The organism is Telluria mixta (assembly GCF_029223865.1).
In the GTDB taxonomy this organism is placed as follows: domain Bacteria; phylum Pseudomonadota; class Gammaproteobacteria; order Burkholderiales; family Burkholderiaceae_D; genus Telluria; species Telluria mixta.
The window spans coordinates 2,856,441-2,913,030 of record NZ_CP119520.1 but is presented as its reverse complement, the minus strand read 5'-3'; the positions used below and the strand labels follow the sequence as shown (position 1 = coordinate 2,913,030).

Genomic DNA, 56,590 nt, shown 5'->3' with positions numbered 1-56,590 from the left:
GCTGGGCAGCTTGCTGTGCAGCTTTTTCCTCAGGCTTCGGGCGGCCCTGGGCATCCGACAGGCGATATTTGGTGCGGCGGTCGCCCATCAGGTCACGCAGGTCGCGGATGCTCATGCCGGTCACTTCGTGCATGCGGATCAGCAGCGAGGCGCCGACCGGCAGGCGGTGGTGGCGGATCTTGCTGATCACCGGCGGTGCGACTTCCAGCATGCGCGACAGCGCAGCATCGTTCTTCAGTTGCATCTTGCCGAGCAGAATGTCCAGCAGATGGTTGGGGTTGTAGCTTTCCTGTGATGACAAAGCGTGATGTGCCATGATGACCTCGTAAATGGTTAAAATAGTTCTCTTACGAACCGTGTTTAATGACTAAGTTTCATCAACATAAGTTCCCGGATCGCGTGTCCGACTGACCAGGTATCCACCTGACATATCGGCCGACGTGTCCCCGGACCGCGTGCGCTCCCTTGGCGGGAAGCGAAAAAACCAATGCAGCGTTGGAACCCTGTCCGGGCGCCGCGACCGAACTGCGGTCGCCGCTGCGGTTTTTGCACTCCCGCTTCCCACATGCACTTGTCTTTCGGACAAATTATCAAACTCATATGTCGGGCTCACACTCGACCTGAGCACGAAATTCATTGGCCGAAATCAAGCTAACCGGTGGAAAGCTTGTCACATAGTCATTTCAGCACATGGTGACAAATTGTGGCGCACGCAAGTGTTTTTTTGGACTAATTTTGCAATTGCCGAGCTACAGGATCTCCTTGATTTGCAAGCAGAAACTAAATCGAGTCGAATCGGCAACTTTAAAGATAACAGCTAGAAAGAAAAATTCAAGATTTAACAATGTAACCGACTGTAGAAATATTTCCCTCGGAAAATCCTGAATTCCGCGCAGCACCGAATGTCGACGCGCACGGCCACACGCACCCGCTTTGTCGGCCGGTTTCCGATTTACGGTAAACTGCATCCACTTGTCAAAGCATCAGCACTTAGAAGCATTCCATGCAGAAAAAAGTATTCATCAAGACCTTCGGTTGCCAAATGAACGAGTACGACTCGGACAAGATGGCGGACGTGCTCGGCGCGTCCGATGGGCTCGTACGCACCGATACGCCGGATGACGCCGACGTGATCCTGTTCAACACCTGCTCCGTGCGCGAAAAAGCGCAGGAAAAGGTGTTTTCCGACCTCGGCCGCCTGAAGGAACTCAAGCGCGCCAAGCCCGAGCTGATCATCGGCGTGGGCGGCTGCGTGGCATCGCAGGAAGGCGAAGCCATCGTCAAGCGTGCGCCGCACGTGGACATGGTGTTCGGCCCGCAGACGCTGCACCGCCTGCCGCAGATGATCCAGCTGCGCCGCCACACGGGCGCGGCCCAGGTCGACATCAGCTTCCCGGAGATCGAAAAGTTCGACCACCTGCCCCCGGCCAAGGTCGAGGGTCCGGTCGCCTACGTGTCGATCATGGAAGGCTGCAGCAAATACTGCAGCTACTGCGTGGTGCCGTACACCCGCGGCGAGGAAGTCTCGCGCCGCTTCGAGGACGTGCTGACGGAAGTCGCCGGTCTGGCCGCGCAGGGCGTCAAGGAAATCATGCTGCTGGGGCAGAACGTGAACGCCTTCCGCGGCGTCATGGAATCGGGCGAAATCGCCGACTTTGCCCTGCTGCTCGAATACGTGGCCGAGATCCCTGGCATCGAGCGCCTGCGCTTCGTCACGAGCCACCCGAAGGAATTCACTCAGCGCCTGATCGACGCGTACGCGAAGATCCCGCAGCTGGTCAACCACCTGTACCTGCCCGTGCAGCACGGCTCCGACCGCATCCTGCAGGCGATGAAGCGCGGCTACACGGGCCTGGAATACAAATCGATCATCCGCCGCATCAAGGCGGTGCGTCCGAACATCTCGATCTCGTCCGACTTCATCGTCGGTTTCCCGGGCGAGACGGACGCCGATTTCGAAGCGATGATGAAGCTCGTCGAGGACGTCGGCTTCGACAACAGCTTCAGCTTCATCTTCAGCAAGCGCCCCGGCACCCCGGCCGCCAACCTGGCGGACGACACCCCGCACGAGGTCAAGCTCGCGCGCCTGCAACGCCTGCAGGCGCAGATCGACGCCAACACCCGCAAGACCAGCGCAAGCATGGTCGGCACCGTGCAGCGCATCCTGGTGGAAGGCCCCTCCAAGAAAGGCGGGGGCGAGCTCCAGGGGCGTACCGAGAACAACCGTGTCGTCAACTTCTTCCCGGGCGACGACAGCGCTGCGCTCATCGGCCAGCTGGTCGACGTGCGCATCACCGAAAGCCTGGATTACACCCTGCGCGGCGACCTGGTCGCCAGCATTGATACGATTGCCAAAGCCAGTTGAAAACGCCTACCCAGCCTTCGTACTTCATTCCCGAGCCGCTCGATAACACGCGGCTCGCCCACCTCTGCGGTCCGCTCGACGAAAACCTGCGCCAGATCTCGGCCGCCCTCGACGTGACCATCTTCCGGCGCGGCGAGAAATTCATCGTCAGCGGGACCAATGCCGAACGCGCCGTCGAGCTGCTCGAACGCTTCTACGCGGTGGCCGACAAGGTCGTGCCGATCGAGGAAGTGCAGTTGGCGCTCGTCGAACAGCGCGCCGGGCTGAAACCCAAGACCGCGGACGCCGAAGCGCCGCCCAAGGAACCGGGCGCCTCGGTCACCGAGGAAGCCGACAAGGGCGATGGCGCCGCGGACGACGACGATGAGCTGGTCAGCCCGATGCTCAAGACGCGCCGCCACGACCTGCGCGGCCGCACGCCGCACCAGATCCAGTACCTGAAGGCCGTGCTCGAACACGACATCAGCTTCGGCATCGGCCCGGCCGGCACCGGCAAGACCTATCTCGCCGTTGCCTGCGCCGTCGACGCCCTCGAACGCGACGCCGTCAAGCGCATTATCCTGACCCGCCCGGCCGTGGAAGCGGGCGAGCGCCTGGGCTTCCTCCCCGGCGACTTCGCGCAAAAGGTCGACCCGTATCTGCGCCCGCTGTACGACGCGCTGTACGACCTGCTCGGCTTCGACCGCACGCAGAAGCTGTTCGAGAAGCAGGTGATCGAGATCGCCCCGCTCGCGTTCATGCGCGGCCGCACCCTGAATCACGCGTTCGTGATCCTCGATGAGGCCCAGAACACGACGGCCGAACAGATGAAGATGTTCCTGACCCGCATCGGCTTCGGCAGCAAGGCCGTCGTCACGGGCGACGTCACCCAGGTCGACCTGCACAAGACGCAGCGGAGCGGCCTCGTCGACGCCATGCACGTGTTGAAGGACGTGCGCGGCATCGCGTTCACCCAGTTCTCCAGCGCCGACGTCGTGCGCCACCCGATGGTGGCCCGCATCGTCGACGCCTACGAGAAGGCCGCGTCGATGCAGGAACTCGGCGCACTCCCCGGCACTTTGACCAAACCAGCCGCTACCCGCCATGCAAGAAAAAAAGCATAACCTGGAACTGGACGTCCAGTACCCCGACACCCGCCTCGAGGCGGACCTCACCCCCGAGCTGGTGGAGCGCTGGGTACGCGGCGCCCTCCTCGGCCCGGCCGAGCTGGCGATCCGCTTCGTCGACGCCGAGGAAGGCCAGACCCTGAACCGCGAATACCGCGGCAAGGACTACGCCACCAACGTGTTGACCTTCGCCTACAACGAAGGCGCGGAAATCGCCGACGACGAACCGACGCAGGCCGACATCGTCCTGTGCACGGACGTGCTGCAGCGCGAAGCCGACGAGCAGAAGAAGACGGTCGAGGAACACGCGGCGCACCTCGTCGTGCACGGGGTGCTGCACGCGCAGGGCTTCGACCACGAGACGGACGAGGAAGCCGAGGAGATGGAACAACTCGAGCGCGACATCATGGAAGCGCTGGGGTATCCGGATCCTTACGCAGAGAACGAATAATTAAACACACCGTCATTCCCGCGGACGCGGGAATCCATACTGAGCCAATGTAGACGCGACGTATGGGTTCCCGCTTTCGCGGGAACGACGAGTCAGGCTTTTTTCAGCTGTTCCGCAATCGGCAACTTCCGAATCCGCTTCCCGGTCGCCGCAAACACCGCATTCGCCAGCGCCGGCGCGATCCCCGCGGTCCCCGGCTCGCCGATCCCGCCCGGATCGTCGTGGCTGTTCACGATATAGACCTCCACCGCCGGCGACTCCGGCATGCGCATCACGCGGTAGTCGGAGAAGTTCGACTGCTGCACCCGCCCCTTCTCGACCGTCACCTCGTCCCACAGCGCCGCGCTGGCGCCGAACACGATGCCGCCTTCCATCTGCGCGACGATGGTGTCCGGGTTGACGTTCTGGCCGCAATCCACCGCGCACACGACGCGGTGCACGCGCACGTCGCCGTCCGGCCCGACCGACACTTCCGCCACCTGCGCCATGTAGCTGCCGAACGCGAACTGCGTCGAGATACCCCGCCCCAGCTTGCGACCGGCGATGGGCTTGAGCGGCTTGCCCCAGCCGGCCTTCTCGGCCGCCAGGTTCAGCACGGCCAGGGTGCGCGGCGATTTCTGCAGCAGCGCGCGGCGGAACGCGACGGGGTCCGTCTTGCTCGCGTACGCCAGCTCGTCGATGAAGCTCTCGACGACGAACACGTTGTGCGTGGGACCGACGCCGCGCCAGAACGCGGTCGGCAGGCCCGGCGGTTCGTGCCTCACGTATTCGACGCGGATGGCCGGAATCGAGTACTGGATGTCGGCCGCCGCTTCCACCGCATCCGGATCGACGCCGTTCTTGACCATCGGCGGGGCGAAGCGCGACATGATCGACGATCCGGTCACGCGGTGGAACCACGCCACGGGCATGCCCTTGTCGTCGATGCGCGCCGACATGCGGTCGACGTAATAAGGACGGTACATGTCGTGCTGGATGTCTTCCTCGCGGGTCCAGATGATCTTCAGCGGGCCCTTGGCCAGCCTGGCGAATTCCACGGCCTGGATCACGTTGTCGACTTCGAGCCGGCGCCCGAAGCCGCCGCCGATGTAGTGGTTATGCACGCGGACCTTCTCGATCGGCAGGCCCGTGAGCTTGGCGGCCGCGCCCTGCGCCAGCGCCGGCACCTGCGTGCCGACCCAGATGTCGCAACCGTCCTGTTTCAGGTCGACCGTGCAGTTCATCGGTTCCATCGTCGCATGCGCGAGGAACGGGACTTCGTAGACGACGTCGATGCGGCGGCCCGGGCCGGCATCCAGCGCCTTGAGCGCATCGCCCTTGTCCGTGGCGATGGCGCCCGTGTTCTGCGATACCTTCATCATGTCCGCGACGATGCCGGCCGTGCTGACGTTGGCGTTGGCGCCGTCGTCGAAGCGGGGCGCCGCAGCGGCCAGGCCCTGTTTCGCGGCCCAGAAGTGGTCGGCCACGACGGCCACCGCCCCCTCGATGCGCAGCACCTGGCGCACGCCCTTCACGGCCAGCGCCTTCTGCTCGTCGACGGCGGCCACCTTGCCGCCCAGGACGGGCGATGCCGCCACGGCCGCGATCCCCATGTTGGGCAGGCGCGCGTCGATGCCGAACTGTGCGGAACCGTTCACTTTCGCGGGCGAGTCGAGGCGCTTCAAGGGCTTGCCGACCAGCGTGAACTGGGCCGGGTCCTTCAGCTTGACCTCGGCCGGGAAACTCAGCTTCGAGGCCGCCTCCGCCACTTCGCCGAAGTGCACCTGCCGGTTCGACGCCTCGTGGCGGATCGTCCCGCCCACGACTTTCAGGTCGCCCGGCTCGACGTTCCAGTTCTTCGCGGCGGCCTGCACGAGCACCGTGCGGACCTTGGCGCCTGCCTCGCGCAGCGGTTTATACGTGGCGCGGATCGACGTCGAGCCGCCCGTCACCTGGCCGCCCAGCAGCGCGTCGGCGTACAGCGAATTGTTCGCGGGCGCCTGCTCCAGCTTCACTTTCGACAGATCGGCACCCAGTTCCTCGGCCAGCAGCTGCGGCAGCGAGGTAAACGTGCCCTGCCCCATCTCGACCTTGTGGATGATGAGCGTGACGATGCCCTCGCGGTCGATCCGGATGAACGCATCGTGCGCAAGGCCCGGTTGCTCGTTCGTCATCGCGGTCGACGCCTGGCCGACGGCCTTCTCGGATGGCGGTTCCTTGCGATCGTTGGCGGGCGTCTGCCCCTGCTTCGTACAGCCGAACAGCGAGAAGCCGAACAGCAGGCTGCCACCGCCGATGGCGCCCGCTTTCAGCAGTTGGCGGCGTTTGCCCGAGATCTGATCCATGCGCGCGTCCCCTTTCATGCCTGGCCCGATGCGATCTTGATCGCTTTACGGATGCGGTTATAGGTGCCGCAGCGGCAGATGTTGCCGGCCATGGCGTTATCGATGTCGGCATCGCCCGGCTTCGGCGTCGCGTGCAGCAGCGCCGTGGCGGACATGATCTGGCCCGACTGGCAATACCCGCACTGGACGACATCGATCTTGCGCCACGCGTCCTGCACCTTGGCCCCGACCGGGTCGTTGCCGATCGCCTCGATGGTCGTGATCTTCTTGCCGGCCGCAGCCGACACGGGGGTCACGCACGAGCGGATGGCCTGGCCGTCCAGGTGGACAGTGCAGGCGCCGCACAGGGCCACGCCGCAGCCGAACTTGGTGCCGGTGAGGCCCATTACGTCGCGCAGGGCCCACAACAGGGGCATGTCGTCGGGGACGTCGAGGTTGGTGGTGGTGCCGTTGACGTTCAAGGCGGGCATGGGGATTCCTTTCCTTAGCGAATGAGCAACTATAGGACGAAGACTAGCAGCAATGGCGCACGCCTGCTTGAACCCGGATGCCTGCATAAAAATCAGGCATTCCGGCTTTTGGTGTATCCTATGGCCCATCGCAACAACGGCTTCACGCCAACTATGCCCGAGCACCCTGCTGACGTCCGTTCGGACGTTAAAACCCACCGGTCGCTGTTCGAACGGTTGACCGCACTGATTTCCCCCGAGCCCGAAAACCGCGCCGAACTGCTGGAAGTTCTGCACGACGCCCACGAACGCAACCTCATCGACGCCGACGCACTCTCCATGATCGAGGGCGTGTTCCAGGTATCCGACCTGTCGGTGCGCGACATCATGATCCCGCGCTCCCAGATGGACGTGATCGACATCACCAAGCCGATCGAGGAATGGCTGCCCATCGTGCTGGAAACGGCTCACTCGCGCTTCCCCGCCATCGAGGGCGAGCGCGACAAGGTGGTCGGCATCCTGCTCGCCAAGGACCTGCTGCGCTACTACGCGGAAGAATCGTTCGACGTGCGCGACATGCTGCGCCCGGCGATCTTCATCCCGGAATCGAAGCGCCTGAACGTGCTGCTGCGCGACTTCCGCGCGAACCACAATCACATGGCCATCGTCGTCGACGAGTACAGCGGCGTGGCCGGCCTGATCACCATCGAGGACGTGCTGGAACAGATCGTCGGCGACATCGAGGACGAGTACGACTTCGACGAGGAAGAAGACAACATCCTCTCCATCAAGGAAGGCCAGCACGGCTCGCGCTGGCGCGTGAAGGCGCTGACCGAGATCGAGCAGTTCAACGAAGAGATCGGCGTCGACCTGCCCGAGGACGACGTCGACACCATCGGCGGCCTCGTCGCCAGCCACCTGGGCCGCATGCCGCACAAGGGCGAGGTGTTCGACCTCGAGAACCTGCGCTTCGAAGTGCTGCGCGCCGATGCGCGCCAGATCCACGTGCTGCTGGTGGAAAAACTCCCGGCCGTCGACGACGAACACGATTGACGCGGGTCCTGCATTGATCGAATCCAGCCTGAACCTGCGGCGCGGCCGCAAGCCCGCCGTGGCGCCCGATCCCGCCCTGCGCGGCACGCGGCCGAGCGTCACAGGTCTCGCCGTCGCGGCGCTGGCCGGCGCCCTGAGCCTGTTCTCGTTCGAACCGTTCGGCTGGTGGCCCGTCCAGTTCCTGTCTCTCGCTTACCTGTTCTACCAGGTCGGCATGGGCAGTTCGACCCGCCGCGCCGTGTTCCTCGGCTGGGCGTTCGGGTTCGGCTGGTCCGTGGCCGGCATGCACTGGTTATATATTGCGCTGAATCGCTTTGGCGGCCTGCCGGCCGTGCTGTCCGCCATCGCCATCGCGCTGCTGGGTCTTTACATGGGCCTGTTCGGCGCGTTCGCCGCGGGTGTGTCGTCCTGGCTACGCAAGCGCTGGTCGCTGCCCGTCCCCGCCTTCCTGCTGCTCGTGTTCCCCGCCTGCTGGGGCGTGTCGGAATGGATGCGCGGCTGGGTCTTTACCGGTTTCCCCTGGGCGGCGTCCGGCTATGCGCACGTGACGGCACCCCTCGCCGGCTTCGCCCCGATCCTCGGCGTGTACGGCATCGGCGTGCTGGTCGCTGTCTGCTCGGCGTGCATCGTGATGCTGACCCAGCGCCGCAGGCTGCCGGCCATCGGCCTGTTCGCCGCGCTGCTGCTGGCTGGCTGGGGCCTGAAACACATCGCCTGGACCGCACCTGCCGGCAAGCCGCTCAGCGTGCGCCTCGTGCAGGGGAACATCCGCCAGGACGAGAAATTCAGCGCCGAGCACCTGGGCATGATCCTCACGCGCTACCGCGACATGATGACGGCCGCACCGGCCGACCTGATCGCGGCGCCGGAGACGGCGATCCCCGTGTTCCCGAACCAGCTCCCGCCCGAGTACCTGCAGACGTTCCGGAATTACGCGGCGCAGACCGGCAGCGCGTTCCTGTTCGGGATCCCGCTGGCCGACAGCATGACGGTGTACGCGAACAGCGTGGCCGGCATCGGCCCGCAGGGACAATCCTACCGCTACGACAAGAACCACCTGGTGCCGTTCGGCGAATTCATCCCGACGGGCTTCCGCTGGTTCACGGACCTGATGCAGATCCCGCTGGGCGATTTCACGCGCGGCCCGGACGTGCAGGCGCCGTTCGCCGTCAAGGACCAGCTGATTCTGCCGAACGTCTGTTACGAAGACGTGTTCGGCGAAGAGATCGCGAAGAACCTGCGCTCGCAGGCGCAGCCGGCCACCGTGCTGCTGAACGTGTCGAACCTCGCGTGGTACGGCGAGTCCGTCGCGATCCCGCAGCACCTGCAGATCTCGCGCATGCGGAGTCTCGAGACGGGCCGCCCGATGCTGCGCGCGACGAACAACGGCGCCACCGCCGTCATCGACGGCCGCGGCAACGTCGCCGCCCTGCTGCCGTTCTACAGCCAGGGCACGCTGGCGACGACCGTGCAGGGCATGGCCGGCAGCACGCCGTACATCCGCTTCGGCAACCTGCTGTTCCTCGCGCTGGGCGCTTTGCTGCTGGCTTGCGCTTGGGTCGCCGGGAGGCGGCGGCAGGCGAACGGCTAAAATAGCGAGCGATTCACTTCAAGCCATTCCGTAAAACCCGCTAGAATTGGTGTTTTAGCAAACTCACCGTGTTCGCGCCCCGTGCGCGCGAAGCCAACAAGATGCTCACATTCCAACAAATTATTCTGACTCTGCAAACCTACTGGGACAAGCAGGGTTGCGCCCTGCTCCAGCCGTACGACATGGAAGTCGGCGCGGGCACCTTCCACACTGGCACCTTCCTGCGCGCGATCGGACCGGAACCGTGGCGCGCCGCCTACGTGCAACCGTCGCGCCGCCCGAAGGATGGCCGCTACGGCGAAAACCCGAACCGCCTGCAGCACTATTACCAGTACCAGGTCGTCCTGAAACCCGCGCCGGAAAACATCCTGGACCTGTACCTGGGCTCCCTGGAAGCGCTGGGCCTGGACCTGAAAAAGAACGACGTGCGCTTCGTCGAGGACGACTGGGAAAGCCCGACGCTGGGCGCCTGGGGCCTCGGCTGGGAAGTCTGGCTGAACGGCATGGAAGTCACCCAGTTCACGTATTTCCAGCAGGTCGGCGGCCTCGATTGCAAGCCGGTGCTGGGCGAGATCACGTACGGCATCGAGCGCCTCGCGATGTACCTGCAGGGCGTCGAGAACGTGTATGACCTCGTGTGGACCGAGTGGGAAGAGAACGGCGAAAAGAAATCGCTGTCGTACGGCGACGTGTTCCACCAGAACGAAGTCGAGCAGTCGACCTACAACTTCGAACACTCGAACACCGACCTGCTGTTCCAGGCCTTCAATAACCACGAGAGCGAAGCCAAGCGCCTGATCGAACTGGCGCTCACCTTGCCCGCGTACGAGCAGATCATGAAGGCGTCGCACAGCTTCAACCTGCTGGATGCGCGCGGCGCGATCTCCGTCACCGAGCGCGCCGCCTACATCGGCCGCGTGCGCACTCTGTCGCGCCTCGTCGCCCAGGCCTATTACGATTCGCGCGAGAAGCTGGGCTTCCCCATGCTCCCGAAAGCTTGAGTCCAGAAAAGAATAGAACGACACCATGAATCAGACATTACTCGTCGAACTGCAGACCGAAGAGCTGCCACCGAAGGCGCTCGTGAAACTGGGCGCCGCTTTCGCCAACGGCATCGCGAACGGCCTGAAGGCCCGTGATTTCCTGGACGCCGACAGCGTCGTCACCACCTACGCCACGCCGCGCCGCCTCGCGGTCTCCATCACCAACGTGCGCGCCACGTCGGCCGACAAGACCATCCGCGAGAAGATCCTGCCGGTGACCGTCGCCCTCGACAAGGACGGCAACCCGACCGCGCCGCTGGCCAAGAAACTGGCCGCCCTCGGCTTCCCCGACCTCAACATCAGCGACCTCGAACGCGCCCAGGACGGCAAGGCCGAAAGCTTCTTCTACACCTACACCGCGCCGGGCATCAAGCTGGCCGAGGGCCTGCAGCCCGTGCTGGAAGAGACGGTCGCCAAGCTGCCGATCCCGAAGGTGATGAGCTACCAGCGTCCGGACGGCGCCACCGTGCAGTTCGTGCGCCCCGTGCACTCGCTGCTGGCGCTGCACGGCGACGCCGTCGTGCCGCTGTCCCTGCTCGGATTGGAAGCCGGCCGCGCCACGCTGGGCCACCGCTTCCTGTCGAACGGCCAGTCCATCGACATCGCGCGCGCCGACACGTACAACGACATCCTGAAGGAACAGGGCAAGGTCGTCGCGAATGCGGAAGAACGCAAGGAATCGATCCGCACCCAGCTGCTGGCCAAGGCCGGCGGCGACCAGGTGCTGATGCCGGAATCGCTGCTGGATGAAGTGGCGGCGCTGGTCGAATGGCCCGTCGTCTACGCATGCCAGTTCGAAGACGTGTTCCTGTCCGTGCCGCAGGAATGCCTGATCCTGACGATGCAGACGAACCAGAAGTACTTCGCGCTGACGGACTCGAACGGCAAGCTGCGCTCGCGCTTCCTGATCGTCTCGAACCTCGCGACCGACGACCCGTCCGCCATCGTCGGAGGCAACGAGCGCGTCGTGCGCCCGCGCCTGTCGGATGCGAAGTTCTTCTTCGAGCAGGACAAGAAGAAGTCGCTGGAATCGCGCCTGCCGCTGCTGGCGAACGTCGTCTACCACAACAAGCTGGGCACGCAGGCCGAGCGCACGCAGCGCGTCACGCGCCTCGCCGGCGCCATCGCCCGCCGCCTCGGCTACGACGTGCTGCTGGCCGAACGCGGCGCGCAGCTCGCGAAGGCCGACCTGCTGACCGACATGGTCGGCGAGTTCCCGGAACTGCAGGGCATCATGGGCACGTATTACGCCCGCAACGACGGCGAGCACGAGGAAGTGGCGCTGGCCGCCTCCGAGCACTACCAGCCGCGCTTCTCGGGCGACGCGCTGCCCACGACGAACACGGGCCTGGCCGTCGCACTGGCCGACAAACTGGAAACCCTGGTGGGCATCTGGTCGATCGGCCTGCAGCCGACCGGCGAGAAGGACCCGTTCGCGCTGCGCCGCCACGCCCTGGGCGTAATGCGCATGCTGGTCGAGAAGCGCCTGCCGCTCGCGCTGTCCGACCTCTTGACGGATGCCGCCGGCGTGTTCGACTACATGCCGACGTTTAAAGATCCGACCGCGGAAGTCACGGCCTTCATGCTGGACCGCCTGCGCGGCCTGCTGCGCGACCGCGGCTTCGCACCGAACGAAGTCGAAGCCGTGCTGGCGCAGAACCCGGACCGCGTGGACGACGTCGTGCAGCGCCTGGAAGCCGTGCAGGCCTTCGCCGCACTGCCGGAAAGCGCGTCGCTGGCTGCCGCCAACAAGCGCATCTCGAACATCCTCAAGAAGAATGAGGAGGCCCTCGCACAAGCTGGTAACGTTGATGCCGCCCTGTTGCAGGACGCCGCCGAGAAGGCGCTGTACGCGAGCGTGCAGCGCGTGCAGCCGGACGTCGATGCCGCCTTCGAGCGCGGCGACTTCACGGGCACGCTGAAGACGCTGGCCCAGCTGCGCGACGACGTCGACGCGTTCTTCAACGACGTGATGGTGATGGCCGACGACGTCGCACTGCGCAACAACCGCCTCGCCCTGCTGTCCATCCTGCACCGCATGATGAACCGCGTGGCCGACATCTCCAAGCTGGCAGCGTAAGTGCAAATGAAGCTGATCATCCTCGACCGGGACGGGGTCATCAACCATGACTCCCCGAATTCATCAAGTCGCCCGCCGAGTGGATCCCGATCCCGGGGTCGCTGGAGGCGATCGCGCGCCTGAACCAGGCCGGCTACCGCGTCGTCATCGCGTCGAACCAGTCGGGCATCGCACGCGAACTGTTCGACATCGCGACCCTGAACGCGATCCACCAGAAGATGCACGCGAGCGCCCAACTGGTGGGCGCGGACATCGACGCGATCTTCTTCTGCCCGCACGCGGCCATCGACAACTGCGACTGCCGCAAGCCGAAGAACGGGATGTTCGAGGAGATCAGCAAGCGCTTCAAGGTCAGCCTGAAGGGCGTGCCGACTGTCGGCGATTCGCTGCGCGACCTGCAGGCCGGCTTCATCAGCGGCTGCGTGCCCTACCTGGTCCTGACCGGCAAGGGCGAGAAGACCCGGGAGACGGGCGGCCTGCCACCCGGCACGCAGGTCTTCCCCGACCTCGCGTCCATGGTCGATGCCTTCCTCAAGGCCACCACACAAACTGCCAGCGCATGATCGCTAATACCGCCCCCCCAGATCTGGAGACCACGCCGTTGCGTACCGCCGCCCTGTTCCTGCGTTCCCTGTTGTTCGCGATCGTCATGACGGTCGCCACCGTCGTCTGGGCCTGCGTCTGCTTCCTCGCGGCGCCGTTCCCGTACAAGACGCGCTTCTGGGTCACGTCGCGCTGGAACGTCTTCATCATCTGGTGCGCCCGCGTCATCTGCGGCATCCGCTACCAGGTGAAGGGCTACGAGAACCTGCCGGACCAACCCGCGATCCTGCTGTCGAAGCACCAGTCGGCATGGGAGACCATCTTCATGCTGCCGAACATGAAGCGTCCGCTCGTCTACGTCTTCAAGAAGGAGATCCTCTACATCCCCTTCTTCGGCTGGGGCATGGCGCTGCTGCGCATGATCCCGATCGACCGCAGCAAGGGCAAGCGCGCCTTCGCCCACGTGGTCAAGATCGGCAAATCGCGCCTCGCGGACGGCCAGTCGATCATCATGTTCCCCGAAGGGACGCGCATCCCCGTCGGCCAGAAAGGACAGTACAAAAGCGGCGGTACGCGCCTGGCGATAGAAACACGTGCGATGGTCGTGCCGATCGCGCATAATTCAGGTGAGTGCTGGCCCAAGAACTCGTTCATCAAGCGGCCGGGCCTCATCACCGTCTCGATCGGCAAGCCGATATCGCCGGAAAACCACACTGCCGACAGTCTGATGCAAGAGGTCGAAAATTGGATAGAATCGGAAATGCGCGTCATTTCGCCCCACGCCTATTCAGGTACTTGAACGAATTGGGCGCGCAGAACCAAGCACCATCGAAGCCGCCCACCATGACCTCCCCCAAGATCGACGCGAACCAGCTGGAGCTGTTTGCCCAGGAACTCGTCGCGGCGCTCAAGCCCTCGCCCGCACCGGCACCGGCACCGGCGGCCAGACCCGTGCCGCCGGCCCCGCTGTTCAAGGCACCGCCGGTGCCGACCCGTACGCTTCCCATTCCGCCCGTCGGCCCGAACGACCCGCCGCTGCGCAAGATCCAGCTCGGATCGCACACCGTGCACTACGTGCTGCGCCGCTCCGCGCGCCGCTCGCACGGCTTCATGGTGTGCGACGACGGCCTGTTCGTGACGTCGCCGAACCGCGCGCCGCTGGACGACATCGAGCGCGCGATCCGCGCCAAGCAGCGCTGGATCCTCACCAAGCTGTTCGAACGGGGTGAACGCCGCGCGCAGCGCGCCGAACGTCCGCCCGTGGAATGGGTCGACGGCGCGCAACTGCCCTACCTCGGCGCCGACATCACGCTGCGGCTGGAGCCTGCCGCGCGCAGCCACTGCATCTTCGATGCGGACACGCGCACCTTGCATCTCGGCGTGACGCCGGGCCTCGAGACGTGGCAGGTCCGCGAGCGCGTGAAGCTGTGGTTCCAGGACGAGGCGAAGCGGATCTTCGGCGAACGCCTGGACCTGTACGCGCCGCACGTGGGCGTCACGTACAACTCGTTCGCGATCTCGTCGGCCGGTACGCGCTGGGGTTCGTGCACGGTGGCCGGGAACATTCGGTTGAACTGGAAGCTGGTGCACTATCCGCTCGCGCTGCTGGACTACGTGGTCGTGCACGAACTGGCGCACCTGCGCGAAATGAACCACAGCCCGGCCTTCTGGGCCGTCGTGGGCGAGGTGTTTCCGGATTACGATGGCGCCAAGGCGGCGCTCAAGAAGCGGTCGGTGGAGATGCCGGTGCTGTTCCCCGACGAGTGATCGGGGAACAGACAGTTATGAGGCGCGGAACTGCAATTCGCCCGCCGCACGCGCCTCGACGATCCCGCGCATCGCGCTGACCTCGTCCTTGTTCAGGCACCGGAACGGAATGGGCAGGGTGCCGCGCTTCAGGATCATCATGAAGCCCTTCGAATACGTGCGGATGCGCTGCACGTCGTTCCAGTCGATCAGGCTTACGCCCGTGTCGCTGGTGCGCACGATGCCGTGCTGGTCGATCTGGAATTCGTACGTGCGCTTCCCGCGCTGCAGCAGCACGAAGTGCGTGGCCGCCGACAGCGTGCTTTTCAGGCGCAGGTAGACGCCCATCGGCCAGCGGACATGGCGGCGGCGGATCAGGTAACCGCCATGCTCCCACATGAAGTTCACGTACTCGGCGAACGAGTAGCGCACCCAGAAATGAAGGCTGTAACGTTCCGCCGGCGGATGCACGACCGGGATCGTGGCTGCCGGCATGGCGTCGGCACCGAGATCCGCGGCGTCAGGCTGGTCCAGCAACGCGGCCCCGCCATCCGAGTGGCCGGCCGCTCGCGAGCGATTTGACCACAACATGTGCATCCCCTTTCGTTTTCTAATCTAAAGAGAATGGTAGCAAAAGCTAAGCGATAATTTGTTGCAAGAGTTCAACAGTGCGCACTGTCGCGCCACGATGGCGGGCCGCGAAGGCCTGGGCGTGGGCGCCCATGGCGGCACGGCGGCCGTCGTCGGCGAGGAGGTCGGCGGCCGCGCGCAGCAACGCCGGGGCATCGGGCACGCGCAGCGCGGCGCCGGCGGCGACGGCTTCCTCGGTCGCCTGCAGGAAGTTGAAGGTGTGCTCGCCCACCAGCACCGGACGTCCCAGCGCGCACGCCTCGATCAGGTTCTGGCCGCCCAGCGGCAGCAGGCTGCCGCCGATGAAGGCGCAGTCGCATGCCGCGTAATACGCGAACATCTCACCCATCGAATCGCCCAGCAGCACGTCGGCGTCCACGCGATCCGGCAGCGCGGACCTGCGCGCCACGCTCAAGCCGCGTTCTTCCACCATGCGCGCCACCTCGTCGAAGCGCTGCGGATGACGCGGAACCAGCACGAGCAGCATGTTCGCCGGACGCTTGTCCATGGCCTTGTAGGCGTCGAGGATGAGCGCTTCCTCGCCTTCGCGCGTGGAGGCGCACAGCAGCACGGGGCGATCCGAAAAACGCGCACGCAGCATGGCGCCCGTGTCCAGCGCGGCTTGCGGCGCCACGACGTCGAACTTGATGCTGCCCGTAACCGCGACCTTCGGGGCGCCCAGCGAGGCGATGCGTTCGGCGTCCGCATCCGTCTGCGCGGCGACCAGGGTGATCGCGCGCGCGGCATCCGTCATCAGCGCGCCGATCTTGCGCCCGCGGCGCAGCGACTTTTCCGACAGGCGCGCATTCACGAGCGCCACCGGCACGCCGTGCTTCGCGCAGCCGTGGATCAGGTTCGGCCACACTTCCGTCTCCATCAGGATGCAGATCGCGGGCTCGAAATGGCGCAGGAAGCGGCCGACCATGAAGCCGGTGTCGTACGGGAGGAACGACTGGATCACGCGGTCGCCATGCTTGCCGAACAGCGCCTTGCCCGTAGCGCGGCCCGTGGGCGTCATGTGGGTAAGGAGGATCCGGCAATCCGGCCGCGCGGCCAGCAGGGCTTCGATCAGTGGTTCCGCCGCGCGCGTCTCGCCGACGGAGACGGCGTGCACCATGATGGTCGGGCGCTTGTCGAGCCGGCGTACGTAGAACCCCAGGCGCTCGCCCAGATGCGTGCGGTAGCCGGGCTCGCGGCGCCCGCGCCACCACAAGCGGCCCAGCACGAGCGGCAGTGCCAGCCACCACATGAGCGAATACAGCACACGCATCAGCGGTTCTCCAGCAGGCGCCGCGCGGCCGCCACGACCTCGTCGACCGATGGCGGCGCACCCGTGTCGCCCAGGTTGACGATGCGCGGCGACCAGTTGCCCTCGGTCTTCCAGCGCGGCGAATCGGCATAGATCTCGACCGTCGGCCGCACGAAGGCGGCGGCGATGTGCGTGAGGCCCGTGTCGACGCCGACGGCCAGCGTCGCGTGGCGCGCCAGTTCCACCGCATCCATCATCGACAGTTTCGGCAGGACGCGCGCGTTCGGCAGCCCGGCCGCCAGGCGCTCGGCCTCTTCCTTCTCGCGCGGGGAACCCCACGGCAGCAGGATCGTCATGGGCGCGAGCGCCTGGCCGAGCGCGATCCAGTGCGCCGGCGGCCATTTTTTCGCATCGCGTGCGGTCCCGTGGAAGAACACGGCGTAGTCGCCCGGCGGCATCCATGCGGGACGTGCCGCCCCGTCGGGTGCCGGCAGGCCGAAATCGGGCGGCGTGTCGACCGCATAGCCGAGCGCCGCGGCCACGACCTGGCGGCCGCGCGCCACCGCATGCGTACGCGGTTCGACGGGAATGCTGCGGCTGTGGAAGATGCGCGAGATACCCTCGTAGCCCGAATCCTCGGTGCCGTTGGCCAGGCCGATTTTCTGGCCGCCGCGAGCGCAGGCCATCACGATACCCGTCTTGAGCAGGCCCTGCGTGTCGAACACGTAGTCGTACCGCTCGGCGCGCAGGTCGGCAAAAAAGCCGCGCAGTTCCGCGCGCACGGCCGCCTGGCCGAGCCCCTTGCGCCAGCGCCGCAGCGCGAACGGGATCACCTTGCGCACGTGCGAGTTGAGCTTCACCAGGCTGACGTAGCCCTCTTCCACCACCCAGTCCACCTGGGCATCCGGAAAGTGGCGCCGGATGTCGGCCACGATCGGGAGATTGTGCAGGACGTCGCCCAGCGACGACACCCGCACCAGCAGGATCTTCATCAGAACGGCAGCTTCGCGTCAGGCTTGGCGGCCAGGATCACGCGCGCGAATTCCTTCTGGATGCGGTCCAGCGCTTGCGGATTCTCGCCCTCGAAGCGCAGCACGACGACGGGCGTCGTGTTCGAGCCGCGCGCCAGGCCGAAGCCGTCCGGGTATTCCACGCGCAGGCCGTCGATGTCGACGATACGGTCCGAGCCCGGGAATTGCGCTTCCGCGCGCAGCTTGTCGATCAGTGCGAAGTTCTCGCCTTCCTGCAGGTGCAGGTGCAGCTCGGGCGTGCTGGACGCGATCGGCAGGCCGTTGAGCAGCGCCGACGGGTCGGTTTCGCGGGTGAGGATCTCGAGCAGGCGCGCGCCCGTGTACAGGCCGTCGTCGAAGCCGTACCAGCGGTCCTTCCAGAAGATATGGCCGCTCATCTCGCCGCCCAGCGGTGCGCCCGTTTCCTTCAGCTTGGCCTTGACGAGCGAGTGGCCCGTCTTCCACATCAGCGGACGGCCGCCGTGCTGCTCGATCCACGGGCCCAGGTGGCGCGTGCACTTCACGTCGTACAGGATCTCGGCGCCCGGGTTGCGCGACAGGACGTCCTGCGAGAACAGCATCATCTGGCGGTCCGGGAAGATGATCTGGCCATCCTTCGTGACGACGCCCAGGCGGTCGCCGTCGCCGTCGAACGCGAGGCCGATCTCCGCGTCCGTCGTTTTCAGGCATTCGATCAGGTCCTGCAGGTTTTCCGGGTGCGCCGGATCCGGGTGGTGGTTCGGGAAGTGGCCGTCGACGTCGCAGAACAGTTCGATCACGTCGCAACCCATCGCGCGGAACAGGTCGCCCGCGACCATGCCGGCCACGCCGTTGCCGCAGTCGACCGCGATCTTGATCGGACGCGCGATCTTGACGTCGCCCACGATGCGTTCGACGTAGGCGGCCTTGATGTCGTGCGTCGAGTAGCCGCCTTGCTGGGCGGCCGGCTGGAAGTCGTCGCGTTCGATCGCCTGGTACAGAGCCTGGATGGCATCGCCATAGATCGCTTCGCCGGCCAGCACCATCTTGAAGCCGTTGTAGTCCGGCGGGTTGTGGCTGCCGGTGACCATGATGCCGGAACGCGCACCCAGCACGTTGGTGGCGAAATAAACCATCGGCGTGGCGACCATGCCCAGGTCGACGACGTCCACGCCCGCAGCCTGCAGGCCTTCGGCCAGCGCCCTGGCCAGCTCCGGGCCGGACAGGCGGCCGTCGCGGCCGATGATCACGGTGCGTTCTCCCTTGGCCAGCGCGGCGGCGCCGAACGCCTGGCCGATGCGGCGTGCGATCCCGGCGTCGAGCGTGCTGCCGATGACGCCGCGGATGTCATAAGCCTTGAAGATCGTTTTCGAGAGAGAAACCATGGATTATCTACCTTGCTGGACAGGGCACCGGAATGCGCGCGCACGGGCATTACGAACGCCGGTTGGGTCGGATGTCGAAAAAGCGATATTGTAACGGCAAGGAGGACCGACGGGGTCGGCGTGCCGCTATATTGAATGCGCAAACAAGCGCAGTGAGGCGCACAGAACGTGCGCACTCGGAACGATATGAAACGGAATCAGACGCGCAGTTTGTCCAGCGATTTACCGCCTTCGACCCATTCCTTGACCCATTTCGGCTGGCGGCCGCGACCGGTCCACTGTTGCGACGCATTGTCCGGATTGCGATAACGAACTGCGACGGAGCCGGCATTCCCACCCGCCGATTTGCCGCCACGGCCGCTGGTGCTGATCAGGTCTTTCAAAGGCACGCCGACGCTCTGTGCGATGGCCATGATCTGTTCACGCGCCTTTTGCACTTCCTGCACCTCGCGTTTCTTCATTTCCTGCTTGATCTGCTCCTGCAGGTTGCGCAAATCGCCCAAGGACAAATTAGACAGATCCATCTTGATTCCTTATATGTAGAGTCTAGGTGTAAGGGATTTTATCGAATATTCACCAATGCTCGCAATATACTACAACTTAAATTTCTTCAGTGTTTTTTGTGCCAAATCAGCCAGCGCGGCGACTTGAATCTCACGATACGCGCGTACAACCATACGTAGCTGATAATGAACAACAGACAGAAGAATATCAAAATTCCCGTATTCCGCCAGAACACGGTTGCGGGGATAACGGCAGTGAGGGAAAACAGCCACAGGTATGGCGACGTGCGCGCATTCCTTTTCATCAGCGCACGGGCCTCTTTGCGACCGACGGTCCATTGCACGATGCGCCGGAAAATCAGGCTGTGCAGGTGGATTCCATCTGGCATTGTAGGAGATTTCCCACGCACAAACATTCGGCGATAAACGGAAAATATGGTTTCGAATGCCGGATAAATCAGCAGCAAAGCGGCATACCACGTCGATACTTGGGGATTGCGCATCACGAGCAGCAGGGCCAGTTCGCCCAGCATGAATCCGATGAAATAGGCGCCCCCGTCGCCGAGGAAGATGAGACCGACGGGATAATTCCACACGAGGAAACCGGCCGTCGCGCCCGCGACCGTCAGCGCGGACACCAGCACGAACATGTCGCCCACCTGCCAGCCCACGTAAGCCAGCGACAGCAGCATGAAGATCGTAACGACGCTCGCCAGGCCATTGAACCCATCGATGATATTCACCGCATTCGCAATGCCGGCAACGGCCAGTACGGTCAGCGGCAATATCAGCCACAACGAATCGAGGTTCCAGCTGATGAACGGCATATCGAGGCGCGCGATTTTCGCATCCAGCACGAGATAGCCGAGGAACGCGGCGACCATGGTCAATATCAGGCGACGCGAGGGACGCACCTTCCCCGTATAGTCTTCGACGATACCGCCGGCGAATGCGATCGCCGAACATCCCAGCAGCCAGACCAGCCAATAACCGAGGCCGGGCACCCGCCATACGGAAATGCCGGCGCTCAGGGCCACCGCGAGGAAGATCGGCAAACCGCCAATCCGCGCCACCGCATGCACATGCACCTTCTGCACGCCGTCGAAATTATTGTCGAGTGCCGGGCCGTGCAATTTCGAATGCTTGACGACGAGGAGCGTCAGCAGCGCGGACACGACAAAACTTACGATGAAGGAAAACATTTTATTATTTTTTAAATGCAAGCGTGCGGCATTGTAACCGGATTAGTCCCGGGAAACCGGACCTGGCAGTGTACGCGCGTGCGCCTCGACCCGATTGAGGAATTACGAAATACCGAAACTTTGACTGAGGGACAAGACAATTTACAATCGGTAATCCGTACAGCCGGGCCGGCCGCACAAAACCCGCGAGAATCCATTAGTATCGATCCTGCAAAAACGAATATGAGCGCGATGAAAACCTATGTAATCGGCGACCTGCAAGGGTGCGCCCATGAAGCGGGCCTGCTGCTGGAACGGATCGCCGCGACCGCCGGGCCGGATGTGCGCATCCTGTTTGTCGGCGACCTGATCAACCGTGGCCCCGATTCACTTGGCGCGCTGCGCCGCATGAAGGCGCTGGCGGAAACGAGCGATGGTCGCGTCGACGCCCTGCTCGGCAACCACGACCTGCACCTGCTGGCGGTGGCCGTCGGCGCCCAGAAGATGAGCCGGTCCGATACGCTGGACGAGATCCTGGCCGCGCCCGACCGCGACGAGTTGATCGACTGGCTGCGCCGGCGCCCGCTCGCAATGTTCGTCGATGCGCACCTGCTCGTTCATGCGGGCGTGGCGCCGCAGTGGACGGCCGCGCAGACGATGGCGCTGGCGGCCGAAGTCGAGACTGTGCTGCGCGGAGAACACTGGATCGAATTCCTCGGTCGGATGTACGGCAACGAGCCGGACCGCTGGGACGACGGCCTGACGGGCATCGCCCGGCTGCGCTGCATCGTCAACGCGCTCACGCGCATGCGTTTGTGCTGGCCGGACGGCCGCATGGATTTCCATCACAAGGAAAGCGACAAGGGCCCGGAAGGCACCGACCTGCAGCCGTGGTTCGACCTGCCCAACCGCCGCACGCTCGATGTCACCGTCGTGTTCGGACACTGGTCCGCGCTGGGACTCGTGCTGCGGCCGAATCTCGTGGGGTTGGACAGTGGCTGCGTGTGGGGCGGCAAGCTGACGGCGGTGTGTCTGGATGACCGGTCGCTGTTGCAGGTGGATTGTCCCGAGTACCGGGAGCACAGCGGGAAGAAATAGAGACCGTCGTCCCCGCGCACGCGGGGACCCATGCTGAGGTTCCGAAATCCGGCATTCAGAAATGCTGTAGCGTATCCAGCGTACCGAATTCTTTAGTTCAGTATGGATTCCCGCTTTCGCGGGAATGACGGGGTTGGGTCTGCCCCAACGCCCCCGCGATCGCATCGTGCGCCGCCTGCGCCAGCTCGCGCCGGTGCGCGCCCGCCGCCGGGATCGGCGTCAGGCAGGCCAGGCGCGCGACGACCGGTTCCCCGCCGAGGATGCGCACGATGCTGTCGACGAACGTCGTCTCGCCCGTGTAGTCGACGGATGGATGCCACGCACCGCCCGCGTCGACGTAGGCCAGCGCGACCGGCTGCACGGGGACGGCGGCGTCGATGGCGGCTTCGAACAGGTTGGCGTGGAACGGCAGCACTGTGCCCTGGCTGGCCGTCGTCCCTTCCGGGAAGAACGCCACGCGGCGGCGCTGGCCGAGGGCTTCCACGAGGCCCTTGAAAATGTGGCGCAGGTCGCGCCGGTTGCCGCGCGCGATGAACACCGTGCCCGCCTGCGCGACGAGCCAGCCGACGACGGGCCAGGCCCGGATCTCGGCCTTGGCCACGAAGCGGCACGGGTGCACGGCATTGATGACGAAGATGTCGAGCCACGAGATGTGGTTCGCGACGATGAGGGCGTGCGCGAGCGAGTCCTCGCCCGGCACGCGCTCGAGGCGCACGCGGCAGATGCCCAGCAGGCGTGCCGACCAGCGTTGAATGAGTCGCTCGCGCCGGGAATCACCCGCCCACGGGAACACGAGGGCGCAGGTGGCCAGGCCCTGGATGAGGTGGAGGACGAGGCGCGCGAGGCGCCACGCAAGCTTGACCTTCAATCAGCGTTCGAACGCGACGTGACCGGCGACGATCGTCGCCTTCACCTGGCCCGCCAGTTCGTAGCCGAGGAACGGCGTGTGCTTGCCCTGGCTCGCGAGGGCGGCCGCGTTGACGGTCCAGCGCGTGTCCGGATCGAACAGCACGACGTCCGCGCTCGCGCCCTGTGCCAGCGTGCCGGCGGACAGGCCTGCCGTGCGTGCCGGATCGCTCGTGATCTTCGCCAGCGCGGTCGACAGCGCGCCTGGGCTACCCTGCTCCGCCGCCCATTTCAGCATCAGCGACAGCAGCAGTTCCAGGCCGGTGGCGCCGGGCGACGCCTCGGCGAACGGCAGCAGTTTCTCGTCGTCGTCGACCGGGGTGTGGTCGGAACAGACGGCGTCCACGGTACCGTCCAGCACGGCCGCGCGGATCGCGTCGCGGTCGCGCTGGCTGCGCAGCGGCGGCGTCAGGCGCGCGTTCGAATCGAAGAAGCCGATGTCGGCATCCGTCATGTGGAGGTGGTGCACGCCGACGTCGCACGTGACCGGCAAGCCTTCCTTCTTGGCGGCGCGGATCAGGTCCAGCGCGGCGGCCGACGAGATGCGGCACAGGTGCACGCGCGCACCGGAGGCGCGCATGAGTTCGAAGATCGTGTGCAGCGCGATCGTCTCCGACATCACCGGCACGCCGGACAGGCCCAGGCGCGACGCCAGCGGGCCGCTGTGGGCGATGCCGCCGCGGCCGATGTGCGGATCCTGCGGGCGCAACCAGACGGTGTAGTCGAAGGTCTTCGCGTACTGCATGGCGCGCAGCAGCACAGTGGTGTCCGTGATCGGTTCCTCGGCCTGAGCGAAGCCGATGCAGCCGGCTTCCGTGAGCTCGGCCATCTCGGTCAGCGCCTTGCCTTTGAGGCCGACGGTCAGGGCGCCCAGCGGATGGACGTTGGCCTGGTTCAGCAGGCGCGCACGATGCTTGAGCATTTCGACGAGGCCCGGCTCGTCCAGCACGGGGTCGGTGTCGGGCGGGCACACGAGCGTCGTCACGCCACCCTGCACCGCGGCCTGCATTTCCGATTCCAGCGTGGCCTTGTATTCGTAGCCCGGCTCGCGCAGGCGGGCGGAGAGGTCGACGAGGCCCGGCGCGACGACGAGGCCGGTGGCGTCGATGGTGCACGCGGCCGTGAAGCCTTGCGGTGCGCTGCCGATGCTGGCGATCTTGCCGTCGGCGATATAAAGGTCCTGGACGGCGTCGAGGCCGGCCGCCGGGTCGATCAGGCGCCCGTTTTTAATGTGCAAATTCGTCATGCGTGACTTCCAGCCAAAATACTCATAACCGCCATGCGTACGGCGATACCGAAGGTGACCTGCGGCAGGATCACGGCCTGGGCGCCGTCCGCCACGGCCGAATCGATCTCCACGCCGCGGTTCATCGGGCCCGGGTGCATCACGATGGCGTCCGGCTTGGCGAGCGCCAGGCGCTCCGGCGTCAGGCCGTAGCTCTTGAAATACTCGCCGGCCGACGGCAGCAGCGCGCCCGACATGCGTTCGTTTTGCAGGCGCAGCATGATGATCACGTCGACGTCCTTCAGGCCCTCGTCCATGTTCGTGAAGACGCGCACGCCCATCTGTTCCAGGCCGCCCGGCAGCAGCGTGTGCGGGCCGATGGCACGCACTTCCGGCACGCCCAGCGTCGTCAGCGCGTGGATGTCCGAACGGGCCACGCGGCTGTGCAGGATGTCGCCGACGATGGCCACGCGCAGGTTCGTGAAGTCCTTCTTGTAGTGGCGGATCGTGTACATGTCGAGCAGGCCCTGCGTCGGGTGCGCGTGGCGGCCATCGCCCGCGTTCACCACGTGCACGTGGTTCTGCTTGGTGTCGTTCAGGTGCTTGGCGATCAGGTACGGCGCGCCCGACTGCGCGTGGCGCACGACGAACATGTCGGCGTGCATGGCCGAGAGGTTGTCGATCGTGTCCAGCAGCGATTCGCCCTTGCTCGTCGACGACGCGGCGATGTTCAGGTTGATGACGTCGGCCGACAGGCGCTTCGACGCGATCTCGAACGTCGTGCGCGTGCGCGTCGAGTTTTCGAAGAACAGGTTGAAGACGCTTTTCCCGCGCATCAGCGGCACCTTCTTGACCTCGCGGTCGGAGATGCTCACGAAGCTCGAGGCGGTGTCGAGGATGTGGTTGATGATGGCCTTGGGCAGTCCCTCGATGGTAAGGAGGTGCTGCAGTTCGCCGTTCTTGTTCAGTTGCGGGTTATGCATTGTCGTCTTCGATCGTGAGCGAGAGTTGGCCGTCTGCCGCGCGCGCCAGCGCGAGCGAACGGCCGGGGGCAAGCTGTGCGTGCGCGCCGACGAAATCGGCGGCGACCGGGAGTTCGCGGCCGCCGCGGTCCGCCAGCGCGGCCAGCATGATACGCTGCGGACGGCCATAATCGAACAGCACGTTGATCGCCGCGCGCACCGTGCGGCCGGTGTACAGCACGTCGTCGACGAGCACGATGGTCGCGCCGTCGACGTTGAATTCGATCCGGGTCGGCTTCACGTCCGGATGCAGGCCCTTGCGGGCATAGTCGTCGCGGTAGAACGAGACGTCGATGAAGCCCAGGCGAGATTGCAGGCCGAGGTCGGCCGCGAGACGCTCGGCCAGCCAGGCGCCGCCCGAGTGGATGCCGACGATGGCGGCATCCGCCACGCCCGTGAGACCCGCGCGCACCTGCGCGAGCAGATCGCGGTACAGGGCCTCGGCGTCCAGGCTGTCCGCGTCGTTAATATGAGTTGGCATGATCGTCAAAGTATTGTTGCAAAATGATGGCGGCGGCCTTGGCGTCGATGATCTCGCCGCGTTTGGCGGGAATGACGGCCGACGAATAGCGCTCGTCGACGAGTTCGACGGGCAGGTTGAAGCGGCCGTTCAGTTGATTCGCGAAGCGGCGCGCACGCAGGGTCATGTCGTGCTCCGCGCCGTCCGGATGGCGCGGCTCGCCCACGACGAGGCGCGCGGGGCGCCATTGTTCGATCAGGTCGCCGATGACCTTGAAGCGGGTCGCATTGTCGACCGCCTTGATGACGGACAGCGGTTGCGCCTGTCCCGTCAAAGTGTTACCCATGGCGATGCCGATGCGCTTGATGCCGAAGTCGAAGCCTAGAACGATGTCGACCATTACCTGCGTCGACTCCGGCTAAGTGTGCAACCGTCAGGCATGACCGGCCTCCGAGGCGAGCATCAGCGGGTCGATGCCCAGCAGCTTGATGGCCGCGTTGTAGCGTTCTTCGATCGGCAGGTCGAACAGCACGCGCGCGTCGGCGCTCACCGTGAGCCAGCCGTTGCGGGCGATTTCCTCTTCCAGCTGGCCCGGGCTCCACCCGGCATAGCCGATCGAGACGAGCATGCGGCGCGGGCCGGTGCCGTTGGCCACGGCTTCCAGCACGTCGATCGACGTCGTAAACGCGACGTCGTCGGTGACGCTCAGCGACGAGGAATAACGGCCGCCGGGCGAATGCAGCACGAAGCCGCGGTCGTCCTGGACCGGGCCGCCGAACATGATCGGCTCGTCCTCGACGCTGGCGCGCAGGCCTTCCGCCACCTTCAGGTCGATGCGGTCGAACAGCACGTCCATGGTCATGTCGGTGGGCTTGTTGATGACGACGCCGAGCACGCCCTTCTCGTTGTGCTCGCAGATATACACGACAGTGCCGCCGAAGATCGGGTCATTCATGGACGGCATGGCGATCAAGAAATGATTAGCCAAGTTCAGCTGTGACGACGGGGATGCGCTCATCATGCCGAGGGCGGGCGTATCTTCCTGGGGCATCCCGGGCATGGTTAGAGGCTTGCCGACCTTACTTTTTTTCATGCTCATACTCTCTGTTGGCTCACTCTCTGGGTTACCGCGGCATTGCTACGCTGAAAAGCTGGACTTTTCGCTAGTTTACACCGAATTGCCCGACCGGCCACGGAAGCCGCTCGGCGGGGCAAACCTGAGAGATGGTAGACAGTAAAATTCTGGACTGCATTGACTCAACACACAGAAGATGACTCTGAGAAACTCTTTGGTCTGGTTCCGGCGCGATCTGCGCGTGGACGACCATGCCGCGCTGCATCACGCCCTGCTCTCCTCACGCCGGGTGATTGGCGTGTTCGTGTTCGATACGGACATCCTGGCCGGTCTGCCGTCCGACGACCGGCGCGTTCAATTTCTGCTCGACAGCGTGCGCGAACTGGATGCGCGCCTGCATGCTATGGGAGGTTATCTCATCGTGCGGCACGGGCGCGCCACGCAGGTGATCCCGGCGCTGGCGGCCGAACTGGATGCTGAATCCGTGTTCGCCAACCGCGACTACGAGCCGCAGGCCATCGCGCGCGACCGGGCCGTGCAGGACGCCTTGCGCGCGGCCGGCCGCAGCCTGCAGACGTTCAAGGATCAGGTCATCTTCGAACAGGATGAGGTATTGACGCTGGCCGGCGGCCCCTATTCCGTCTTTACACCGTACAGGAACGCGTGGCTGAAACGCCTCGCGCGCGAGCCGGAGGCGCTGCGGCCGTACGAGACGGCGCCTCACGCGGGCGCGCTCGCGCCGCCGCCTGCGGATCACGTCCTGCCTTCGCTCGCGGATCTCGGTTTCGTCCCGAACGCGGCCCCCATCGCGCATCCCGGCATGACGGGCGCGGAGGCACTGCTGGCGCAGTTCGGGCAGCGCCTCGCGCGCTACGACCACGACCGCGATTACCCGGCGCTGGACGCCACGTCGCGCCTGTCGATCCACCTGCGCTTCGGCACGCTCTCCGTGCGCCGCCTCGTCGCCATGCTGCAGGAACGCATTGCCGACGGCAGCGGCGGCCCGGGTGCGCCCGTGTGGCTGTCGGAACTGGTCTGGCGCGAGTTCTACATGATGATCCTGGCGCGCCATCCGCGCGTGGTCACGCAATCGTTCAAGGCCGCCTTCGATGCCGTCGCGTGGGACGAGGGGCCGGATGCGGACGCGCTGTTCGACGCGTGGTGCGCGGGCCGCACGGGCTATCCGCTCGTCGACGCGGCCATGCTGCAGCTGGAACGCACGGGTTTCATGCACAACCGCCTGCGCATGGTGACGGCCAGCTTTTTGACGAAGGACCTTGGGATCGACTGGCGGCGTGGGGAGCGCTGGTTCGCGCTGAAACTGAACGATTACGAACTGGCGTCGAACAACGGCGGCTGGCAGTGGGCAGCGTCGACGGGGTGCGACGCGCAGCCGTGGTTCCGCATCTTCAACCCGGTGACGCAGTCGAAGCGGTTCGATCCGGACGGGGCGTTCATCCGGCAGTACCTGCCGCAGCTGGCCGGCTTGAGCGGGGCGGCCATTCATGCGCCGTGGCTGGCGAAGCCGGAGGTCTTACAGAAGGCCGGGGTCGTGCTCGGCAAGGATTATCCGGTGCCGGTGGTGGATCACGAAGAAGCGAGAGAAAAAACACTGGCGCGCTTCAAGGCGATCCGCGACACCTGAACGTCGTTCCCGCGAGAGCGGGAACCCATACTGAGCTGACGCTACCTACATCGGATGCTCAGTATGGATCCCCGCTTTCGCGGGGATGACGGCTGTCGAGCAACCCGGTAATCGCCGCCAGCAACGCATCTTCCTGGTACGGCTTGCCGAAATAGGCATCGACACCGAGCCCCAGCGCCACGTTGCGGTGCTTGTCCGCCGTGCGCGACGTGATCATGATGATCGGCAGCGCGGCCGTGGCGGCGTCCCCGCGCACGTGGCGCGTGAGGTCGAAGCCGTCCATGCGCGGCATCTCGATATCAACCAGCATCAGGTCGGGCCGCATCTCCTGCATCTGCTCGAGCGCGTCGACGCCGTCCTTGGCCAGCAGCACGCGATAGCCTTCGCGCTCCAGCAGGCGCTGCGTGACCTTGCGCACGGTGAGCGAATCGTCGACGACCATGATGGTCGCGATGCGCGCGGCCGGCGCCGGTGCAGGCATCTCCACGGCACGACCCGGACGCGCGCCCTGCCCGGCCAGCTGCACCGGGTCGAGGATCAGCACGATCTCGCCCGAACCGAGCACCGTGGCGCCGGCGATGCCCGGCATGCGGGCCAGCTGCGGCCCGATGTTCTTGATGACCACCTCGCGGTTGCCCAGCACCTCGTCCACCCGCACGGCGACGCGCGTGTTGCCGCTCCTGAGGACCAGCACCGGCGACGAGCGCTGGCCGCCGGCACCGCCGGGTTCGTGCAGCAGCGCAGGCAGGTAGTGCAGCGGGACGTTCTCGCCGTGGACGTTGATCGCCCCTGCCGCGAAGGCCGCATCCAGGTCCGCCTCGCGCACCTGCAGCACCTGTTCGACCAGCACGGCCGGCAGCGCATGCGTGCGCGTGCCGCTGGCGACGAGCACGACCTGGGTGACCGCCAGGGTGAGCGGCAGGTGAATGGCGAAGGCGGCGCCGCGGCCCGGCGTCGTCTCGACGTCGACGCGGCCGCCCAGCGCGCGCGCTTCCGAGCGCACGACGTCCATGCCCACGCCGCGGCCGGCCAGCTCCGTCAGCGCGTCCGCCGTCGAGAAGCCGGGTTCGAACACGAGCTCCGCCGCATCCTGGTCGGACACGTCCTCGCCGTCGGCCAGCAGCCCGAGGGATGCCGCCTTGGCGCGGATGCGGCCCAGGTCGAGGCCCGCGCCGTCGTCGGCAAAGCGGATCTCGACTTCGTTGCCCTGCTGGCTCACCTGCACGAGCAGCTCGCCCGTCTCCGGCTTGCCGGCCGCCAGGCGCTGGTCGCGCGGCTCGATGCCGTGCACGATGGCGTTGCGCAGCAGGTGTTCGAACGGCGCGGCCATGCGTTCCAACACGCTGCGGTCGATCTCGACGCCGCCGCCGCGGATGTCCAGGTTGACGCGCTTGTCCATTTCCTTGGCAGTCTGGCGCGCCACGCGGAACAGGCGCTCGGACAGGCTCGCGAACGGCACCATCCGCACCCGCATCAGGTCGCGCTGCAGCTCGCGCGTGAGGCGCGACTGCGCGGCCAGGTCGTCGGCCGCCGCCTCCACCGTGCGCGCGAGGCCGTCGTGGAACGAACCGACGTCGTTCACACTCTCGGCCATCATGCGCGTGAGTTCCTGCAGGCGCGTGAAGCGGTCGAATTCGAGCGGGTCGAATTCGCGCTCGCCCGCGATCGACAGGCGCGACGCGATCTGCGATTCCGCCTGCACCTCCACTTCGCGCAACTGGCGCCGCAGGTTGGCAAGGTTGTCGGAGAATTCGGCCAGCATGCCCTTCAGCGCGCCGACCTGCGTCTCCAGCTTCGAGCGCGTGATCGACACCTCGCCGGCCTGGTTGACGAGCCGGTCGAGGATGTCGGCGCGCACGCGCACGAGCGGCGCGCGCGCGGCCTGCTCGTCCGCGGGCGGTGCCGGCAGCGCGGGTTCCGGTGCCGGAGCAGGTTGGAACACCGGCGCGCCCGGCTGCTGCAGCTGTTCGAACAGCAGCTGCGCCTGGTCGTAGTTGGCGAGCAGTTCGTCGAAGGCGGCCGGGTTCGTCGTCCCCGCGTGCAGCATGTTCTCGATCTGCGTTTCCAGCGCGTGCGTGTGCTGGCCGAGGCGCATCGCGCCGGCCATGCGCGCGCTGCCCTTCACCGTGTGCAGGGCACGCAGCAGGCCTTGCGCGACGGCCACGTCGGCCGGGTTCAGCTGCCACTGGCGCAGGCCGTTGCCGATCTGCGGCAGCAGGTCCGACGCCTCTTCCATGAAGACGGGCAGCAGGTCCGGATCGAGGTCGTCGACGAAGACCGGCTCGGCGGCCAGGACCGCGTCCGCTTCCGGTTCCGCGACGGGTTCCGGCTGCGGCACGGGTTCCGGCTCGCGCCCTGGCTCGGGTATGGGCGCCGGGATGTCGAACAGCGCATCGATGTCGATGACTTCTTCCGCCTCCGCCGGCGCCGGCTCCGGCGTGGGCTCGGCCTGCTCCAGCGTGGGCGCGGCGAACGGATCGTCGAAGTACGCGTCGAACAGATCGTCGACGGCGCTCACGGCAGGATCTTCCTGGCGCGGTGCCGGCGCGCGCGGCGCCAGTTCCGTGCTGGCGGGCAGGGACGGCGTGCCGGTGGCAAGCGGCGGATCGGCCAGGATGCTCGCATAGGTGGCGGCAAACAGCGCGTCCAGGCGCTGCGCCAGTTCCGGTTCGGCGTCGGCGATGACGGCATCGGCGCGCTGGCGCCCCAGCTCGTCGCGCAGCGCTTCCAGGCGCGCCAGCAGTTCCGGCTGCGCGGGCGCCAGTTCGCCCAAGGCGAACACCTGCAGCATGATGCGCACGCGCTCGACCGTTTCGTCCAGCAGGTCGAACTGGCTACCTTCCAGCGGCGGGACGGCCACCTGCAGCGCTTCTTCCAGCGCCACGGCCAGTTCGCGCAGCGCGTTGAAGCCGACGGTGGCCGACGTGCCGCCCAGCGTGTGCGCCGCCTTCAACGCCTGCGCCGACACGGCGCGCAGCGGTTCCGCGCGCCAGGCGGCGAAGTCCTCGGCCAAGGTGCGCACCAGTTCCTCGGTCTCGCCGAGGTAGATGTTGTACAGCGGGAGCGGAATCTCCAGGTCGCCCACGTGCCGCACGTTCGCTTCCGACACGGGGAACGCGAGCACGTTGTCCGGCAGCTCTTCCGTGGACAGGGCCGGCAGCGGCGCGGGCGCCTCGTCCGGCGCGACGTCGAAGCCGGCGGCAGGTTCGACCGGTTCCGGTGGCGGCGCGGATGCGGCAGGCACGGCATCGAGCGCGCCGACCGTCTCCGGTGCCAGCTCCGCCGGCGCATCGAGGACTGGCACCTCCGGCGTCGACACCAGCGGCTCGGGGGCTTCTTCCGACAACGCGAACGTTCCGCCCTCCTGCACGCGCAGGGCAGCCCCGACGAGCGCCGCGCCATCGCGCTGCGATCCGCCGGCCGCCAGTTCATCGACCCACGCCCCCAGCTCCGCATGCGCCTGCGCGAGCAGCGCCAGCAGGTCCGGCGTGGCGGCGCGCGCCTCGGCCAGCCACAGGTTCATGACTTTTTCGATGGCCGCCGCCGCCGCCGCGAACTGCTCGAGGTTCACCATGCGGCTGCTGCCCTTGAGCGTATGGAAGCCGCGGCGCAGGCGCGTGAGCGTGTCCTGGTCGGCCGGGTTGGCCTCGGCGGCCGGCAGCGCGTTGCCGACGACGTCCAGCACCTCGCGCGCCTCGCCGATGAAGATCTCCAGCAGTTCGGCGTCGACGGCGTCCGGTGCCTCCACCGGCGCGGCTTGCGGCTCCGAAGGCGCCGGTGCTTCGAGCGGCAGCTCATGGAACAGGCCCGCCGCGGCATCGAAGCGGTAGCGCTGGCGCGCCCCGTCCACGTTCTGCGCCAGCGCGTCCGTGAAGAAGCCGAGCGCGCCGATGTTGCGGGCCAGGTTGTCCAGCACGGCGCCGCGCGCCGCGGCATCCGGCTGCGTCTCGATGAGCGTGCGCACCTGGGCACGCACATGATCGACCGCCTGCATGGCCTGCTCCTGGTCGAGGATGGCCAGCGCGCCCTGCAACTGGTGCAGCAGCGGGTCGACCTGTGCGAGCGACGCGATGCGGGCCGGGTCTTCGTAGTAGTCGTCGATGAGCTTTTCGACCTGGCGCAGGCCGGTGCGGATCTCGCCCGCCAGCACGGCCACGGTCTGGCCCTGCTGCAGCTCGCGCGCCATCTCGCCGTGCCACACCGGGGCATCCGGCGGGGTCTCGCCGTGCGCCAGCGCGAGCAGGCGCTGGCCGACGGCTTCCGCATGCTGGCTAAAGTCCTCGGGGAGCTGGCGCACCTGGTCCAGCCCGTGCTCGACGAACAGCATGGCCTCGGCCATCTCGAGACTGAACTGGTCGCTGCGGCCGCCCGCCATCGATTCGCTGGCGGCCTGTCCCAGTTCGCGCAGCAGGTGCGCGAGCTGCGGCGCGCCCAGCTTCTCGCTGGCGCCGGCCAGCTTCGCCAACGCGTCGTTGAAGCCGCCATCGAGCACGTCGCCGCCTTCCGTGGCAACGCGGTCCCAGCCCTGCTTGGTCTCGATCAGCGCTTCCTTGGCATCCTTCAGCACCTCCGGGTCGACCTTGCCGTAGCGGCGTTCCAGGTAGTCCGCCGGCACCTGGCCGCCGACGTGGTAGGCGTCGCGCAGCTGGCGCGCTTCAAGCGTCGGTTCGGGCGCGGCCGAGATGAAGAACAGCGCGTCGCGCAGCAGCGCTTCCGGCAGCTCGGTATGCCCTTGTGCGGCACGGCGCAACGCCAGGTTGATCTGGCCGAACAGCTGTTTCACGTACAGGTCGGGCGCCACCTGGCCGGCCGCGACGAGGTCGGCGACGGCCTGCAGCGCCAGCCAGAACGCGTGCGGCTCCGCCTGCGGTTGGCCGTGCACGACGCCCGCCAGGGCATCGCGCATGGCGGCCGCCTGGGCGCGCTGGGCATCGACGTCCTGGCTGCGCAGGAACGGCAGCAGCGCCTTTTCGAATGCGGCGCGGGTCGCGGCGTAGTCCGGCATCGGGCCGGCGCCGCCTGCCGGCAACAAGGCCGGCGCGAGGTCCAGTACGAGCATCTGCCCCGGGTGGACGCGCTCCACGCCCAATAACTCCTGCAGCGCGCGGTAGTACGGGAACAGCCGCACGGGTTGCGGCGCCGCGCCGTCGAGCAGCTCTTCCAGGTATTCGACGAGCGCCCGGTACGCCTCGCCGACGGCCCCGGCACGCTCAAGCTCGAGCGCAAGGGTGCCGTCCTTGAAGCGGTCGATGACCTGTTCGGCCGCCTCGCTCAGGCGTTCGACGCCGGCCACGTCGACCATCTGCAGGGCTCCGTGGGCCTGGTGCAGGTGCGACTTGGCATGCAGCAGCAGCGTGGGCTGCGCTTCCTGAGTGCGGCCGGCCGCATCCTGCAGCGCCTTGGCGGAACGCCCGAGGGCGTCGCGGATTTCACCGATGACCCAGGACAGGGGGCCGGTGTCGAAAGGCGGTGCGGCGGAGGCGGACGAAAACTGGGTCATGTGGATAAAAGTCGGATGCTCAGGCGGCGACGCGGAAGCGCGACACCGAATTCTTCAGTTCCTGCGCGAGCTCCGCCAGTTGCCGGATCGACTGCGCGGTCTGCTGCGTGCCGCCCTGTGCCTGTTCGGTGATCGCGAGGATGTGCTGCATATTATGCGCCACGCCGTTCGCGGACGTCGCCTGCAACCCGGCGGCAACCGCCATCCCCTGGATCAGCTCGGCGAGACGGTTCGACACGCGCGAGATGTCGGCCAGCGCCGCGCCGGCCGCGTCGGTCGTGCGCGCGCCCTCGACGACGCCCTGCGTCGACTTTTCCATCGCCGCCACGGCGTCGTGCGTGTCGGTCTGGATGGTGCGCACCAGCGCGCCGATCTGCTTGGCCGCTTCGGCCGACCGTTCCGCCAGCCGCTGCACCTCTTCCGCCACGACCGAGAAGCCGCGCCCCGCCTCGCCGGCCGATGCGGCCTGGATGGCGGCGTTCAGCGCCAGCACGTTGGTCTGTTCCGTGATGTCGGAAATGAGTTCGGTGATCTCGCCGATCTCCTGCGACGATTCGCCCAGGCGCTTGATGCGCTTGGAGGTTTCCTGGATCTGCTCGCGGATCTCGCCCATGCCGCGGATCGCGTTCTGCACCGCCGTCGCACCCTGCTCCGCCGCCGCCACCGACTGGCGCGCCACCTCGGCCGACTCCTTCGCGGAGCTGGACACGTCCGTGATCTCGCCCGCCATGCGGAACATGGTGGCCGACGTGTCCTGGATCTCGCGCGCCTGCTGGCCCGCCGCGACGAGCAGCCGGCTCGACACCTGCTGCGCATCGTTCGACGCCTGCGTCACCTTTTCCGCCGTGTCGATCACGCGCACGACAAGGCCGCGCAACTCTTCCACCGTGTAGTTGACGGAGTCGGCGATGGCGCCCGTGATGTCTTCCGAGACGGTGGCGTACACGGTCAGGTCGCCGTCCGCCACTTCCTGCAATTCGTTCATCAGGCGCAGGATCGCGGCCTGGTTCTGGTCGTTGGTGGCCTTGGCTTCCTCTTCCTTGGCCTGGGCCAGCAGGCGCATCGCCTCCGCTTCCTGGCGGCGGGCATCGGCGCCGCGGGTGCGGTTGCGCGAATCCTGCAGCATCACGCGCGAGACGCTGCCCGCCGTGACGAGGGTGAAGATCGATGCCGCCACGAGCACCCACAGCCACATGCCCGTGCTGCCCTCGCCGGCGCGGTACGACGTCTGCAGGTCGGTCAACTGGCGGCGCAGCGCCTCGTTGTCGCGGAAGATCGTCTGCTCGGCGGCCTTGGCGGCCGTCATGTCGGACAGTTTGTCGAGGAAGGTCGAGATCAGCTTCTGGCAGATGTCGAATTTCGACTGCACTTCTTCCAGCTTGGCGCGCAGGTCCGGATCGCGCAGCGGGGCCAGGCCCAGCGCGGCGCTGCCGTTCAGCAGGCCGTCGACGGTGGCGCGGAACGTGGTCGTGTCGCGGCCCATCTGGAACGCGGTCTCGGGACGGATGCCGCCGGACGTCAGGAATTCGCTGGCGCTGCGCGACAGGCGCTGCGTCAGCATCATCATGCGGCCCAGCGCCGCCAGTTCGCGCGCGCTGCCGCCGCGCGCCGTGCGCTCGGTGAGGATGTCTTCCGTCAGCGCCAGCATTTCCGGCGCCAGCACGTCGAGCTGCTTGAGGTTCTTGTCGAAGGCGACCAGCTCCGGCTTCATCTTGAGGATGCTGGCGGCGGCCGCGTCGGACACGTTCCACTTCTTGCGCACGGCGGCCAGTTGCGCGGCGAGGTCGCCCGTCGACGCGGGAATCGCGTTGCCGTTGAAGTCGCCGCCCCGGGCCAGCAGGTCGAGGTCGCGCGACAGGGCGATGCGGCTGTCCTGCAGCTGCGTGAAGGCGTCCGGCACGCCCTGCATCGCGTTCGGCGCGGCCTTGCCCACGCGCTGCGAGTGCATCAGCGCCTCGCTGGCGATCTGGGTCTGGCCGCTGGCGATCGCGCCGCTGCCGGCATTGCGCCACAGCGACAGCAGGGTGAGCAGGATTCCGATCGCGAATGCGGCAAGCAGGATGCGCAGCTGGCGCGGCAGCGACAGGTGGCCGATCAGCGGCAGGCGCAGTTCGTCGTCCCCGCTGGCCATCCCGGTCGCCGCCTCCTCCGCATGGCGGCGCTTGCGCCGGGCGAGCTGGCCGAGGCGCAGCGCGGCGTCATCGGCGGAACCCGTCGGCGCCGTGCCGCTGACCGGGCCGGCGGGAATCGTGCCGGCACCGAACTGCGTGTCCGGCGACGCCAGCACCGTGCCGGGCGCCTGCGCATCGCCGCCCCCGTCCTTGGGGAAGAAATTCATCGACAGTTTGGATACGAATCCCATGCCAGCTCCAGTACAGAACCTGTGTTTGATTGATTTTTTAGCGTGCGACCTGCAGGAAGCGGTCCTCGCGCGCGAGCGCGGCCAGCGACAGCGGCGTCCATTCCTGGCCGTCGGCGTCGCGCAGGCGGGCATCGAGCGGCGTCATGTCGGCGGCGTGGCGCAGGCCGACGACCTTCGCCACCAGCAGCGCGCACGGAAAGCCGAGACCGGACGCGAACGTCACGAGCCGCGTGCCGGCCGTCGGCGCGGTGCCGGCAACCTCGGGATCGAGATAGCGCGCCAGGTCGACGACGCCCAGCAGGTTGCCGCGCACGTTCGCGAGGCCGAGATACCACGGCTGCGTGAGCGGCACGGCGGCCAGCGGCGGCAGCGGCACGATCTCGCCCGCTTCGACGAGGTCGAGCAGGTAGCGCACGCCGCCGATCTCCACGCCCAGCTGGTGCGCGCGCGCGCCGCTGCTCGTGCGCGCGGCCTGCATGCGTTCGAGCAGCTGTTCCTGGTACTGGCGCAGGCGCGCGCGCCTGGCCGCGCCCTTCTGTCCGGCGACGTCGCTGACGTCCATCTCAGGCGCCGAGCGTGGCGATGGTGGCCAGCAGCTTCGCCGGATCGACCGGCTTGACGAAATAATCCTTCGCGCCCTGGCGCATGCCCCAGATGCGGTCGGTTTCCTGGTTCTTGCTGCTGCAGATGATGACGGGGACGGACGCCAGTTCCGGGTCGCGCGCGATCGAGCGCGTCACCTGGAAGCCGTTCGCGCCGGGCATGACGACGTCCATCAGGATCAGTTCCGGGCGCTCGGCGCGGATCTTGGCCAGCGCGTCCTCGCCGTTGTCGGCGGTGGTCACGGTGAAGCCGTTGCGCACGAGGATGTCGGTCAGGTAGTAACGTTCGGTCGGGGAATCGTCGACGATCAGGATTTTTTGTATGGCCACGGCGGGCTCCGCATCGTTGGAATCAGGCAGCCGCGTCGGTCCGGCCCTGCGCATGGTCGCGCACGGCCGCCAGCAGGCTGTCCTTGGAAAAAGGTTTGGTCAGGTAGGCGCTCGAGCCCACCATCGTGCCGCGCGCGCGGTCGAACAGGCCGTCCTTGGAGGACAGCATGACGACCGGCGTGGCATGGAATTTCGCGCTCTTCTTGATCAGCGCGCAGGTCTGGTAACCGTCCAGGCGCGGCATCAGGATGTCGCAGAACACCAGGGACGGATGATGGTCGTTGATCTTGGCCAGCGCGTCGAAGCCGTCTTCGGCCAGCACCACGTGGTAGCCGGCCTGCGTCAGGAAGATTTCGGCGGACCGACGGATCGTGCTGCTGTCGTCGATCACCATGATCGTCAGGCCTGTCGGTTGCGTCGTCATATTCGTTTCACTTCAGCATGAACACGCAAGATAGCATAGGGTCTGCTGCTTGTGCATGAAGTGTTGCGTTACGTCAACTTGTCAAAACACGGTTCATTGACGGGATGACACGAAACATTGGCGGGACGCTATCGCCCCTTGATCGACAGGCAAGAAAACCGCTCAGATCGCGGTCATTTCGAAGTCGTCCTTGCGCGCGCCGCATTCCGGGCACGTCCAGTTCATCGGGACATCGGCCCAGCGGGTGCCCGGCGCAATGCCGTCGTCCGGTGCGCCGGCGGCCTCGTCGTAGACCCAGCCGCAGATCAGACACATCCAGGTCTGGTACACCTGTGTTTCAGTACTCACTTCGATTTCCTCTTTTCGGTTCAGATAAAATGGTGGGGAAAGGTATAGTATTCTACCCGCTGTGCAAAACCAAACGTCTCCACTCATCCTCACGTTCGGGCCTGCCGACCCGGTCGGCGCGCTGGGCATCCAGTCCGACGTGACCGTCTTTGCCATGCATGGCTGCCACGCCCTCTCGGTCGTGACGGGCCTGCTCGTGGCGGACTCCGCGCGCGTCGACGACATCCACCCGACCGACCACACGCTCGTCGTGGAACAGGCGCGCATGCTGCTCGAGGACATGCCGGTGGCCGCCATCAAGGTCGGCACGCTCGCGAGCCTGGAGCAGATCGCCGCGGTGGCGGAGATCGTGTCCGACTATGCCGACGTGCCGCTCGTGCTCGACCCGTTCACGTCGTCGCTGCCCGACTGCGGCCCGCGCGACGACGACATGCTGACCCTCATCCACCAGTTGCTCGCGCCGCAGGCCAGCGTGTTCCTGCTGTCGCAGCCGGAACTGGCGCGCCTGGCGGATTGCTGGCGCGACCCGGGCAGCATCGCCACCGTCGCCGAGGACGCCGCGGAGCTGACGGGCATCGGCTGCGGCCACGTGCTCGTGACGGGCGTCGGCGGGGGCGACGGCAGCCGCTGCAACGAGTTGTACGAGCCGGACGGCCTGGCCACCGCCCTGCCCTGGGCCCAGCACCTGCCCGGCCCGTTCGTCGGCGCCGGCAACACGCTGTCGGCCGCGCTGGCGGCGCGCATGGCGCGCGGCGCGGGCGCGGCGGACGCCCTGCCCGGCGCCCAGGACTACGTCACCGGCACCCTCGCCCACGCCTGCCGCTTCGGCATGGGCCGGCTCATTCCGAACAAGATCTTCCGCGCTCCCGGCGCGGCCTGCTAACCCCGCCGGCGCCTGCCGCCCGGGATTCATCCAGACAACCATGACCGCTACGCCTGACACCACCTCGAAAAACGACATCCTGTTCGCCCGCGCCCAGCAGACCACGCCGGGCGGCGTGAATTCGCCCGTGCGCGCCTTCCGCTCCGTCGGCGGCACGCCGCGCTTCATCACCCGGGCCGAAGGACCGTATTTCTGGGATGCGGACGGCAAGCGCTACATCGACTACATCGGCTCCTGGGGCCCGGCCATCGTCGGCCACACCCACCCGGAAGTGGTCAAAGCCGTGCAGGATGCGGCCGCGCGCGGCCTGTCGTTCGGCGCGCCGACCGAAGGCGAGATCGAGATCGCCGAGGAAATCTGCCGCCTCGTGCCGTCGATCGAACAGGTGCGCCTCGTCTCGTCCGGCACGGAAGCGACGATGAGCGCGCTGCGCCTGGCGCGCGGCGCCACGGGCCGCGACAAGATCGTCAAGTTCGAAGGCTGCTACCACGGCCACGCCGATTCCCTGCTCGTGAAGGCCGGCTCGGGCCTGCTCACGTTCGGCAACCCGACGTCGGCCGGCGTGCCGGAAGACTTCGTCAAGCACACGCTCGTCCTCGACTACAACAACATCCCGCAGCTGGAAGACGCGTTCCAGTCGATGGGCGACACCATCGCCTGCGTGATCGTGGAAGCCGTGGCCGGCAACATGAACCTGATCCGCGCGACGCCGGAATTCCTGCACCGCATGCGCGAACTGTGCACGGAATACGGCGCCGTGCTGATCTTCGACGAAGTGATGTCGGGCTTCCGCGTCGGCATCGGCGGTGCGCAGGCGCTGTACGGCATCACGCCGGACCTGACCGCGCTCGGCAAAGTCATCGGCGGCGGCATGCCGGTCGCCGCGTTCGGCGGCCGCGCCGACCTGATGCAGAAGATGGCACCGATCGGCCCCGTCTACCAGGCCGGTACGCTGTCCGGCAACCCGGTCGCCGTCGCTGCCGGCATGACCACCTTGAAGCTGATCCAGCAGCCGGGCTTCTACGAGCACCTGACGGCGCAGACGAAGAAACTGGTCGAGGGCCTGACGGCGGCCGCGAAGGAAGCGGGCATCGCCTTCTGCGCGGACAGCGTCGGCGGCATGTTCGGCCTGTATTTCGCCGACACCGTCCCGACCGGCTACGCCCAGATGATGGCCGGCGACAAGGAGCGCTTCAACCGCTTCTTCCACGGCATGCTGGACGAAGGCGTGTACTTCGCGCCGGCCATGTTCGAAGCGGGCTTTGTCTCGGCCACGCACGACGATGCCGTGATCGCGGAGACGGTCGAAGCCGCGCGCCGCGTTTTTGCCCGCCTGGCGTGATCGCGCCAGGCACGACATGCCGCTGAAGCTGTTCCGCCGCCTCACCGACAATGCCACGCTGAAATCGCTCGGCCCCGGCCTGATCACGGGCGCGGCCGACGACGACCCGTCCGGCATCGCGACCTATTCGCAGGCCGGCGCGCAATTCGGCTTCAACACGCTGTGGACGCTCGTGCTGACCTATCCGTTCATGGTCGGCATCCAGCTCGTGTCGGCGCGCATCGGCCGCGTGACGGGGCGCGGGCTCGCGGCCAATATCCGCCGGGCGTATTCGCCCTGGCTGCTGTACGCGATCGTCTCCCTGCTGCTCGTCGCCAACGTGATCAACATCGCGGCCGACATCGCCGCGATGGGCGAAGCGCTGCGCCTCGTCACGGGCACCGGTTCCAGCCACCTGTACGCGCTCGGCTTCGGCCTGCTGTGCCTCGCGCTGCAGGTCTTCCTGCCGTATGCCACCTACGTGCGCTACCTGAAATGGCTGACCCTGGGGCTGCTGGCGTATGTCGCGACGGCGTTCGCCGTGCACATGCTGTGGACGGAAGTGTTCGCGCGCACCATCTGGCCGCATTTCGCATTCACGAAGGACTCCGTCGCGCTGATCGTCGCCGTGTTCGGCACGACGATCAGCCCCTACCTCTTCTTCTGGCAGGCGTCGCAGGAAGTCGAGGAGATCCGCAACGACCACCACACGCGCGCACTGCGCACGCGCCCGCGTGACGCCGCGGCGCAGCTGAAACGCATCAAGACGGACACCCTGATCGGCATGGGTTTTTCCAACCTTGTCGCGTTCTTCATCATGCTGACGACAGCCGTGACGCTCGGTGCGCACGGCATCACGGACATCCAGTCGTCCGCCCAGGCGGCCGAGGCGCTGCGGCCGGTGGCGGGCGAGTTCGCGTTCATCGCATTTGCGCTGGGCATCATCGGCACGGGCATGCTCGCCGTCCCGGTGCTGGCCGGGTCGGCCGCGTACGCCGTCACCGAAAGCTTCCGCTGGCGCAACGGCATGGACCTGAAGGTCGTCGAGGCGCGCGAGTTCTACGGCATCATCGCGCTGGCCACGCTGGGCGGCGTCGCGCTCGACTTCGCGCCGGTCGACCCGATCGCGGCGCTGGTGCTGTCCGCGCAGATCAACGGCGTCATCGCCGTGCCGATCATGGCCGTCATGATGCTGCTCGCGCATAACCGCAAGATCATGGGCGGGTATACGCTGTCGACGCGCCATACCGTCATCGGCTGGATCGGCGTGGCCGTGATGCTGGTGGCCGTCGTGGCCATGTTTGCGACGATGTGACCGGCTGATCGTCCCCCACGCGTGGGGCTGCACCTGCACGACGGGGCGCTTTACGATGCGCTCCTCATCGTACATACCGTCAGGAGCCGCACCATGCAAACCACGACCGTCAATCCGCTGCCGCAACCGCAGTTTTCGCGCGCCGGCATCATCTGGATCAAGCTGGCCGTCCTCTACCTCATCTTCGGCATCTCGCTGGGCATCGCCATGGGCGCCAGCCAGAACTTCACCCTGCGCCCCGTGCACGCCCACGTCAACCTGCTGGGCTGGACGACGCTGGCCCTGGCCGGCCTGATCTACAGTATCTTCCCGAAGGCGGGCGAAAGCCGTCTCGCGCGCCTGCATTTCTGGCTGCTGAACCTGGCCTTGCCCGTGATGATGGTCGCGCTCTCCATGCTGCTGCTGGGTCACATGGCCTTCGCACCGGCGTTGGTCATCGCGGAAATCATCGCCGCGCTGGCCATTCTCGCGTTCGCCGCCAATCTGTTCCTGAATCTCAAGCAATAACGGGCCGCTCTCCGGTTATACTTTCCGGATAATAAAACCGGAGAGAGGCAACGACATGGCTGTGCGTATCGTCCACTGTTCCTGCGCTGTGCTGATCGCAGCAAGCGCGCTGTTCGCCGGCACCGCCGGCGCCGCAACGACCAATCCAGGAACCAGCATGGAAAAGAAAACCGTATCGCTCGACACCATCCGCCGCCAGGAGCAGGCGCTGCAGTTCACGTCCTTCGACAACGACGCGGCGCTCGCGATCGGCAACAAGATCGTCGAGCAGGCAAAGGCGGACAAGGTCGCCGTCACGATCGACATCACGATCAACCGCAATCCGCTGTTCTTTTACGCGATGGCCGGCACGAGCCCGAACAACGTCGACTGGATCCGCCGCAAGAGCAACCTCGTGAACCGCACGGGCCACGCGTCGTTCTTCGTGCACACGGAAGCCGTCAACGCGGGCCGCGATTTCGACAACCTGCCCATGTTCGACTCGAAGGACTATGCCGCGCACGGCGGCTCGTTCCCCATCGTCGTCAAGGGTACCGGACAAGTCGGCACGATCACCGTGTCGGGGCTCGCGGGCGTGGACGACCATGCGATGGTCGTGCGCGCGCTGAATTGGTATCTGAAGGCGGACGTGCCGCTTTGATTACTTGAGCCACCCGCGGTGGCGGAAGTAGAGGAACGGGGCGATGGCGCTGACCACCATCAGCCCCAGCGACCAGCCGTAGCCGAACTTCCAGTGCAGTTCCGGCAAGAAGTCGAAGTTCATGCCGTAGACGCTGGCTATCAAGGTCGGCGGCAGGAACGCGACCGAGGCCACCGAGAAGATCTTGATGATCTTGTTCTGGTTGATGTTGATGAAGCCGACGGTGGCGTCCATCAGGAAGTTGATCTTGTCGAACAGGAAAGACGTGTGGCCGTCGAGCGATTCGATGTCGCGCAGGATCTGGCGCGCCTCCTCGAACTGTTCCGCGTTCAGCAGCCGCCCGCGCATCAGGAAGCTGACGGCACGGCGCGTGTCCATCATGTTGCGGCGAATGCGGCCGTTCAAGTCTTCCTCGTGGGCGATCGCATTCAGCGCGGAGGCCGCGTCCTGGTCGGTGAATTCCTTCTGCAGCACGCGCTGACTGACGTCTTCCAGGCTCTCGTAGATGCCTTCCAGCGCATCGGCCGAGTACTCGGCGTCGGTCGCGTACAGGTCCAGCAGCACGTCCATGTAGTCCTCGATCGACCCGGGCCGCGAGCGCGCACGCAAGCGCACGAGGCGGAATACGGGCAGGTCGTCCGTGTGGACCGAGAACAGGATCTTCTTGGCCAGGATGAACGCGACCGTCACGATGCGCGACGGGCCGTCCTCTTCCTCGCGCAGGAAGTCGGTGCGCAGGTGCAGGTCGCCGTTTTCCGCCTCGTAGTAGCGCGCGGATGCCTCGATGTCCTGGACTTCGTCCTCGCCGGGCAGGATCACGTCATAGGTCGTCTTGACCCAGGCGCGCTCCTCGTCGGTCGGGTCGAGCAGGTCGACCCAGACGGCAGGCGCGTTCTCCAGATCGGCACGCGACGCGATGGGTATCTGGTTCAGTCGGCCATTTTGTAGGACAAATACGTTGATCATGCGCTGCTTTCTCGGCCGGATTCGGAAACAGCGCAAGTGTACCTGTAAGCCCTGAGGCCGGCCAGTCCGAACGCACGTTTTCCCAGGCAAATTCCCAAATTCGGGGTCAGGTCCAATTTCGCCGTAAATTCGGGGTCAGAGTGAGATGCACCGGTTTGGTAGACAGGTTAAATCAGGTACACCCGTGCATTTTTTCGACTTCAGCTGGCGTACGGTAGCCGAGCGTCTGATGAAGTCGTTGCTGATTGTAATACACGTCGATGTAGGCGGTAATGGCGGCTAGTGCCGACTGCTGATCTTCATAGATCGTGTGGTGCGTCAGCTCGTTCTTCAGGTTCGAAAAGAAACTCTCCGCCACGGCGTTGTCGTGGCAGTTTCCTCTGCGGCTCATGCTTGGGCGTATCTGGTTGTCGCGCAGATGATTGCGAAACATGGCTGAGGAAAACTGCGAGCCCTGATCCGTATGGCAGATCATCCCGTTGACAGGCTTTCGCTGTGCGATACCAGCTTGCAGCGCTGTCACGGCCAGGTTCGCTGTCTGGCTCGTTGCAGTGGCCCATCCGATGACACGATGCGTGCACAGGTCGACGAAGGCGGCAAGATGCAAAGGTCCCTTCCTTGTTGCGATCTGCGTCATATCGCCGACCCAGACCCGATTGGGCAGCGTTACGGCAAATTGGCGTTTGACCAGGTCTTCCGCCGGCGGCTCGGTCTTTTGATACGTCCGCATCTTTTTGAACCGCGCCATGCGGCGGGTTTCGATGCCAGCGATCCGACGTATCCTGGCCACGCGGTTACGACTGCAATTTACACCTTCAGCAAGTAGCAAACGCCATGTTTTGATGACGCCTGGCGCGTGCCATTGCTCTGCGTGCAGTTCTTCGATGCGACTACGTAGCGCCACGTCTTCGCGGCTGCGTATGCTCGGCTCGCGCTCACGTGCGGCATAACAACCGCTTCGGCTCACCTCCAGCAACCGGCACATCATCGCAATCGGAAACTCTTTGCGATGCTCATGAACAAAGGCGTACCTTACGGCTTGCGTTTCGCAAAGTACGCGTCGGCCTTTTTTAGGATGGTGTTCTCCATCTTCAACCGCTCATTTTCCCGCCGCAGCCGGGTCAACTCATCCTCGTCCTGTGCCAACGGCCGCCCTGGGCCGTTGAACGCCTTCTCGGCGCCAGCTTTCTCAAGCGTCTCGGCCCATTTGTAGAGCACGTTGCGCCGCACGCCAAGCTCCAGTGCCAAGGCTGTCGCGTTATCAGTTGCCTTCAGGCGTGTGACCGCCTCTTGCTTGAAAGCCTTCGTGAACTCTCTGCGCTCGGTAGGAGCAGGTTTAGTCTTATCCATGGGAACGCATTGTCCTCTATTTGGGATGTCCACTAAACCCGGTACACCTCAGAGCACTTTTTGTGGCAATGGCCACGCGGCATGTTTGAGGCATCAGCGCAACGAAAACACCGTGAGGGCACTGGCATGAACGGCAAAAGCGGGGCCGAGCGCTGCGGATCGAAATGTGCTCTGACCCCGAATTTTGACAAAAATGTGCTCTGACCCCGAATTCGTCCCGTCGTCCGGTCCGTTCGTCCCTCGACCGTGCCGCGGCCGCGGCGGTTGTCGAATAATCCATCCATGCACATTATCCGATCCGGCGGCGCGGCCGCGCTGCTGCTGGCCGTCCAGGCCGGCCTTCATGCCCAGACCGCGCCCATGCAACAGGTCGTCGTCAGCGCTGACGCGAATGCGCAGCGCGCGCAGTCGACCACGACTTCCATCGTCGTCGGCCGCGACGAGATTCTGCGCCAGGGCGACGGCACGCTGTCCGACGTACTGAAACGGCAACCCGGCATCACGGTCGATGCCAGCCCCGGCAAGGCCGCCACGATCCGCATGCGCGGCATGGGCGGCGGCTACGTGGCGCTGCTGCTCAACGGTTTGCCGGCGCCGGCCGGCTTCGCGCTGGAGTCGCTCGGTCCCGACGTCATCGAGCGGATCGAGATCCAGCGCACCGCCACCGCCGAAACCTCCAGCCAGGCCGTGGCCGGGACCATCAACGTGATCCTGCGCCGCGCCGGCCCGGCCCGGGGCGCCGCCGCGACCGAGGTCAAGGCGGGCAGCGCCGTCGTGGACGGCTATCTCGCGCCGCAGCTCGTCGCCCAGCACAGCGGCCGTGCGGGCGCGCTGGCCTACACGCTGGTCGCCACCCTCAGGCACAACGAGAATCCCGTCACGGCCGTCACCACGGAAGCGGGCCGCCGTCCCGACCTGCTGCGCCGCATCGCCTGGTCCGACCACCAGACCGAGGAGATGGCGGAACTGGCGCCGCGCCTGACCTGGCAGCCGGACACAAGCGACACCGTCACGGCGCAAGGCTATGTGCGCAAGCGCCGCTTCGACAACACCAAGCGCGAGACGGAGACCACCGAGACCGGCGGTCCGACGGCGTTCCCGCATGCCGTCCAGCGCTTCGCGGCCGATCCGCTGCATGCCTATGCCGACGTGGCGTGGACCCGCAGGCTCGATGGCGGCGCGCGCGTGACGGCCAAGCTGTCCGGCTATTACACCACGCGCGATGCCGCCTTCGTCTACCGCGGCATGGACCTGCGCGACGACCTGCTCGAGACCCATCGCGTCGCCTCCGGCCCGACCGAACGCGAATGGACGTTCAACGGCAGCTGGCGCCGTCCCATGTGGCGCGGCCACCTGCTCGCGGCCGGCTGGGAACTGGGCCGCAAGCGGCGCAGCGAATACCGGCGCGAACGCCAGACCGATGCGGCCGATGCGCTGCTGCTGGCCAGCGACGAGAACTACCGCGCCGGCGTCGCCCGCGGCGCCTTTTTCGTGCAGGACGAGTGGGACATCGACGACGCCTGGTCGGCCTACGTCGGCCTGCGCCGCGAAGACCTGCGCACGACGGGAGAAGGCAATGCGCACGCCGCGGTCGACGTCCACGCCGGCGCGTGGAGCCCGATCCTGCAGGCGCTGTTCAAGCCGGCGGGCGCGCGCGACCAGTTCCGCCTCGCCGTCAGCCGGACGTACAAGGCGCCGAACATCATCCAGTTGATGCCGCGCCGGTACACGGTCGACAACAATAACAGCGCCACCAACCCGGACCAGCAGGGCAACCCGAACCTGCGTCCCGAACTGGCGCTCGCCGTCGACCTGGCCTGGGAGCGCACGATCGGCAAGGACGGCATGGTCGGGGTCAGCGCGTTCCACAAGCGCATCCGCGACGTCACGCTGTTCCGCACTTCCCTGGCCGACGGCGTGTGGACCTCCACACCGGAGAACCTGGGCGGCGCGACCGTGCGCGGCATCGAATTCGAAGGCAGGGCGACGCGGGGCCCGCTGGCGGTGCGCGTGAACGCGGCGCGCAACTGGTCGCGCGTGGACAGCGTGCCGGGACCGGACAACCGCATCGAGGGGCAGCCGACGTACAGCGGCAACGTCGGCCTCGACTACGGCGCCGCCCGCGTCGACCTGGGCGGCACCTGGAGCTACCGCGGCCGGGTGGCCGGCCGCACGAGCGCCGTGCTGTCCAGCGATGACGGCATCAAGCGCCAGTTCGACCTGTACGCGGTGTGGAAGCGCGACGCGACGACGCGGCTGCGGCTGTCCGTGGCGGACCTGCTGCACCGGGACTATCGCGAACGGGTCGCCTACGACGGCGCCAGCCCGCTCGTGCGCACGACAGCCTACCGCGTGCGCACGACCTGGCGTCTCGTGTGGGAAAAGGGGCTGTGAAACGGGCGCTGTGAATCAGGGCAGTTCGGCCGCGTTCATGCGCCGCTGGATGACCGCCGTGCGGCGCGCCAGGTAGTTCGTGTCGCGGTGGCGGTCGTAGTAGCGCGGGTTCGGCAGCATCACGGCCAGCCGGGCAGCCTGGGCGGCGTTCAGGTTCGCGGCCGACGTGCGGAAATAATGGCGCGCGGCAGCCTCGGCGCCGAACACGCCGCGGCCGAATTCGACCACGTTCAGGTAGATCTCGAGGATGCGCTGCTTGTCCATCACCGCTTCCAGCATGTAGGCGATGACGAGTTCCTGGCCCTTGCGCAGGTAGTTGCGCGAGCCGGACAGGAACAGGTTCTTGGCCAGCTGCTGGGTGATCGTCGACCCGCCGCCCACCACCCTGTGCTTCTTGTTGTTGCGCTCGTACGCCTTTTCCAGCGCGTCCCAGTCGACACCGTCATGCTCGCTGAAATTCGCATCCTCGGATGCGATCACGGCGCGCTTCAGGTTGTTCGAGATGCGGGAATACGGCACCCACGCCTGTTCCAGCTTCGCGTTCGGATTCTGCTCGCGCAGCGCCGACAGCTGCTGGCGCATCATGCTCGTGGACGACGGGTTGAACTGCGTCCACCAGCACACCATCGCAAAGAAATACAGCTGCACCAGGACGACGAGCAGCAGCGGCCCGAGGACGAGCCACTTCAGCCAGCGCCGCCCGCCGGTTCTTGCGCGCGCGGGCGCGCCCGCCTTGAGCGTGCCGATGCCGCTCATGATGCGCGCATGCGGGCCAGCAAGGCCGACGTCTCCGGCCGCACGCCGCGCCAGGTAAAGAACGCTTCCGCCGCCTGTTCGACCAGCATGCCGAGGCCGTCGCGCACGGTCGCGCCGTGCGCTGCCGCGAACGCCATGAACGGTGTCGGCTCTTTCCCGTACATCATGTCCAGCGCCAGCGTGCCCGACCGGAAAGCCGACGCGGGCACGGGCGGCAGGTCGGCCGACAGGCTGGCCGACGTCGCGTTGACGACGACGTCGAACGGGCCCGCGATGTCCGTGAAACCGCAGGCGCTGATCTGCCCCGCATACGCCACGTGATCGGCAAAGTGGGAAACGAGCGCATCGGCCGTCGCACGCGTGCGGTTGGCGATCACGATCGCTTCCGGCTTCTCGCTCAGGAACGGCAGGATGACGCCGCGCGCCGCGCCGCCCGCGCCCAGCAGCAGGACGCGCTTGCCGGTGAGCGGCACGCCGGCATTCTTCACGATGTCGGCCACGAGGCCCGGACCGTCCGTGTTGTCGCCGACGATCTCGCCGCCCTCGAAACGCAAGGTGTTGACGGCACCCGCCAGGCGCGCCCGCTCTTCCAGCCGGGTGGCCAGCGCGGCCGCTTCCAGCTTGAAGGGGAGCGTCACGTTGGCGCCGCGGTAGCCCTGCGCGACGAGGTCGCGGACGGTGTCCGCAAAGCCGTCCAGCGGCGCCAGGCAGCGCTCGTACGAGATGTCCTGGCCGGTCGCGGCCGCGAACGCGGCGTGGATGTCCGGCGATTTGCTGTGGGCGATCGGGTTGCCGATCACGCAATATTTATCCGTCATTTAGTCTCCATTACTGAGCTCCCGTTATCCTTCGCCGCGCAATTCTGCCTGCAGCTTTTCCTCGCGGGTGAACTTGAAGCGGGTGACGACGATCCAGAGGTCGTCCTTGTCGGTCGAGCGCATATTGGCCGGGAATTTGCCGAATGGCGCGGCGCGGCGCACGATCGACAGCGCGGCCTTGTCCAGCGCTGGATTGCCGGAACTGCGCTCGATGCGCGGTCCGCCTTCTTTTTCATAGAGCGTCCCGTCCTGGAAGATCGGGATGTAGACGACCAGTTCGCCGTACAGCTTCTTGCCGTTCTGCTGCGGGAAATTCAACGTGCCCACCTCTTCCACGCGCTTTTGCATCGCCTTGTAATACATGGCGTAGCCGACCTCGCGCGTGCTGGGGCTGATGAACGTCTTCTTGGGACGTTTGTTTTCGTCGGCGATGCGCTGGGTGATCTCGGCTGTCATGCGCGCGATGGCCTTGGTGGAGTCGAGGTTGTCCTCGCCCGTGCGGCTCGGGTCGGGCCTGGTCTGGTCGGCCACGGGCGCGCTGTTGAACTGCGACTGGCGCATCTTCGTCAGCACGCTTTTCTGCTGCTGTTCCAGTTCGGCGATGCGGCGCTGCAGGGCGCGGATGGAGTCGCCGTTCTCGACCTTGCGCAGGTCCGGCAGCGGCGACTGGGCGCGGCCGGCGTCGGCATTGCCGCCGCCGTCCAGGTTGGCCTGGGCCAGCGCGTCCGCCTTGACGGGCGCGCGCGCATGCTTCGCGTTGACCAGGATGACCTCCAGGCCCGGATCGGCCGGCTGCAGCCGGAACGCATCCGGCGCGGCGAAGCGGACCGCCAGCAGGGAGGCATGCGCCAGCACCGAACAGGCGATGGCGATCATCAGGGGACGGTTGTGTAGGAGGGTGTTCACGCGCTGCGGGGTGGGACGGTTGGGGTCATGGAACTCCCCATTCTACCGTGCAGGCTGGAATCTTTGGTAGGGTGGGCACCCCGTGCCCACCAAATGGTCGCGTCGCGGCGACATGATGACGAATTCACATCACGCGGCCTGCTCGCCCGTGACGTCGGTCTGCGTCTCCGGATCGGTGACCGCGACCGCGCCCTCGGCCTCGACCGCTTCCGCAGCCGCCGCCTCGCCCGTGTCCTCTTCCTCGTCCAGGCCCAGCTCCTCGGCCGCTTCCGGCGCCACGGCGGCCACTTCGAGCAGGCGCGCCTCCAGCGACAGGTCGACCTCGTCCCAGCGCACGATGTCCAGGCGGACTTGCGCGCCGCGCGCCGCCTGCGGCATGCCCGGCAGGCGGATCACGAGCGGGATCTCGACAAGGCGCAGCACCTCGTCCTTCAGCACGACGGCCTCGACCTGCTTCGCGTTTTCCTGCGCCAGCCAGCGCAGGCACCAGTAGCGCTCCATGTTCTGCTGGAAGTCGTTATAGGCGGAGTACGCGGCGTCGAATGCGGAGACGATCGAGAACAGGGTCGCATCGCGGTGCTTGAACGGGGCGACGAGCGGTGCCGTCACGCCGTTCGTCGCGCACGCGAGGATCTGCCACTGGTTCACGAGGTCCGTGTAGCGGCGCAGCGGCGAGGTCGACCAGGCATATTGATCGACGCCGAGGCCCTGGTGCGGCGCCGCGTGCGTCACCATGCGCACCTGCATCTTGGCGGTCCAGCCGCCGGCGCCCGGCCCTTGCGAGCGGTAGATGCCCGGCACGCCGCAGTCGTGCAACAGCTTGCCCCACGTGCTGTTTGCGAAGATCATCAGCTCGGCCACGATCTTGTCCAGCGGCGCGCCGCGCTTGCGGCGCACGATCGTGACAACGTCGTCCTCGACATAGAAATTGAAGTCGACGCGGTTGGCCTGTTCCGGCTTCAGGCCGAACGCTTCCCGCTTCTTCATGCGGCCCGCTTCCAGTTGCAGCGCCCACTGCCACAGCAGGCCCAGTTCCATCTTGTGCGGGTAATCGCCTTCGCCGTTGTTCAGCGTTTCCTCGTTGACGACGTCGTCGAGGTCGTTGTGGCGCAGGTTGTTCTTGATGGGCACGCGCTCGGCGCGGGTCGTCGTCGAGAGCACGGTCCACGTGGCCGGATCGAGCACGGCATACAGCGACAGCGCCGGGCAGTCGTTGCCCTCGGCCAGCGTATAGGCGTCGACGACCTCGTCCGGCAGCATCGTGATCTTGTCGCCCGGCATATACACGGTCGACATGCGCGCGCGGGCGATCTTGTCGATGGCGTCGTCCGGACGGATGCCCAGGCCCGGCGCCGCGATGTGGATGCCCACGCGGACCGTGCCGTCATCGAGCTTCTCGACGGAAAACGCGTCGTCGATCTCGGTCGTCGTCACGTCGTCGATCGAGAACGCGGCCACGTTCGCCAGCGGCAGGTCGGCGGGCGGCGTCGGCACGGCGACGGGCTGGAAGCCGGCGCCGCGCGGGAAGTGTTCGAACAGGAAGCGGCCCATGTGCAGCTCCTTGGCCGACGCGATGCCGCCCGTGGACAGCATGAGGCGCGGGGCCGTCGTCTGCAACTCGTCGGCCGCCGTTTCGAGGGCTTTATATTCGATGCTGTTCTTGTCCGGCTTGAACAGCAGTTGCTGGACGAGCGGCTGCATGGCCTGCGGCAGCGTGCCGGCCTTCAATTCTTCGACATACGCGGCCTGCACGATGGCCTGCTGTTTCTTCTTTTCGATGCCGGCGAGCGCCGCACGCAGCGACTGTTCCGGCGCCGCCTTGTAGCGGCCGCGGCCCTTCTTGTAGAAATAGATGGGCGCGCCGTGCAGTGCCAGCACGAGGCCGGCCGCTTCGAACGGCAGCGGCGCGTGGCCGAAGTATTCGGCGCCCAGTTCGGCGAATCCGAATTCTTCCTGGCCGGCGACTTCCCACAGGAACTCCAGATCGACGTCCGCCGCGACGGCCTTCGCCTGTTCCAGCAAGGTAGCAGGATCGGGCTTGTCGAACTGCAGCATCACGTCGCGCGCCTTGACCTTGGTACGCTTCCCGCTCGGCATTTCGACCTGGTAGGCCTCGCCCGCCTGCGACAGCACGGTGCCGACCTTGAAATCGCCGGACTCTTCGAAAAATAAGTTCATTTTGTATTCGTATTCATATTAAATGCGGTCGCCTCGAGATCGAGCACCTCGGGCAGGAAGACCTCGGTGACCAGCAGCAGTCCCTGGCGGCGGCGGTACACGCAGCGCCGCGCAAAATAAGTGTCGCGGGCCGGATCGACCCGGCCGAGCGCGGCGTTCACACGCGCCAGCAGCGGATGGCCGGGACGCAGCCGCGCGAATTCCAGCTCGCCGCGCGTGACCCGCGGATCGTAAAACAGCGTGGTGCCGAGCGAACGTTCGCCCAGCGCCGAAAACAGGGGCCAGTCGCTCGCACTCGCACTCATCGGCACGACGGTGTGGCCGTACACGACCGGTTGGCCGTCGCAGCGCAGCAGCACTTCGCGTTCCCACACGCGCTGGGGCCGCGCCAAGCCGATCGCGCCGGCCTCGTCCGCCAGGCAGATATTGCCCGCCTGGCGCAGTTTCTGTACCCGGAATTGCCGGCTGTGCGCGATCAGGCGTGCCGTCAGCGAACCCGGCGTCGTCAGCCAGTCGCACATGGCGGCCGGCGCGCCCGTGCCGGCCGGATGCGCCAGCCAGCGGGCCCGGCGCAGCGAAGCGGGCCTCACTGACGATGGTCCGATCCGGCGTCGCCTTCGTTTGGATTATCCGTCAGGCAGAACGCCAGCACCTCATCGACATACTGCTCGAATTCCGACACCGCGTGGTCGCTGCCCTGGATGACGTGCTGGTGCGCGCCAGCGTAATGCGCAACCATGTCGCGGTAGTCCAACACCTCGTCGCCCGTGGCGGCCAGCAGGAAATAACGCTCCGGCCGGGTGATGGCGCCGACCTTCAATGCGGCCAGTTCATCGATGTACTCGCGCTTGAATTCGAACGGCTCGCCCGTATGCCATTCGGTCGTGATGCCGACGTGCTTGTCCAGGTCTTTCAAGGGATCGACGGCCGGATTGATCAGCGCGGCACGGCAGCCGAAGCGTTCCGCCAGCCAGGTGGCGTAGAAGCCGCCCAGCGAGGAGCCGATGATGGCCAGATTGCCGGCATGGCGTTCGACGAGGGTCAGTACGAGATCCATCGCGGCCTTCGGCGAGGCCGGCAGTTGCGGGCAGATGAGGTCGGCGGCGCGGCCGGCCGCCTCCATCCGCTGCTGCACGACTCTCGCCTTGAACGAGCGCGGCGACGAGCGGAAGCCGTGCAGGTAGAGCAGATGCGAGCCGCTGCTCATACCGCCATCGCCTCCAGCAGCTTCTGGTGCACGCCGCCGAAGCCGCCGTTGCTCATCACGAGGATGTGGTCGCCCGGCTGCGCGGCCTGGACGATCGCCTGCACCATGTAGTCGAGCTGGTCGAAGCTGTGCGCGTTGGCGCCCAGCGGTTTCAGGGCGTCGGCCAGCGACCAGCCCAGCGCCTGCTGGCTGCCGAAGCCGAACACGAGGTCGGCATCCTTCAGGCTGCCCGGCAGCGCATCTTTCATGGCGCCCAGCTTCATCGTGTTCGAGCGCGGCTCCAGCACGGCGAGAATCCTGCCCGACGTACCGATTTTCTGGCGCAGGCCGCCGACGGTCGTCGCGATCGCGGTCGGATGGTGCGCGAAGTCGTCATAGACAGTCACGCCGTTCACGACGCCGCGCACTTCCATGCGCCGCTTGACGTTCTGGAAGCGGCCCAGCGAATCGATCGCCTGCGCGGGCGGCACGCCGACGTGGCGCGCGGCGGCGATGGCGGCCATGGCGTTGCTGCGGTTGTGGTGGCCGGTCAGGTCCCAGTGGACGGTGCCCTGTTGCTCGCCCTTGAAGAACACGTCGAAGCTGGAACCGCCCGGATGCTCGACGAGGCTCCAGTCGACACCGTCGGAACCGCCAAAACTTTCCTTCTCGCTCCAGCAGCCGCGCTTCAGCACGCGCGCCAGCGACGCTTCGTCGCCGTTCACGACAATGCGGCCGACGCCGGGCACGGTGCGCACGAGGTGGTGGAATTGGGTCTCGATGGCGCCGATATCGGGGAAGATGTCGGCGTGATCGTATTCGAGGTTGTTCAGCACGGCGGTCTTGGCGTGGTAGTGCACGAACTTCGAACGCTTGTCGAAGAAGGCCGTGTCGTACTCGTCCGCCTCGATCACGAAGAAGTCGGAATCGGTTTCGCCGGACAGGCGCGCGGACACGCCGAAGTTCAGCGGCACGCCACCGATCAGGAATCCCGGCGAATAGCCCGCATCTTCCAGGATCCACGCCAGCATCGACGTCGTCGTCGTCTTGCCGTGGGTGCCCGCGACGGCCAGCACCCATTTATTACGGAGAATATGGTCGCCGATCCATTGCGGGCCAGATACGTACGGCAGGCCGCGGTTCAGGATCTCCTCGACGAGCGGATTCCCGCGCGTCATCACGTTGCCGACGACATAAAGATCCGGGTTCAGGTTCACCTGTTCGGGCCCGTAACCCTGGATCAGCTCGATGCCCTGGGCTTCGAGCTGGGTGCTCATCGGAGGGTAGACGTTGGCGTCGCACCCGGTGACGCGATGGCCGGCCTCTTTGGCCAGCACCGCGAGGCCGCCCATGAAGGTGCCGCAAATGCCGAGGATATGGATGTGCATGACGTGCCGAAGGGATCTCTGTAATAGCGAATACGCGATTCTACCCGACGCGATGCCATTTTCCTTTCAAGAGTATGATCTCGGACATGATGCCCAATTCAAATGACGACCTCCAACAGGTGCGCGCACGCATCGCCGCGACGGCCGCCCGCATGATCGCCCAGGATGGGGCCGATTACTCCACGGCCAAGACCAAGGCGGCGCGACAAGTGCTCGGCGTCGACCGCCCTTCCCCGAATTATCTGCCAGATAATCTGCAAGTGGAAGACGAGGTGCGCCGTTACCAGGCGCTGTTCCACGGCCCGGCCCAGGCTGCACGCCTGCAGCACATGCGCGCCACAGCGCTCGAAGTAATGGAACAATTGGCCGAGTTCCGTCCCTATATCACCGGCGCCGTATTAAATGGAACGGCCGGCGAACATGACGACATCCACCTGCAATTATTTGCCGACAGCGCCAAGGAAGTCGAAATCTGGCTGTTGAACCGCAACGTCAATATCGAGATCTCGGAAACTCCCCACTTCAAAGGGGGACGCCACGATCCGGTAGAAACGGTAAGCTTTATGTGGCAAAAAGAAATGGTGCACGCCGAGCTCTATGACTTGAACGATTTACGCGGTGCATTAAAACCCCGTGCCGACGGCAGTCTGCAGCGCGCAGATGCCGCCACGCTCCATACTTTGATGAATAACGACTCTCTCGAACAAGATGAATAAGAAACACCTGGCCGGCTATGTGATCTTGGCCGCCGCCTTTACCGTGCTCGGCGCCATTGCCGGCGTCAAGCAGGATGCCAAAGGTCCGCTGACGACAACGTATTCGCCCACGGACGGCCGTCCGCACACGGCGGTGACGAATCTGTATGCAACCTCGCTGAACGACCTGGCCGGCAAGCCGCAGCCCCTCGCCCAGTGGAAGGGCAAGCCGCTGCTCGTGAACTTCTGGGCATCGTGGTGCGCGCCGTGCGTGTCGGAGATGCCGGAACTGTCCGAACTGGCGGCCAAGGACGGCGGCAAGCATTTCAATGTGATCGGCATCGGCATCGATTCCCCCACGAATCTCGCCGAGTTTGCCCGCAAAATCAAGATTTCCTACCCACTGTACATAGGCGGCATGGGTGGCACCGACCTCGCGCGCGGCCTCGGCAACGCGAACGGTGGGCTGCCATTTACGGTGCTGATCGGCGCAGATGGGCAGGTCCGCAAGACTTACCTGGGCCGTCTGAAGTTCGATCAGGTACGCGCCGACCTGGCCAAGTTGTAGTTTCAGTGAACGGTCGTTCACTTATTTTCCGACTTCTTTTTATCGCTTGCCAACACGTAACGTTGGCGGCAAAATGCCTGTCTTTCGGGCAAACAGACGGTTTTATATGGCGAAAAAGCTACTGCTGCTCAATGGCCCCAATTTGAATTTACTGGGGACACGTGAGCCTGCGGTGTACGGCGCGACGACGCTCGCCGACATCGAGCAGGCCGCCACCGCCCAGGCACGGGAAGCCGGGGCGGAGATCGTCTGTTTCCAAAGCAACCATGAAGGCGCGCTGATCGACCGTATCCACGCTGCCCGCCAGGAAGGCGTGGACGCGATCGTCATCAACCCGGGCGGTTTGACCCATACCAGCGTAGCGCTGCGCGATGCGCTGGCGGGGGTGGACATTCCGTTCGTGGAAGTGCACATCTCTAATATTTACAAGCGCGAGGAATTCCGGCACCACTCCTTCCTGTCGGCGATCGCGCTGGGCACGATCTGCGGGCTGGGAGCGGATGGATATCGCTTTGCCATCGACTTCGTGCTGAAACAACGTTAATCTACGTCAACTTCACGCATTCGCGCGTAAGTACCTACCGCCGGCGCGCCGTATGCTCTTAAACAAATAATTCCAAGGGGTTTCACATGGATCTAAGAAAACTCAAGACACTGATCGACCTCGTCGCCGAGTCGGATATCGCCGAACTCGAAGTGACCGAAGGCGAAAGCAAGGTCCGCATCGTCAAGTCCTCGGCAATCCCGCAGAATCAGATGGTCATGGTGCCGCAGCAAGGCGTCCAGCAATTCTCGACTCCGGCCATGGCGGCGCCGGCAACCGCGCCCGCGGCAGCCCCGGCCGCGCCGGCCGAACCGACCGGCCACGTCGTCAAGTCGCCGATGGTCGGCACCTTCTACCGTTCCTCGGCACCGGGCGCTCCGGCATTCGTCGAAGTGGGCGCGAACGTGAAGGAAGGCGATACCCTGTGCATCATCGAAGCGATGAAGCTCCTGAATGAAATCGATGCCGACGCCTCCGGCACCATCACCAA

General features: G+C 66.0%; 51 protein-coding genes and 2 pseudogenes (2 of these 53 only partly in view). 22 read left to right on the top strand and 31 right to left on the bottom strand.

Annotated features, from left to right (window positions below; translation table 11 throughout):
• On the bottom strand, window positions 1–316 hold the 5' portion of the coding sequence (locus P0M04_RS13060) for a hypothetical protein (RefSeq protein ID WP_259449692.1). Its footprint begins 95 nt before the window's first position; the window shows 316 of its 411 coding nt (coding positions 1–316); its start codon is at window positions 314–316; the stop codon falls past the left edge of the window.
• Between the two features lie 687 nt (window positions 317–1,003).
• On the opposite strand from P0M04_RS13060, the gene miaB reads away from it, so the two are divergent.
• Genes miaB through ybeY form a run of 3 tightly spaced genes read left to right on the top strand, consistent with a single transcriptional unit; the run spans window position 1,004 to window position 3,922 of the window.
• Entirely contained in the window at window positions 1,004–2,365 is a 1,362-nt protein-coding gene (miaB, locus tag P0M04_RS13055; RefSeq protein WP_259449691.1) for a tRNA (N6-isopentenyl adenosine(37)-C2)-methylthiotransferase MiaB, read from the top strand.
• Window positions 2,362–3,468 carry a PhoH family protein gene (locus P0M04_RS13050; protein ID WP_259449690.1) on the top strand — a complete coding sequence of 369 codons (1,107 nt, stop codon included), beginning with the start codon at window positions 2,362–2,364 and terminating at the stop codon, window positions 3,466–3,468. Before miaB ends, P0M04_RS13050 begins: the two co-directional genes overlap by 4 nt.
• On the top strand, window positions 3,449–3,922 hold the full coding sequence (ybeY, locus tag P0M04_RS13045; RefSeq protein ID WP_036235624.1) for an rRNA maturation RNase YbeY: 474 nt from the start codon (window positions 3,449–3,451) through the stop codon (window positions 3,920–3,922). The genes P0M04_RS13050 and ybeY overlap by 20 nt, the downstream gene beginning before the upstream one ends.
• Before the next feature lie 92 nt (window positions 3,923–4,014).
• On the opposite strand, the gene P0M04_RS13040 is transcribed toward ybeY, so the two are convergent.
• The gene (locus P0M04_RS13040; protein ID WP_259449689.1) at window positions 4,015–6,246 is read right to left on the bottom strand and encodes a xanthine dehydrogenase family protein molybdopterin-binding subunit; all 2,232 of its coding nucleotides are present in this window, start codon (window positions 6,244–6,246) and stop codon (window positions 4,015–4,017) included.
• A 14-nt stretch (window positions 6,247–6,260) separates the two neighbouring features.
• Complete coding sequence (locus P0M04_RS13035) at window positions 6,261–6,716, bottom strand: (2Fe-2S)-binding protein (RefSeq protein WP_036235621.1); 456 nt, start codon at window positions 6,714–6,716, stop codon at window positions 6,261–6,263.
• 153 nt (window positions 6,717–6,869) lie between these two features.
• On the opposite strand from P0M04_RS13035, the gene P0M04_RS13030 reads away from it, so the two are divergent.
• From P0M04_RS13030 to P0M04_RS13000, 7 genes and pseudogenes are all read left to right on the top strand, one after another.
• Window positions 6,870–7,748, top strand: a complete 879-nt coding sequence (locus P0M04_RS13030) for a CorC family transporter (RefSeq protein ID WP_259450082.1) — start codon at window positions 6,870–6,872, stop codon at window positions 7,746–7,748.
• 16 nt (window positions 7,749–7,764) lie between these two features.
• The gene (lnt, locus tag P0M04_RS13025; protein WP_371877331.1) at window positions 7,765–9,339 is read left to right on the top strand and encodes an apolipoprotein N-acyltransferase; all 1,575 of its coding nucleotides are present in this window, start codon (window positions 7,765–7,767) and stop codon (window positions 9,337–9,339) included.
• Window positions 9,340–9,440: 101 nt separating this feature from the next.
• A complete protein-coding gene (gene glyQ, locus P0M04_RS13020; protein WP_259450081.1) occupies window positions 9,441–10,340 on the top strand; it encodes a glycine--tRNA ligase subunit alpha in 900 nt (299 codons plus the stop codon).
• Between the two features lie 25 nt (window positions 10,341–10,365).
• Complete coding sequence (glyS, locus tag P0M04_RS13015) at window positions 10,366–12,462, top strand: glycine--tRNA ligase subunit beta (protein WP_259449687.1); 2,097 nt, start codon at window positions 10,366–10,368, stop codon at window positions 12,460–12,462.
• Between the two features lie 6 nt (window positions 12,463–12,468).
• A pseudogene (gene gmhB / locus P0M04_RS13010) lies at window positions 12,469–13,025 on the top strand (D-glycero-beta-D-manno-heptose 1,7-bisphosphate 7-phosphatase).
• A gap of 38 nt (window positions 13,026–13,063) precedes the next feature.
• Window positions 13,064–13,804, top strand: coding sequence for a lysophospholipid acyltransferase family protein (locus P0M04_RS13005; protein WP_259449685.1), 741 nt, complete (start codon window positions 13,064–13,066; stop codon window positions 13,802–13,804).
• A gap of 44 nt (window positions 13,805–13,848) precedes the next feature.
• Window positions 13,849–14,772 (top strand): M48 family metallopeptidase, encoded by a 924-nt coding sequence (locus P0M04_RS13000; RefSeq protein ID WP_259449684.1) that lies wholly within the window; start codon window positions 13,849–13,851, stop codon window positions 14,770–14,772.
• Between the two features lie 15 nt (window positions 14,773–14,787).
• On the opposite strand, the gene P0M04_RS12995 is transcribed toward P0M04_RS13000, so the two are convergent.
• The 6 genes from P0M04_RS12995 to P0M04_RS12970 form a co-directional block, all read right to left on the bottom strand.
• Window positions 14,788–15,342: a YcxB family protein gene (locus tag P0M04_RS12995; RefSeq protein WP_259449683.1), complete on the bottom strand. Its 555-nt coding sequence runs from the start codon at window positions 15,340–15,342 to the stop codon at window positions 14,788–14,790.
• A gap of 46 nt (window positions 15,343–15,388) precedes the next feature.
• The gene (waaA, locus tag P0M04_RS12990; protein WP_259449682.1) at window positions 15,389–16,651 is read right to left on the bottom strand and encodes a lipid IV(A) 3-deoxy-D-manno-octulosonic acid transferase; all 1,263 of its coding nucleotides are present in this window, start codon (window positions 16,649–16,651) and stop codon (window positions 15,389–15,391) included.
• Window positions 16,651–17,622 (bottom strand): lipopolysaccharide heptosyltransferase I, encoded by a 972-nt coding sequence (gene waaC / locus P0M04_RS12985; protein ID WP_259449681.1) that lies wholly within the window; start codon window positions 17,620–17,622, stop codon window positions 16,651–16,653. Before waaC ends, waaA begins: the two co-directional genes overlap by 1 nt.
• Window positions 17,622–19,004, bottom strand: a complete 1,383-nt coding sequence (locus P0M04_RS12980; RefSeq protein ID WP_259449680.1) for a phosphomannomutase/phosphoglucomutase — start codon at window positions 19,002–19,004, stop codon at window positions 17,622–17,624. The genes waaC and P0M04_RS12980 overlap by 1 nt, the downstream gene beginning before the upstream one ends.
• 197 nt (window positions 19,005–19,201) lie before the next feature.
• Entirely contained in the window at window positions 19,202–19,528 is a 327-nt protein-coding gene (locus P0M04_RS12975; RefSeq protein WP_259449679.1) for an H-NS histone family protein, read from the bottom strand.
• An 86-nt stretch (window positions 19,529–19,614) separates the two neighbouring features.
• Window positions 19,615–20,709, bottom strand: coding sequence for a glycosyltransferase family 4 protein (locus tag P0M04_RS12970; RefSeq protein WP_259449678.1), 1,095 nt, complete (start codon window positions 20,707–20,709; stop codon window positions 19,615–19,617).
• 231 nt (window positions 20,710–20,940) lie between these two features.
• On the opposite strand from P0M04_RS12970, the gene P0M04_RS12965 reads away from it, so the two are divergent.
• Window positions 20,941–21,786, top strand: coding sequence for a symmetrical bis(5'-nucleosyl)-tetraphosphatase (locus tag P0M04_RS12965; protein ID WP_259449677.1), 846 nt, complete (start codon window positions 20,941–20,943; stop codon window positions 21,784–21,786).
• A gap of 97 nt (window positions 21,787–21,883) precedes the next feature.
• On the opposite strand, the gene P0M04_RS12960 is transcribed toward P0M04_RS12965, so the two are convergent.
• Genes P0M04_RS12960 through P0M04_RS12935 form a run of 6 tightly spaced genes read right to left on the bottom strand, consistent with a single transcriptional unit; the run spans window position 21,884 to window position 26,492 of the window.
• Window positions 21,884–22,654 (bottom strand): lysophospholipid acyltransferase family protein, encoded by a 771-nt coding sequence (locus P0M04_RS12960; RefSeq protein WP_259449676.1) that lies wholly within the window; start codon window positions 22,652–22,654, stop codon window positions 21,884–21,886.
• Window positions 22,655–23,938: a dihydroorotase gene (locus P0M04_RS12955; protein ID WP_259449675.1), complete on the bottom strand. Its 1,284-nt coding sequence runs from the start codon at window positions 23,936–23,938 to the stop codon at window positions 22,655–22,657. It abuts the gene before it with no gap.
• The gene (locus P0M04_RS12950) at window positions 23,935–24,900 is read right to left on the bottom strand and encodes an aspartate carbamoyltransferase catalytic subunit (protein WP_025511864.1); all 966 of its coding nucleotides are present in this window, start codon (window positions 24,898–24,900) and stop codon (window positions 23,935–23,937) included. Before P0M04_RS12950 ends, P0M04_RS12955 begins: the two co-directional genes overlap by 4 nt.
• Window positions 24,893–25,420, bottom strand: a complete 528-nt coding sequence (gene pyrR, locus P0M04_RS12945) for a bifunctional pyr operon transcriptional regulator/uracil phosphoribosyltransferase PyrR (protein ID WP_259449674.1) — start codon at window positions 25,418–25,420, stop codon at window positions 24,893–24,895. Before pyrR ends, P0M04_RS12950 begins: the two co-directional genes overlap by 8 nt.
• Entirely contained in the window at window positions 25,404–25,799 is a 396-nt protein-coding gene (gene ruvX, locus P0M04_RS12940; protein WP_025511860.1) for a Holliday junction resolvase RuvX, read from the bottom strand. Before ruvX ends, pyrR begins: the two co-directional genes overlap by 17 nt.
• Before the next feature lie 33 nt (window positions 25,800–25,832).
• Window positions 25,833–26,492 carry a YqgE/AlgH family protein gene (locus P0M04_RS12935; RefSeq protein WP_371877318.1) on the bottom strand — a complete coding sequence of 220 codons (660 nt, stop codon included), beginning with the start codon at window positions 26,490–26,492 and terminating at the stop codon, window positions 25,833–25,835.
• 178 nt (window positions 26,493–26,670) lie between these two features.
• Here P0M04_RS12935 and P0M04_RS12930 point away from each other — a divergent pair, with 178 nt between their 5' ends.
• Window positions 26,671–28,119, top strand: coding sequence for a cryptochrome/photolyase family protein (locus tag P0M04_RS12930; RefSeq protein WP_259449672.1), 1,449 nt, complete (start codon window positions 26,671–26,673; stop codon window positions 28,117–28,119).
• Window positions 28,120–28,177: 58 nt separating this feature from the next.
• Here P0M04_RS12930 and P0M04_RS12925 read toward each other — a convergent pair whose 3' ends face one another.
• From P0M04_RS12925 to P0M04_RS12900, 6 genes are all read right to left on the bottom strand, one after another.
• Window positions 28,178–33,619: a hybrid sensor histidine kinase/response regulator gene (locus P0M04_RS12925; RefSeq protein ID WP_259449671.1), complete on the bottom strand. Its 5,442-nt coding sequence runs from the start codon at window positions 33,617–33,619 to the stop codon at window positions 28,178–28,180.
• Between the two features lie 19 nt (window positions 33,620–33,638).
• Window positions 33,639–35,981, bottom strand: a complete 2,343-nt coding sequence (locus P0M04_RS12920; RefSeq protein WP_259449670.1) for a methyl-accepting chemotaxis protein — start codon at window positions 35,979–35,981, stop codon at window positions 33,639–33,641.
• A gap of 37 nt (window positions 35,982–36,018) precedes the next feature.
• Window positions 36,019–36,543, bottom strand: coding sequence for a chemotaxis protein CheW (locus P0M04_RS12915; RefSeq protein ID WP_259449669.1), 525 nt, complete (start codon window positions 36,541–36,543; stop codon window positions 36,019–36,021).
• A 1-nt stretch (window position 36,544) separates the two neighbouring features.
• Window positions 36,545–36,913 (bottom strand): response regulator, encoded by a 369-nt coding sequence (locus tag P0M04_RS12910; protein ID WP_025511923.1) that lies wholly within the window; start codon window positions 36,911–36,913, stop codon window positions 36,545–36,547.
• 22 nt (window positions 36,914–36,935) lie between these two features.
• Window positions 36,936–37,337 carry a response regulator gene (locus P0M04_RS12905; RefSeq protein WP_259449668.1) on the bottom strand — a complete coding sequence of 134 codons (402 nt, stop codon included), beginning with the start codon at window positions 37,335–37,337 and terminating at the stop codon, window positions 36,936–36,938.
• Window positions 37,338–37,499: 162 nt separating this feature from the next.
• Window positions 37,500–37,652, bottom strand: a complete 153-nt coding sequence (locus P0M04_RS12900; RefSeq protein ID WP_029755924.1) for a rubredoxin — start codon at window positions 37,650–37,652, stop codon at window positions 37,500–37,502.
• 94 nt (window positions 37,653–37,746) lie between these two features.
• On the opposite strand from P0M04_RS12900, the gene thiD reads away from it, so the two are divergent.
• The 5 genes from thiD (at window position 37,747) to P0M04_RS12875 (ending at window position 42,351) form a co-directional block, all read left to right on the top strand.
• Window positions 37,747–38,568, top strand: coding sequence for a bifunctional hydroxymethylpyrimidine kinase/phosphomethylpyrimidine kinase (thiD, locus tag P0M04_RS12895; protein WP_259449667.1), 822 nt, complete (start codon window positions 37,747–37,749; stop codon window positions 38,566–38,568).
• Window positions 38,569–38,608: 40 nt separating this feature from the next.
• The gene (hemL, locus tag P0M04_RS12890) at window positions 38,609–39,910 is read left to right on the top strand and encodes a glutamate-1-semialdehyde 2,1-aminomutase (RefSeq protein WP_259449666.1); all 1,302 of its coding nucleotides are present in this window, start codon (window positions 38,609–38,611) and stop codon (window positions 39,908–39,910) included.
• A 16-nt stretch (window positions 39,911–39,926) separates the two neighbouring features.
• A complete protein-coding gene (locus P0M04_RS12885) occupies window positions 39,927–41,204 on the top strand; it encodes an NRAMP family divalent metal transporter (protein ID WP_259449665.1) in 1,278 nt (425 codons plus the stop codon).
• Between the two features lie 93 nt (window positions 41,205–41,297).
• Window positions 41,298–41,711 (top strand): cbb3-type cytochrome c oxidase subunit I, encoded by a 414-nt coding sequence (locus P0M04_RS12880; RefSeq protein ID WP_259449664.1) that lies wholly within the window; start codon window positions 41,298–41,300, stop codon window positions 41,709–41,711.
• A 55-nt stretch (window positions 41,712–41,766) separates the two neighbouring features.
• Window positions 41,767–42,351 (top strand): heme-degrading domain-containing protein, encoded by a 585-nt coding sequence (locus P0M04_RS12875; protein ID WP_259449663.1) that lies wholly within the window; start codon window positions 41,767–41,769, stop codon window positions 42,349–42,351.
• Here the strand turns inward: P0M04_RS12875 and corA are convergent, their stop codons facing one another.
• From corA to P0M04_RS12860, 3 genes and pseudogenes are all read right to left on the bottom strand, one after another.
• The gene (corA, locus tag P0M04_RS12870; protein WP_259449662.1) at window positions 42,352–43,317 is read right to left on the bottom strand and encodes a magnesium/cobalt transporter CorA; all 966 of its coding nucleotides are present in this window, start codon (window positions 43,315–43,317) and stop codon (window positions 42,352–42,354) included.
• 172 nt (window positions 43,318–43,489) lie between these two features.
• Window positions 43,490–44,329 (bottom strand): annotated as a pseudogene (locus P0M04_RS12865) (IS3 family transposase); the annotation flags it as partial.
• A gap of 20 nt (window positions 44,330–44,349) precedes the next feature.
• Window positions 44,350–44,667, bottom strand: a complete 318-nt coding sequence (locus tag P0M04_RS12860; protein ID WP_259452990.1) for a transposase — start codon at window positions 44,665–44,667, stop codon at window positions 44,350–44,352.
• 282 nt (window positions 44,668–44,949) lie between these two features.
• Between P0M04_RS12860 and P0M04_RS12855 the strand changes: the two genes are divergently transcribed.
• Entirely contained in the window at window positions 44,950–47,061 is a 2,112-nt protein-coding gene (locus P0M04_RS12855; RefSeq protein WP_259450850.1) for a TonB-dependent receptor plug domain-containing protein, read from the top strand.
• Window positions 47,062–47,076: 15 nt separating this feature from the next.
• Here the strand turns inward: P0M04_RS12855 and mtgA are convergent, their stop codons facing one another.
• The 7 genes from mtgA to mpl all read right to left on the bottom strand — a co-directional run bounded on the left by mtgA (window position 47,077) and on the right by mpl (window position 54,257).
• On the bottom strand, window positions 47,077–47,817 hold the full coding sequence (gene mtgA, locus P0M04_RS12850) for a monofunctional biosynthetic peptidoglycan transglycosylase (RefSeq protein WP_259450849.1): 741 nt from the start codon (window positions 47,815–47,817) through the stop codon (window positions 47,077–47,079).
• Entirely contained in the window at window positions 47,814–48,635 is an 822-nt protein-coding gene (aroE, locus tag P0M04_RS12845) for a shikimate dehydrogenase (RefSeq protein ID WP_259450848.1), read from the bottom strand. Before aroE ends, mtgA begins: the two co-directional genes overlap by 4 nt.
• 24 nt (window positions 48,636–48,659) lie before the next feature.
• Window positions 48,660–49,511, bottom strand: coding sequence for a TonB family protein (locus P0M04_RS12840; protein ID WP_259450864.1), 852 nt, complete (start codon window positions 49,509–49,511; stop codon window positions 48,660–48,662).
• 159 nt (window positions 49,512–49,670) lie between these two features.
• Window positions 49,671–51,719: a ribonuclease catalytic domain-containing protein gene (locus tag P0M04_RS12835; protein ID WP_259450847.1), complete on the bottom strand. Its 2,049-nt coding sequence runs from the start codon at window positions 51,717–51,719 to the stop codon at window positions 49,671–49,673.
• The gene (locus P0M04_RS12830; protein ID WP_259450846.1) at window positions 51,716–52,309 is read right to left on the bottom strand and encodes a chorismate--pyruvate lyase family protein; all 594 of its coding nucleotides are present in this window, start codon (window positions 52,307–52,309) and stop codon (window positions 51,716–51,718) included. Before P0M04_RS12830 ends, P0M04_RS12835 begins: the two co-directional genes overlap by 4 nt.
• Window positions 52,306–52,926, bottom strand: a complete 621-nt coding sequence (locus P0M04_RS12825; protein ID WP_259450845.1) for a YqiA/YcfP family alpha/beta fold hydrolase — start codon at window positions 52,924–52,926, stop codon at window positions 52,306–52,308. The genes P0M04_RS12830 and P0M04_RS12825 overlap by 4 nt, the downstream gene beginning before the upstream one ends.
• The gene (gene mpl / locus P0M04_RS12820; RefSeq protein ID WP_281042452.1) at window positions 52,923–54,257 is read right to left on the bottom strand and encodes a UDP-N-acetylmuramate:L-alanyl-gamma-D-glutamyl-meso-diaminopimelate ligase; all 1,335 of its coding nucleotides are present in this window, start codon (window positions 54,255–54,257) and stop codon (window positions 52,923–52,925) included. Before mpl ends, P0M04_RS12825 begins: the two co-directional genes overlap by 4 nt.
• 122 nt (window positions 54,258–54,379) lie before the next feature.
• Here mpl and P0M04_RS12815 point away from each other — a divergent pair, with 122 nt between their 5' ends.
• The 4 genes from P0M04_RS12815 to accB form a co-directional block, all read left to right on the top strand.
• Window positions 54,380–55,009 (top strand): hypothetical protein, encoded by a 630-nt coding sequence (locus P0M04_RS12815; RefSeq protein WP_259450843.1) that lies wholly within the window; start codon window positions 54,380–54,382, stop codon window positions 55,007–55,009.
• Window positions 55,002–55,556, top strand: a complete 555-nt coding sequence (locus P0M04_RS12810) for a TlpA family protein disulfide reductase (protein ID WP_259450842.1) — start codon at window positions 55,002–55,004, stop codon at window positions 55,554–55,556. Before P0M04_RS12815 ends, P0M04_RS12810 begins: the two co-directional genes overlap by 8 nt.
• 106 nt (window positions 55,557–55,662) lie before the next feature.
• Window positions 55,663–56,100 (top strand): type II 3-dehydroquinate dehydratase, encoded by a 438-nt coding sequence (gene aroQ / locus P0M04_RS12805; protein WP_036235544.1) that lies wholly within the window; start codon window positions 55,663–55,665, stop codon window positions 56,098–56,100.
• Between the two features lie 86 nt (window positions 56,101–56,186).
• On the top strand, window positions 56,187–56,590 hold the 5' portion of the coding sequence (gene accB / locus P0M04_RS12800; protein WP_259450841.1) for an acetyl-CoA carboxylase biotin carboxyl carrier protein. 61 nt of this gene lie beyond the right edge of the window; only the first 404 of its 465 coding nucleotides appear in the window; the start codon lies at window positions 56,187–56,189; its stop codon lies beyond the right edge, outside the window.

Excerpts from the sequence above, each read along its gene's own strand:
- miaB (WP_259449691.1), top strand. The coding sequence starts at position 1,004 with ATGCAGAAAAAAGTATTCATCAAGACCTTCGGTTGCCAAATGAACGAG.
- ybeY (WP_036235624.1), top strand. The coding sequence starts at position 3,449 with ATGCAAGAAAAAAAGCATAACCTGGAACTGGACGTCCAGTACCCCGAC.
- P0M04_RS13040 (WP_259449689.1), bottom strand. The coding sequence starts at position 6,246 with ATGGATCAGATCTCGGGCAAACGCCGCCAACTGCTGAAAGCGGGCGCC.
- P0M04_RS13035 (WP_036235621.1), bottom strand. The coding sequence starts at position 6,716 with ATGCCCGCCTTGAACGTCAACGGCACCACCACCAACCTCGACGTCCCC.
- P0M04_RS13030 (WP_259450082.1), top strand. The coding sequence starts at position 6,870 with ATGCCCGAGCACCCTGCTGACGTCCGTTCGGACGTTAAAACCCACCGG.
- glyQ (WP_259450081.1), top strand. The coding sequence starts at position 9,441 with ATGCTCACATTCCAACAAATTATTCTGACTCTGCAAACCTACTGGGAC.
- glyS (WP_259449687.1), top strand. The coding sequence starts at position 10,366 with ATGAATCAGACATTACTCGTCGAACTGCAGACCGAAGAGCTGCCACCG.
- P0M04_RS13000 (WP_259449684.1), top strand. The coding sequence starts at position 13,849 with ATGACCTCCCCCAAGATCGACGCGAACCAGCTGGAGCTGTTTGCCCAG.
- P0M04_RS12995 (WP_259449683.1), bottom strand. The coding sequence starts at position 15,342 with ATGTTGTGGTCAAATCGCTCGCGAGCGGCCGGCCACTCGGATGGCGGG.
- waaA (WP_259449682.1), bottom strand. The coding sequence starts at position 16,651 with ATGCGTGTGCTGTATTCGCTCATGTGGTGGCTGGCACTGCCGCTCGTG.
- waaC (WP_259449681.1), bottom strand. The coding sequence starts at position 17,622 with ATGAAGATCCTGCTGGTGCGGGTGTCGTCGCTGGGCGACGTCCTGCAC.
- P0M04_RS12980 (WP_259449680.1), bottom strand. The coding sequence starts at position 19,004 with ATGGTTTCTCTCTCGAAAACGATCTTCAAGGCTTATGACATCCGCGGC.
- P0M04_RS12975 (WP_259449679.1), bottom strand. The coding sequence starts at position 19,528 with ATGGATCTGTCTAATTTGTCCTTGGGCGATTTGCGCAACCTGCAGGAG.
- P0M04_RS12970 (WP_259449678.1), bottom strand. The coding sequence starts at position 20,709 with ATGTTTTCCTTCATCGTAAGTTTTGTCGTGTCCGCGCTGCTGACGCTC.
- P0M04_RS12965 (WP_259449677.1), top strand. The coding sequence starts at position 20,941 with ATGAAAACCTATGTAATCGGCGACCTGCAAGGGTGCGCCCATGAAGCG.
- P0M04_RS12955 (WP_259449675.1), bottom strand. The coding sequence starts at position 23,938 with ATGACGAATTTGCACATTAAAAACGGGCGCCTGATCGACCCGGCGGCC.
- P0M04_RS12950 (WP_025511864.1), bottom strand. The coding sequence starts at position 24,900 with ATGCATAACCCGCAACTGAACAAGAACGGCGAACTGCAGCACCTCCTT.
- pyrR (WP_259449674.1), bottom strand. The coding sequence starts at position 25,420 with ATGCCAACTCATATTAACGACGCGGACAGCCTGGACGCCGAGGCCCTG.
- ruvX (WP_025511860.1), bottom strand. The coding sequence starts at position 25,799 with ATGGTCGACATCGTTCTAGGCTTCGACTTCGGCATCAAGCGCATCGGC.
- P0M04_RS12935 (WP_371877318.1), bottom strand. The coding sequence starts at position 26,492 with ATGAAAAAAAGTAAGGTCGGCAAGCCTCTAACCATGCCCGGGATGCCC.
- P0M04_RS12930 (WP_259449672.1), top strand. The coding sequence starts at position 26,671 with ATGACTCTGAGAAACTCTTTGGTCTGGTTCCGGCGCGATCTGCGCGTG.
- P0M04_RS12925 (WP_259449671.1), bottom strand. The coding sequence starts at position 33,619 with ATGACCCAGTTTTCGTCCGCCTCCGCCGCACCGCCTTTCGACACCGGC.
- P0M04_RS12920 (WP_259449670.1), bottom strand. The coding sequence starts at position 35,981 with ATGGGATTCGTATCCAAACTGTCGATGAATTTCTTCCCCAAGGACGGG.
- P0M04_RS12915 (WP_259449669.1), bottom strand. The coding sequence starts at position 36,543 with ATGGACGTCAGCGACGTCGCCGGACAGAAGGGCGCGGCCAGGCGCGCG.
- P0M04_RS12905 (WP_259449668.1), bottom strand. The coding sequence starts at position 37,337 with ATGACGACGCAACCGACAGGCCTGACGATCATGGTGATCGACGACAGC.
- P0M04_RS12900 (WP_029755924.1), bottom strand. The coding sequence starts at position 37,652 with ATGTGTCTGATCTGCGGCTGGGTCTACGACGAGGCCGCCGGCGCACCG.
- hemL (WP_259449666.1), top strand. The coding sequence starts at position 38,609 with ATGACCGCTACGCCTGACACCACCTCGAAAAACGACATCCTGTTCGCC.
- P0M04_RS12885 (WP_259449665.1), top strand. The coding sequence starts at position 39,927 with ATGCCGCTGAAGCTGTTCCGCCGCCTCACCGACAATGCCACGCTGAAA.
- P0M04_RS12880 (WP_259449664.1), top strand. The coding sequence starts at position 41,298 with ATGCAAACCACGACCGTCAATCCGCTGCCGCAACCGCAGTTTTCGCGC.
- P0M04_RS12875 (WP_259449663.1), top strand. The coding sequence starts at position 41,767 with ATGGCTGTGCGTATCGTCCACTGTTCCTGCGCTGTGCTGATCGCAGCA.
- corA (WP_259449662.1), bottom strand. The coding sequence starts at position 43,317 with ATGATCAACGTATTTGTCCTACAAAATGGCCGACTGAACCAGATACCC.
- P0M04_RS12860 (WP_259452990.1), bottom strand. The coding sequence starts at position 44,667 with ATGGATAAGACTAAACCTGCTCCTACCGAGCGCAGAGAGTTCACGAAG.
- P0M04_RS12855 (WP_259450850.1), top strand. The coding sequence starts at position 44,950 with ATGCACATTATCCGATCCGGCGGCGCGGCCGCGCTGCTGCTGGCCGTC.
- mtgA (WP_259450849.1), bottom strand. The coding sequence starts at position 47,817 with ATGAGCGGCATCGGCACGCTCAAGGCGGGCGCGCCCGCGCGCGCAAGA.
- aroE (WP_259450848.1), bottom strand. The coding sequence starts at position 48,635 with ATGACGGATAAATATTGCGTGATCGGCAACCCGATCGCCCACAGCAAA.
- P0M04_RS12840 (WP_259450864.1), bottom strand. The coding sequence starts at position 49,511 with ATGATCGCCATCGCCTGTTCGGTGCTGGCGCATGCCTCCCTGCTGGCG.
- P0M04_RS12835 (WP_259450847.1), bottom strand. The coding sequence starts at position 51,719 with ATGAACTTATTTTTCGAAGAGTCCGGCGATTTCAAGGTCGGCACCGTG.
- P0M04_RS12825 (WP_259450845.1), bottom strand. The coding sequence starts at position 52,926 with ATGAGCAGCGGCTCGCATCTGCTCTACCTGCACGGCTTCCGCTCGTCG.
- mpl (WP_281042452.1), bottom strand. The coding sequence starts at position 54,257 with ATGGGCGGCCTCGCGGTGCTGGCCAAAGAGGCCGGCCATCGCGTCACC.
- P0M04_RS12815 (WP_259450843.1), top strand. The coding sequence starts at position 54,380 with ATGATGCCCAATTCAAATGACGACCTCCAACAGGTGCGCGCACGCATC.
- P0M04_RS12810 (WP_259450842.1), top strand. The coding sequence starts at position 55,002 with ATGAATAAGAAACACCTGGCCGGCTATGTGATCTTGGCCGCCGCCTTT.
- aroQ (WP_036235544.1), top strand. The coding sequence starts at position 55,663 with ATGGCGAAAAAGCTACTGCTGCTCAATGGCCCCAATTTGAATTTACTG.